The organism is Fusobacterium varium, from assembly GCA_021531615.1.
GTDB lineage: Bacteria > Fusobacteriota > Fusobacteriia > Fusobacteriales > Fusobacteriaceae > Fusobacterium_A > Fusobacterium_A varium_C.
This window is the reverse complement of sequence record JADYUE010000008.1, coordinates 1-57,671: the sequence shown is the minus strand read 5'-3', so window position 1 is coordinate 57,671 and position 57,671 is coordinate 1. Positions and strand designations below refer to the sequence as shown.

Here is a 57,671-nt window from a genome sequence, read left to right as displayed (position 1 = left end):
TTATTGAGTATATCCAAGAACATTCAAATTTATCAAAAGAAGAAGCTAAGGAAAAAGCTATATTAATGTTAAAAAAGATGAATCTTCCAACTCCTGAAAATGTAATGAACAGCTATCCCCACCAATTAAGTGGGGGAATGTGTCAGAGAGTGGGAATTGCAATAGCTATGACCTTTAATCCTAAAGTTCTTTTAGCTGATGAGCCTACTAGTGCCCTTGATGTAACTACTCAAGCTCAAATAGTAGAGGAACTTTTGAATTTAAGAAAAAACTATGGTACAACTATTCTTATAGTGACACATAATTTAGGAGTTGCTGCTTATATGTCAGATAGAATTATAGTGATGAAAAAAGGAGATGTTTTAGAACAGGGAACACCTCAAGAGATTATAAACTCACCTAAAAGCGATTATACAAAAATACTGTTAAATTCTGTTCCAGGAGTTGAAGAAAAATATGGAATCTAATAATAAAGATATAATTTTACAAGCTAAAGATGTAACTAAAATATTTAAAACTCCAAATAATAGATCTTTAACAGCTTGTGACAAAGTTAATATAGATTTGAAAAAAGGAAAATGTTTCGGTATTGTAGGAGAGAGTGGATGTGGAAAATCAACTTTTGTAAGAATGATTATGCACCTTGAAAATATTACATCTGGAAGTATTGTTTATAAAAATCAAGATATATCTAAATTTAACAAACATGAGATATGGTTAAATAGAAAAAATATTCAAATGATATTTCAAGATGCAATGTCTGCCTTTAATCCTAAAATGAAAATAATAGATATTTTAACAGAGCCACTTCTAAACTATGGGTTGTTAGATAAAAAATTAAAATATGAAAAAGCTAAAGAACTATTAAATATGGTTGAACTATCTGAAGAATATTTAGAATTATATCCGCATAATTTAAGTGGAGGACAACTTCAAAGAATAGGAATAGCTAGAGCAATATCTTTAGAACCAGAAATATTAATTTGTGATGAAGCTACATCTGCCTTAGATGTTTCTGTTCAAAGTAGTATTATAAAACTTTTAAGAAAACTTCAAAAGGAAAAGAATTTAAGTATTCTATTTATTTGCCATGATTTAATGTTAGTTAAGTCTTTCTCTCAAGAGATTGCTGTTATGTATTTAGGGAATGTTGTTGAAGTGATGGATTCAGATAAAATGCAAGATATAGCATTTCATCCATATACAAAAGCTCTTTTAAATGCAGTATTTACTTTAAATACATTTTCTGAAAATAAGGTAAAATTATTATCTGGAGATGTTCCCAGCCCTCTAGATGTTCCAAAAGGTTGTCCTTTTGTAAATAGATGTGAATATGCTATGGAAATTTGTAAAAATGAGAAACCACTATTAAAAGAGATTGAGGTAAATCATAAGGTAGCATGTCATTTGATAGAAAAAAAGGAGGAAGAATGTTTAAACTAGGAAATATTACTTGTAATGTGGGAGAAAAGTATTCTGGTTTTTGGAAGATAGATAACTATAATATTCCTGTTACTGTTATTTATGGAAAGAATAAAGGAAAAACTATTTGTATATCTGCTGGGATCCATAATTGTGAATATACAAGTATTCAAGCTGCTATTGATTTAGCAAATGAATTTACTCCAGAAAATATAAATGGAATTTTAATAATTTTACATACAATAAATTATTCTGGTTTTTTTAAAAGAGTTTCAAGAATAGTTCCAGAAGATAGTAAAAATTTAAATAGAGTTTTTCCTGGAGATGAAAATGGAACTATATCTGAGAAGATAGCTTTTACTTTTTCAAAATATCTTTATCCTCAATTAGATTTTTTTATTGATGTTCATGGTGGAGATCTATTTGAAGAGGTTATGCCTTTTATTTATGCTCCAGGAATAGGAGAAAGGGAGATTATAGATTTTTCCCATGAAGTTGCATCTAATATTTCTCTTCCTATAAGAGTTAGATCAAAGGCAAGTACTGGTGCTTATAACTCAGCTGCTATCCAAGGAATTCCAGCTTTGCTTATAGAGTTGGGAGGAAATGGAAATATAAAAAATGAAAATCTTATTAAATATAAAAAATGTTTAAAAGAGTTTTTATCTTATTTAGAGATTATAAAATATGATTCTTTAGAAAAAATAGAACAAAAAGAGATAATAGAGGCTAAATATCTTGAATCTCCTTGTGATGGATATTGGTATCCTAAATTTAAAGCTGGAGATTTTATAAAAAAAGGTGATATTTTAGGAGAGATTAAAGATTGTTTTGGTAATGAACTTTACACTTTTAAAGCAGAATTTGATGGAATTATTTTATATCAAACAATTAGTTTAGCTATTCCTAAAGATGATCCTTTAGTTGCATATGGAAAATTAGATAAATAATGATTATTAGGTTATTACACTTTTTACATGTAATAACCTTTTTTATTATCCTTTTCTCCTATTAGATAAAATATTTAAAAAATTAACAAGTAAATTTAAAATAAAAAATAAACTTAATTATAGAGATAATTGATAGAGATTATTTTTTATGCTATAATCTGTTAAGAGGTGAGTAATGAAAGTAAATATAAATAATATAATTATCTCTTTAGAAAAAAATCAAGATAAAGAGTTAATAAAAGAGATAGGTAAAAGAGGTATAAAAAAAGAGAATATAGAGAGAATCATTTGGAATAAACGTTCTATTGATAGTAGAAAGAAAAATGATATTAAGTTTATCTATTCAATAGAGGTTGTTTTAAAAAATGATATTGATCTATCTAAATTAAAAGATGTAACTATTGCAAAGGAAAAGGAGATTCCAAAACGTGAGCCACTTTTTAATAAAAAAGAGGTAGCTGTTATAGGAGCAGGACCAGCAGGACTTTTTGCAGCTCTTAGATTAGCTGAATATGGATATATTCCATTAGTATTTGAAAGGGGAGAAGAGGTAGATAAGAGAGATATTACAACAAATAACTTTATAAACTCCTCTGATATCTCAGATCTGAAAGCTCTTAATTCAGAATCAAATGTGCAATTTGGTGAGGGGGGAGCAGGAACATACTCTGATGGTAAACTAAATACTAGAATAAAAAGTGAGTATATAGATAAGGTATTTAGAGAGTTGGTAGCTTGTGGAGCTCAAGAAAATATTATGTGGGATTATAAGCCACATATAGGAACTGATGTATTAAAAGTTGTAGTTAAAAATCTAAGAGAAAAAATAAAGAGTATGGGTGGAAAATTCTATTTTAATAGTAAAATGGAAAATCTACATATAAAAGATGGAAAAGTTATAGGAATTGATATTCTTAGAGGTTTAAAAGAGAGAGAATATTATTCAGTGGACTCTGTAATTTTAGCTATAGGGCACTCTTCAAGAGATACTTATAGAATGTTACAGGTAAAAGGTGTACATATGGAAAATAAACCTTTCGCTGTTGGAGTTAGAATTGAGCATCTTAGAGAGGATATTGATAAGATGCAATATGGTAAATTTGCTGGAAATCCTCTATTAGGAGCTGCTACATATAGTGTAACATATAATAATAGAAAAGAGGATAGAGGAGTATTTTCTTTCTGTATGTGCCCAGGGGGTGTAGTTGTAAATGCTGCATCTGAAACTGGTGGGACATTGGTAAATGGTATGAGTTATTCTCAAAGAGATGGTAGATTTTCAAACTCTGCTATTGTTGTAGGGATAAAGGAAAATGAATTTGGTGAGGAGCTGTTCTCTGGTATGAAATTCCAAGAAAAGCTTGAAAGAAAAACTTTTGAGATTGGAAACAACTATGGAGCAGTATATCAAAATGTAATGGACTTTATGAGTAATAGAGAGACAAAATCAGAGATAGAAAGTAGTTATGATATGAAGATGAACTCATATGATATAAATAAGCTTTTCCCTCAATTTATAACTAATAATATGAAAGCTGCTTTTGAAAATTGGGGTAAAAATAGTTACTTTATCTCTAATAGGGTTAATCTAATTGCTCCAGAAACTAGAACCTCTGCTCCTGTTAAGATAGTTAGAGATATAAAAGGAGAGTCTATAAATGTTAGAGGGTTTTTCCCTATAGGAGAAGGGGCAGGATATGCTGGTGGAATAATGAGTGCAGCAGTAGATGGAATTAAGGTAGTAGATCTAAGCTTTACTAAAACTTGTCTATAATTATAAGGATTTGAAAAATAAATTTTTGTAGATAGATTATATAGTTTTAGTAATTATATTTACAAAATTTATTTCAAGTTCTTTTAAATTTTATATACTTTAGGAGGTATTACTATGAATGAATATGATTTAAATGAACAAAGAGATGAATATGGAAATTTTGTAGATCGTGCAGAGGTAACAAATGGTTTTTTAAGAAAGGTATTTCTTAATATGATAGTTGGGATATTGATTACAACAGCAGTTCCAGCTTATGTATTTTTCTTTAATCAAAGTTTACTTTACACTATTGTACCTTACTTTAAGATAATAACTTTTGCTGAATTAGGACTTGTATTTTTCTTAAGTTTAGGTATAAACAAGATGTCATCTGGAACAGCTAGACTTATGTTTTTTATCTATTCACTTATGAATGGTATTTTATTCAGTAGCCTTGCATTTGTATTTGATCCTATAAGTATACTATATACTTTAGGTGTTGCTCTTGTAATGTTTGTTGTAATAGCAGTATATGGATATACTACTTCAGAAGATTTAAGCCACTATGGAAAATATTTGATGACTGGACTTATCTCTATTATTATAATGTCACTAATTAACTTCTTTATAAAAGCACCAATGCTTTATTGGGCTGGAACTATATTAGGTATAGTTATATTCTCAGCTCTTATAGCTTATGATGTAAATAGAATTAAACGTCTAGCTTATAATATTGCTGGTGGAGATAGAGAAGTTATTGAAAAAATAGGAATTATTGGAGCTTTAAATCTTTACCTTGATTTTATCAATCTATTCCTATATCTATTAAGAATCTTTGGAAAGAAAAGAAGATAATTAGGAGGAGAGATGAAAAAAGGAATTTTAACTGTTCTTGCTTTAGTAGCTATTTCTATACCAACATTGGCTAATAGAGATAATCTACAAAATAATCTAGCTGAAATTAATAGCAAGATTATTACACATAGAGGAACAGAGCAATTTAGAGAGAGCATAATATTTAAAAAATTAAATAGAAGAGGTTATAGTGGTAGTAGCCAATATATAGAGGGGATTGGAGAACTGAAATCTAACTATGATAGAGATAATTATAATACAGATTACTCTAGTAAAACAAAGGGATTTTTAACTGGAACTAATAGTACATTTCTATCAAATCCCAATATGATAACTGGTATGAGCCTTGGATATATAAAATCTAAAGTTGATTATAAAGATAGCAATGACAGTGATCAAAAGGTTAGAACATATGGACTTAATGCCTATCTAGCTTATAACTACAATGATTTTCTATTTATAGGAAAAGCTGGTTATGATGAGGGGAAAAATATATTAAGTAGTAACAATATATCTAATATAATATATAGAAGTAAAAACTATTCATTGGGAGCAGAGGCAGGGTATTTTTTTGATATCAATGAGAAGAATATTCTATATCCACATATTGGAGTTAATTGGAATCAATATACTACTAAGGGGCATGGAGATATTTTAGATAATAATGATAGAGTTGGAAGTGGTAACTTAGGTGTAAGTTATTATAGTGAAATATCTGATAAGTGGCTTTTAAATGGTAGTGCTGAATGGAATTATGATTTCAGTGATAGAGCAGATCTTAGAACTAGAGATGGAAAAATTAAAATTCTTGAAACTGGAAGAGATACTGGAGTATTAAGTGCTGGAATTGGTTATTACTTACAAGAGGATTTCTTGGTAAATCTTAGATATTTAGCTTTTGTAAATAAAAACTATTACTATGATATGGTAATGTTAGGATTTACACATAACTTCTAAAAAATAAAACTGTTGAATTTGATAGTTTAAAAATTATCATTTTCAGCAGTTTTTTATTTTCTAATTTTTGAGTTGTATTATAATTTTGTTGAGCAATAAAATATAATCTTTATTTACTTATAATTAAAAGTAATACTAAATAATTTTTAATTTTAATAATTTTAAAAAATAAACCTATAATATATTTTAAGAAAAATTACTATTTTTAAATTATTTATATTTTTTAGTCCTATATCTAAAATTAAGAAAATTATATAAAAAATAATAATCTTCAAAAAACAAAAAAGCCCCGCAGGGCTGAGGTGACTATTTATCTACTTTTATACCATAACCAAGCAAGAATGAAGAAAGCAATTGCAATCCCTCCATTAATACTCAGTGTTTCAATATAGATGTACATAATAGTACCTCCTTTGGAAAATGCTCTACTATATACCAAATGTTCTGAGGATTTGATATATATGAAACAAGCTCCCAATAAATGAGAGCTTATTTCATCAGAACTTTTTTGCATTTTCCAAAGTACCCATTGGGTCTTTCATATATATTATAACATAATAATAGAAAAAGTCAAATATAGGAAACCCCATAAAAATTTATATTTGATAAAATGAAAATTTTATGGTAATACTATATAAATCATTCTATAAGCTTCATAAAATTATTTAAAATAATTATTAAACAGATATAACAACTAATATAACCACATATAATGTTAATTATATGCAGTTATATTACTTAAATAATTTTTAATAACTTAATTATTTTAAATTTAAACTTTAATTTAATTAAAAAACTATAAATATTTTTATACTTGATAAAGTATTCATCTATAATAATAAAAAAGATTAAAATCAAAATTATTTTATATTCTGAAATTAATCTTTAAAATTTATATATTATTTTCTTAATTAAAATTATAGCTACTTATTTACTTGCTATATCATCAAGAGAAGAAAGTGATGGTAACTTCTCTAAAACTTTTTTCTCAAGAACAGATTTTGCATTGATATATACTTCTGTTACTCTTGTATCTGCGTGTCCTAAAAAATCTCTAATCTCTAAAAGATCAGCTCCATTTATTGAAAGCTCTGTTGCCACAGCATGACGAATATTGTGTGGGCTAATATCCTTCTCTATAAGTTTTCCAAAATTTTGAACTAAATCATATAATGCTCTATATGATAGTTGAGTATTTTTTTTAACTGAGCTACTAAAAACATATTGCTCCTCTATCTCCTCATCATCAATAGAGTAAAGAGATTGCAGATAATTTTTATACTCATTAAGTTTATCAGCAAGTATTCCATATATAGATTTATATTGTTCTCTTCCACTTTTAGTCTGCTCTAGTTTTATATAATAATTTCCCTCTCTTACAAGAATATGTTTAAACTTTAGATTTAACAATTCTTGACTTCTCATTCCTGTATAGAATAGAGTATATAATATAGTTATATTTCTATACTCCTTTTCTCCCTTGATTTTATATAGCCCTATAATTTTTTTTATATCTTCAAAAGATAGTTTTAAAATATTATCTATATTTCTTCCAACTTTAAATAGTTCTATATACTTAAAAGGATTATCAAAACCATTTTTCTCCATCTCTTTATACAGTGATTTCAGTGCAGAGAGAATCTTATTTATAGATGTCTTCTTCAATTGCCTTTCATCAACTAAGTGACTAATATAATCTTCTACATCTGTTTTATCTATATCTTTCATTAGATCTATAAGCTCATCACCACGAATCTCTCCCTCACCTTCATATACAAAGTTGAGAAAATCCTTTAGGTAGAACATATAATCTTTTATAGTTTTTGGAGAACGATATATTTCAAATATACTTTTTCTCTCCTCTTTAACTCTTTTCTTTCTTCTGGCTGTTACAACTCCAGTTTCCCCTCTTTTAACAATATCCATTTCCTTTTCTCCTAAAAAGTCCTATTATATTATTTAAGAAAATTAAATAATATCTTCAACTTTTACCTCTCTTACCTCTCCTAATTCCATATCATTTAATAACAGTTTTCCAAAAGAGATTCTCTTTAAATATATAACTTTATTATCTACTGCCTCTAGCATCTTTTTAACTTGATGGAATTTTCCCTCTTTAATAGTAAGATGTATTTTCTTCTCTCCTACTATCTCTGCTTTAGCTGGCATTGTGATATATCCACCAATATCAACTCCATTTTCTAACTTTTCAATATCCTCATTGCTTATATCTTTTTCTAGCTCTGCATAGTAAGTTTTCTCAACATGGCTTTTTGGTGCTAAAAGTTTATGATTAAGTTGCCCATCATTTGTTAAAAGCAAGAGCCCCTCTGTATCCTTATCCAATCTACCTACTGGAGCTAACTCTTTTTTAATTACCCAATCTGGCAATAACTCCATTACAGTTTTCTCTCTTGGATCTTCCACTGCTGTTATATACCCAGCTTTTTTATTCATAATATAATATCTAAATTTGCTATATTCTAAAACTCTATTGTTATACTCAACTCTATCTTCATTCTCTTTTATATTAGTTTGTGGATTTTTTACTATCTCTCCATTAACTTTTATTTTTCCACTTGTAAGCAAAGATTTAACCTCTTTTCTACTACCAAGTCCACACTCTGTTAAAAATTTATCTAATCTCATTCTTTTCCTCCAATTACTTTCTATATATCAATACTAACATATATTCTATTAACTTGCAATTTTTAACTTTTAAATTATTTTTCTAAATGCTATAATATTACTATACTTATAATTAGAGGAGACAGATAAAATGGTAGATTTTAAAAAGATAGATGAGATGATAGAATTAATAGAGAATAATGAAGTCCCTGAAAATCAAGAGTTTAATGATTTCGTGATAGAGTTTTTTAATGAGGTAAAGACAATTCCTCTTTCTAAATATCTTAGAACTAAGGGAAAGGATAAGAGATTACCTAAGATAATGAATAGCAAAAAAGCTGGAGAGGTTTTGATAGATAGTAAAAAAGATGATGAGATCTTAACTTTCTTAAAAAGAAAAGGTTACAAGGAGATTCCACAACTAGATTACAAAGCAGTTATGTTACTTAGAAAAACTGATCTTTTCTCTAACTGGAAAAAGTTACTTCTATATTTTGAGGGAGCTGGTACAGTACAAGAGATCAATAATTCTACTAAACCTATTCTTTTACCTCAAGAAGTTGAAAAGCTAGAAACATATGTTAAAGATGAGCTTAATCTTACAGAGCAAGAATTAAACTGGCTTGTAACAAAGTTTGGAAAAATTCAAAAGGACAGAGAACTATTTAAAGCATTAAATAAACTATCTAGATAATATAAAAAGAGCTAGGAAAGTATAAGCTAGCTCTTTTATTCTTTTATATAGATAAAATTACAAATTATAAAAAATAATTAATATTTTAATTCTCTAGGTATACGAGGGCTTAAAATAGTTAATAGTTCATATATATTCATTCCTATAAAATTAACCTCTTTTGTTATATCTCTATATAGATATATCTTATCCCCCTCTTTTACACTTTCGTCAACTTCAATAAATGTATTATCCATAGTTACTTCAGCTATTTTAAACTCTTTATTATTTATAATACACTTACTATTTTCATTTTTCTTTAAGAAACCATCACCATATCCAATTTTAATTTTAGCTAAGTATTTACAATTAGGAATGTCCAAATCATCTTTAACTTCATATGCAACATACTTACTTTTATCTACTTCTCTTACCCCTGCTATTTGCCCCTCTAATGAAAAAACTTGTCTTAGGTTAGGATCGTAATATCCTACCTCTTGCAGTCCATAAGTCAACATTCCCACTCTTATATGTGTAGCAACTTCACAATCATAGTTCATTACCCCAGCACTATTTTGTAAGTGAATCATCTCAAATCTATCTCTTCCAATGCTATCAACTATCTTAGTGAAATTATCAATAATCTCTAATCCATCTTTGTAGTTCACAGCAAAAAGATGAGTGTAAATTCCTCTTAATTTAAGGTTTCTCTCTAAAATATACTCTCTTAATTCTTTAGCCTCTGAAGCATAGATTCCATTTCTACCAAAACCAAAATCAATTTTCAGTTGCATTCTTGAAGGCTCAATACCAGCATCAATAGCCTCTTTAAACTCTTCCATAGAATTAATAGCAATATCTATATTCGGAGTTCCTTTGATCAATTCCATATCCCTAATGCTTTCAAAAACAAGAATTCTAATATCGTTTCCAAGGTTCATCTTTAAAATATTCTCTGCCTCTACATAACGAGCTACTGCAAAATCCCTCTGTCCACTTTTATACAATACAGGTACTATTACATTTACCCCATGTCCATAAGCATTGGCCTTTACTACTGGAAGAACCTTTTTATTTTTAGCCTTTTCCAAATAATTAATGTTGTGTAAAAGATTGTTTTGATCTAAAACCATTCTAATAGAATTAATAACCATCAATACCACCCCTAATTTTTTATAATTATATTATAGCATTTTAAATTTAAAATAAAAGGATTTTTTTCTAAAAAAGAGAATATTGTGATATAATATACTAAAAGAATAAAAAGATTAGGGGTAAATTAAATTATGGAGAGAATACATAGATTTTTTAAAGAGAATTATAGAACTTTAACTAAGGGAGAAAAGAAAATAGCTGAGTATGTTATTAAGAATCCTAAAAAAGTTTTAGTTCTTTCAGCATTGGATTTAGGTAAAGAGATTGGGGTTAGTGATGCCTCTGTTTTAAGATTTACTAAAACTGTTGGATTTAACAAATATACTGATTTTAGAAACTATATTGCAAGTGAGCTTACAGAGATGACTCCAGATGATAGATTAATAAAAAACTGGGATAGTTTCCACACTAAAAGTGAGATTGCCAATAAGATTGTAAATGCTGATCTTAAAAATATACAAGAGTTTCTATCAAATGTTGATTTTAAACAGATAGATGAGGCTATTGAGATTATAGACAAGGGGAAAAAGATTTACTCTATCGGTATGGGATCAAGTAGATCTATATCTCAATTTTTGTATTGGCAACTAAAGAGATTGGGATATAATACAGAGGCTGTCAATGAAGGGGGACTTGGACTTTTTGAAACTCTTTCCCATTCTAAAAAAGGTGATGTTGTTATACTATTTGCCTTCCCAAGATTTTTAAATGATGAAATAAAAGCTATTAAATTAGCAAAAGAGAGAAAGATTAAGACAATACTGATTACAAGTAATATCTTCTCTGAAATTAGCTTTTTAAGTGATGTTTCATTTAAAGTTTCAGTTGAAAACAATGGATTTTTCAACTCATATATAGTGCCTATGGAGCTATGTAATATAATACTTACAGCCCTTTTTGAGAAAAATAAGAACTCATTGATGATAGAGTGGAAAGAGAATAGTTTAATAAAGGATTTTCTTTTTGCTAATGATTAATACAGATATAATCTTCCAATATAACTATTGGGAGATTTTTTTATTTAACTGTTTACTCATTAATTTTAACATAGTAAAATATATATAAAGATATCAACAAGAGGTGAGATAATGATTAGATATGGAATAGATGATATAGAAAGAGCAAAAGATATATGGAGAGAAAATTTCACTGATAGTGAAGAGGAGATAGATTTTTATTTTAAAACTATATATAGAGATAAGAATTTTTTAATGTTAGAAGAGGATGGTGAGATAAAAGCATCTCTACATGAAAATCCATATGATATTTGTTTTAATAGAAATATTTTACCCTCTTTCTATATAGTTGGAGTGGCTGTTTCTCCAGAATATAGAGGGAAAGGGTATATGAAAAAGCTATTAAATCACAGTTTGAAAAATGCTTTTTCTAATAATAGAGATATAGTTTTTCTAAGTCCTATTAATACTGAAATATATAGTAACTTTGGTTTTGGGTATATCAGTGGTTTAGAAGAATATGAATTAAAATTAGAGGATATACCTTTTAATAGTATCAATAGAGATATTGAGATAAAAAAAGCTGGAGAAGAGGATTTTAATAGTATAATTGAACTGTATAATAAAAAGATGAAAAATACTAATATATATCTAGAAAGAGATAAAGAATATTTTAATAGAATAAAAGCAGAGATTGAAAATGAAAATGGTAAGATATATGTTTTTTATAGGGAGAAGAGGATAACAGGATATCTAATGTGCTACTTTAGAGAGGAAGAGATATTTGCTAGAGAGTTTTTCTATTCTGATATTGAAAGTGCTAAAACTATGTTGGTATTTATAAAAACTTTTAAAGAGTATTATCCAAATCTTAAAGTTGCCACTCCTCAAGGAAGTAATTTTAATTTTCTCTTTCCAAATCAATTAAAAGTAGAAAAAAAAGAGAATCCATTTATATTAGCTAGAATTATAAATGTAAAAAATATTCTTTCATATTTAGATATTAAAGGGATTAATTTTAATGTTAAAGTAAGAGATAATATAATAGATAAAAATAATGGTGTATTCTCAATAGAAGAAGATGGAAGTGTAAAAAAATTAGATAATATAGATAATTGGAATATAGATATTGATATAAGAGATTTAGCAACTCTTGTATCTGGATATATGAGTATTGATGATCTAGTAGAGTTGGAAAAAATTAGAGTCAATAATATAGACTTAAAAGTTTTAAGCAATATATTTAAAAAGCAAAAAAATTATATTCAAGAGTTTCAATAATCAACTCCAAAAAAACAAAAAAGCTGACCCTTCAGACTACGGCAGCTTTTTTGTTAGTTAAGTTAAATTTAAAATACTTTTCGAAAGGATTCTTTATGCTCTAATTATATAATAACCTATAAAAAAAGTCAAGAATTAATTTCTTACTTTTTTAGTAAATTTTATTTTCCTAATAAAAGCTCTCTATACTCCTTAGCTGTTAATTTCTCTTTAGGCAGATTTTTTGTACTTAATTTCAAATTTAAACTCTCACCAAAACTACTATTTAATGAATTTATATGTGTAAATGCTATGGCTAAAGCATCAGCAGCATCATCTGGTTTTGGTATCTCTTTCATTCCTAAAAATTTTTGTACCATTAATTGTACCTGTTTCTTTTCAGCTTTTCCATAACCTGTAATCCCTATCTTTACTTGAAGAGGTGTATAACCTTGTATCTTAACTCCATTTTGTTGTCCACATAGTAAGATTACCCCTCTAGCCTGTCCAACAGATATAACAGTTTTATTATTTTTAAAGTAAAACAGCTCCTCAACTGCCATATGCTCTGGGGAGTATTTTTTTATAAGCTCTGTAAGCTGCTCATATATTTCACAAAGCCTCTGCTCCATTGGCAAATCTTTATCTGTATATATGCAACCGTAATCTACAACATTGTATTTTCCCTTTTCAAAATCAATTACCCCATAACCTACAATAGCAGTTCCCGGGTCAATTCCAAGCACTCTCATTTTATCACTTCTCTCTATTTTTTATCTATTCAATCATAACATTTTTATCATTTTTTTTCAATATAAGTTATTGATAGTTATTTATAGGCAATAAAAAATGTACCCATTAAGAGTACATCTTTTAATTTCAATCCTTGTTTTTACTGGTTAATTGTTTCTACAGTTAAGAGAGGCAGAGGCTATATGGTACAATACATTGAAACCTTTCAATCCTTGTTTTTACTGGTTAATTGTTTCTACAGCTCTTTTCTTTCGAAACTATCTTTTATCCAAGATAAAATATGATTTTTTCGTCGTTAATCTCTTTATTTTTCCTAGGTTTTTATTAAAAATTTTAGGTATTTTAACCTTATTTTTCGAGTTTTTTGTTATTTTTCGTTAAAATTCTTAGCATTATTTTTAGTTTTAAATATAATTTTTTTAAAAAACTATGTTTTCGCTAATATTTTTTATTTCTTTTTTCCTTCTTTAAAGGTATTATAATATATTTTTACTGATTTTTCAATTATAATTTTAAGATATTAATGCACCCAATTTTAAGTTGAGTGCATTAATAATTATATTATCTCTACTTGTCCATAACCTTTTTCAGACATATAACCAATTCCAGAGAAAAAAGCAAATTCAAATAAAAAATATATTTTATATATCTCTTCTTTTTCACAATTTAAAATATATTGTACCTCTCCACCATATCCCTCTAGTTCACTATTTATTTTTACACTATTAGTATTTTCAATATTATAAATCTTTATATTGTTAAAGGTTTCTCTTTTTAGAATATATTTTTTCCACTCTTTTATACTACTTTTGGCCAACTTCTTTTCTATATTTTTTATTATATATTTTGGCTCTAAAGTAGGAATAAATCTCTCTCCAACTTTTAAAACAAAGGGAGTTACAATTTTTAAACTTAAAATGTTGTTGTACTCTTCCCTATAAGAAAAATTAGACTCATCTAATTGCTTCGAATATCTATTACTAGTATAGATATTTAAAACTATAAAATTAGAATCTCCTATTTTTAAAATAGATCTTTCTAACTTTTTTAAAAAGAAAACTCTAAATAATTTTATAATCACATTTTCATCAATAGAACTTATTTTTAAAGAGTAATTCTTATTCTCTATAATTCTATCCTTTGTTAGAAAATTAGTGATAACAATCTTCTTTATCTCCTCTTTACTGAACCCATTTTCTTTAAAAAAAGGAGAAAGAGTATCATAGTTTATATATCTTCTTATCTTTTTTCCAATCTCCAATGGTTTTAAATATAATGTAAAGCTACAAATCACCCTTTTCTTCCACCTTTTTTAATCTTCTATATAAGATAGTATTCCCCAACCAACAGGAAATCTATCTACAACAACTCTAGTATGAACCTCTTTTTTTCTGCTATTAAATAGATTTAAAGTTTTAGAGTTAAAGCCACTTCCTTTTCCTAATCTAATCAAAACCTCATTGTCTTTTAAAGTTTTAGAATATTCTAAGATTTTTTCACAACTTTCTAAACATTTACGATTATTTGTTGCTTTAAAAAATTGTATATCATCTTTTAAAACACTATTTGACATACCTCTTAATGCCTCAAAAAGAGTATCCATATAAATTTCTTTTACCTCTTTTATTATACTTTCCCCTTTTGTAACTGATAGCTCAATAAGTTTTTTTGATAAATCATAAGATAAATTTTTTATACTCAAATTAAATTCAAAACTGATATTATCCCCAGTTCCTAAAAGAGATTTAGTAACCTCGTGTATTCCCATTGGTAAAGAGGCATTTTTATTATTTGCTCTTTCTACCTCTCCCAAAGTAATAGCCGAACTTAAAATATTACTATCTGTAATAGTTATATTTTTAAAAGGATCAAATTTAGGCTCTAAACTATTTAAGCCCAATGCTTTTGCAGAGATCTCCTTATCCATTCCCCCTTCTTTTGCACCACTAACGAAAGGAGCTGTTTTTACCTTACTATTTCTCATAATATTGTAATTTAAGTTTTCACTCTCATTTGCTATATATGCAGTTCTTATATACCCCTTCAAACTACTTCCTGGAATATATTTACCTTTATAATTTCCTATAAATTCAAATACACTCAAGAGATTTTCTTCATTTTTCTTGGTAGCTCCACCAATTTTACTCTCATATTTTTCCTGTATATCCTCTGAAACAGTTGTCTTATAAAGATAACCATATTCCTCTTTATAATTATCTTTTACAAATTTTCTTATACTTATAAATCTATTATTTTCTATCAATTCTAAAAATTCTTTTTTTAATTTTAAATCTAACTTTTCATAGAAATCTTCTAATGAGATTCTGAAAAATTGATTTTTCTTTATTATATAATCACAAGATGATAGCTCCTCACCACTTCCAATATGAATAGGTGTTAGAGGAGTTAGTTGACATCTAAAATTCTCTATATCTCTCTTTATCATATATTTACCTCTAATATAAATGGTATTCCTATTTGAACTATATCTTTATTTTGGTGGATATTAGTCAATACTTTTCCTTTTATTCTATTTTCTCCACCTTTAAAAATACTTCCAGCTTTAAAGCAAGAGAAAGTTTGTTTAAAAGGATTTTTTCCAACAGATGTTTTTCCGTTCTTAACTAAATGTAAAGATTTTGCCACTGCATCATAATCATAAGCTTTTGGAATGTAATTTGATAAAGTTATAAAACCATTACCTTTTATCTCATCAAAACCATTAAATTCTTCAAATGATTTTATCTTAAAAGCTCCCTTTCCTATACTAGCTTTTTTTCCAAATCCTGTTTGTTCCATATAATTAACAAGTGACAAAAATTTATCTTTATTATAGTCATCTCTTAATTTTATATAGATATGTATATCTTTTTCTGTAAAATATTCCATAGTTGAAAATAAGCTATTATCTCCAGTAGAATCAGTTAATCTGTTTATTCTATTATGAAAATTTTCAATAGTGGCTATACTACTACTTTCTCTTTCAAATTTTTCATTAGAAAACAGTTTTTCTTCTAACCAGTCAATATTTGAATAATCCTCTTTTCTTAAATCATTAAACTCTTTTAGAGAGATCTCTTTTATCTTTTTAAACTTTTTTAATTCCACTGCTACTTCTGTGTAGCTCTTTTTATATTGTCTAGCTAAATAATTTACAAGTGTATTTGGAACTATCTCTTTTTCTATAAGTGGAAGTTTATCACCTATAAAACCATCTGATACAATAAATGGTGGATTTCCACTTTTAAACTCATCTACTACTCTTTTTAACTCCTCTTCTCCATATATATAGAATATTCCCCATAATAGATGTCCATATATAGTATCACTTTGCCATAAACTCATATATGAAGATAGAAGTTTTAATTTTAATAAATATGTTTGATACATCTACATCACCTAAATATTGATATTCTCTAATTTATCTATATATGAAGTACCATCTACATCTAATTTAGTAAATTTTATCTGTCCATTTCCACGAGATACTCCTCCACCTATTCCCTCTATAAGTAAAGCTTTTAGACTTTTTAACACAATAGTTTCAAAATATTTCTCATCTAATTTTCCATCATCATTCATATCTAAAATTTTATATGTAATTGAGAAATCAAAGCTTACCCCTGCTGGTACTCTTTCAGAGTTTCTTGGAGTAGCTTTAGAAGTTAATCTATTTATATTATTTTCATATTTCCACTCGCTATCAAATCCAACTCTTTCTCTTAGGTTTTCTAACAAATCTCTACTTTCACTAGTTAGGTAAGCATCTTTTACACTTATTCTTGTAGGTCCAGATTGTGCTTCTTCGCTTTTTTCAGCACTTCTTCCAAATACTCTACAAATTGGACATTCAGCTTCTCCACAATTATGTACATCTCCTTTTGGATCTATCTTACCTTCAATCCACTCCATTAACATTCTCATCTTACCTTTTAATGAAGATCCAGGAATATATGGTTCTTTTGTTAATGGATTTCTAACTATTGGACTATCATTTCCTCCTATCTCTATAATATCTGAACTTCCCCCAACTCTTGTTCCTGTTACTAATTCTATTGTTCCATTAATTGTTTTTATCTCTTTTAATCTCATTTTTATCCTCCCAACTCTTATTTTGTATATGTGTATCCAACTACTGTTTCAAAAAATATAGCAAAATTTTCAAAAGTTTCTCTACCTTTTCCAAGTTTATATTGTTTTTGAATTTCATCTATTCCAGCATATAAGAAGTTTTTTAGATTTTCTAATTTTTTAGGATCTTTATTGCATCTATATTGAATTTTTGATTTTATTATCAATATAAGAGGATAGATTCTCTCGAAATTCTCATCGCTTTTATTACTTTCTAATCTATTTCTCATAGCCTTTATCTCGTTAAAAAATGCTCTTAACTGTGCTGTTGATACACTACTTAAACTTTGAGCTATCTCTTCTGCTTCTGTTGTTACTAATTCTTCACGTAGATATCCTTTAGCATTTGTAAACCCAAGTTTGCTGAACTTATACTCCATTTTAGGTGTTGGGTTTGAATTTGTAAATTTTCCCCCTCTGTTATTATTAAAGCTATTGTTGAACATCTATATTACCTCCCCTGTTTTTTCTAACTACATAATTTAAAACAACTCTCATATATCTAGCTAAAAACTCTTTTTTTCTCTCTGAAACTATTGATTCAATTCCAAAATAACTACTTAAAATTTTTATCTCTTCACTGTTACTTGGAAGTATCTTTTTATCAATAATATTTCTACTTACATCATATGTAAAATCTGACATATATTTTAGATATTTCCCATTTTTGCTAATATAGTACTCCTCTGCCATCGAAGTATATTTTAATAATCTATAGATAAATGCTTGAGAAAAAACATTCTCTTTCATATTTTTATCTAAAAAATCTATTAATCTTTCTACTTCATAAAAATTTTCCCACGGAATATATCTATCAAATAAAACTATTCCATTTTTACCTGATATCTTTCCAAACTCTTCCTCTTCTTGTACCAGTTTAGCTCCATAATATATAGGATCTTTAGCTTTTAGAAGTGTTATAGCACAAGTAAGAGTTATATTTTCATTTTCACCAGTAAAATTTGAAAACTCTTTTCTTATCTCATTTGCCTTATCAATAAGTTTATTCCAAGGAGCAAGAATCATAAAGTCATCTCCACCAGCATATACTATATAGTAGATATTTTCCTCTTTTAATCTCTCTTTTATCCAATATGAGAAGAAACTATTTAGCATTCTACTCATTGTAGCAATTCTTGAAATAGATGTGATATCTTTTAATAAATTTCCCTCTTCATCTATTTCATCACTTTTTAAACCATAACTCATAATAAGTCCAAGATTATCTACATCTCCCTTTAATAACCCTAAATTTTTAGAGGCTGATAGTTTGGCTATATCTTCAAATGTCATTGTATTTCCAGAACTATCTTTAGAAGTCAATCCTCCATAATAATCTCTTATTTCAGGATAATTATTATCAAAAGATGTATCTTCATAAGAAACTACTAAAAATGGAGTATCTTCTATAACTTCATTATTGTAGAACTTACACTTTACCCCAAATATTTCCAAATCTTCTTCTATTTTATTGTCTGAAAGATAAAATCCTATCTTTTTAGTTTTTACAATTTTTTCTCCAAGTTCAAAATCTCTATTACAATAATCACAATTTTCATTTTTGATTGTCAACCTTTTTCCACAAATTTTACATTGTTGTATTTCACTATTTTCATCTATATTTTTATTAAATACCTTTTGTTCAAATAGTTGATTTTCAAAAACCTCATCTGCAAACTTAAAAAATTTATTTTCATTTAATAGATCATTTATTTCACTATATTTTTTAGAGAATTTTAATCCTAAGTCCTCTCCACTTAACTCTATATTTGAGCAGTTAAAAAAGATATCTCCCAAGTATTCTCTATATAAGAAATTATTTATCTCTTTTACCACTTTTTCTAATTTATATTTGATATATTGGTTATTTGGAGCTAAAATAAAAAACTTTCCACTAGATGCAATAATTATATTTGAAATTTTTAAATCCAACTCTTTTATTAACTTATAAGAGATAACATCAGTTAATAACTTAATAAAAAACGATCTAAATCTCAATCTTTTAGATGCTCCCTCTGTTGACTTGATACCAAAAATATAACTTTGAATACCAGATATATCCCCACCAATTAAAAGAAAATAATCTTCTTTTTTAGAATTTTTTATATTTACAAATGTCCCTTTTGAAAAATCTTCCTCTTTTTCATCTAAATAATCATAGATAGATAATGCTATTGCACTTGTAGTAGTTAGATGATCATATAGAGATATATCACAAAAATTTTTTTGAGTATCTGAAGGGATACACCAACAATATTTCTTTATTAACTCTCTCAAAGCAGTATATAGTGTATCAAAACTTTCTGCTTTTATATTTCTAACCTCTTCTAAAAAATTGTTAATATGTTTTTCTAACTCCTCATCTCCATTTTCTTCAAATGAGCTAGGAAATATATTGTTATAACTAAATGGTGCTATATGATATCTATTTTTATCACTGTTTTCAATTTTTTTATCCAATGAAACTGTTGAGAATAAACAATCTAAAGGCACAGTTTTGAAATTTCTCTTTGTAGTATTATCTTCATCTCTTTCAGCAGATGAATAGTTATCAGCAACTGAAATAATAGTAGCCATCCTTCTCAATCTTCTATCCTCGATTTTACTTGGCCACAACTCTTCAGGTACAAATTGACTTTCATGATGTCTTAAAACCATCTCTTCTAATTCCCTATTTTTTTCTATTAAAAAATTTCTCTCTAAATACTCTACAAACCATTTAGAAAGATATGGGTGTTCCCTCTTTATAATATCATTTTTATTCATAAAGTTAGTAGATCTATTTAACATCTTTCCAATATCGTGTAGCAATCCAGCAAGAGCAATTTTTTCTCTATTACTCATCTCTACTATCATTTTTATCAACCTCACCTATTTTTTTTATTCTTCCCATTCCAATACTCTTTCTTTTTCCTAAAGATATATCATCAGGAATAGATACATTTGTTATAAACTCCCCTACAAAACCTAACATATTAATATCCTTCTGCTTTAAGTGTATCTCTTGGAAATTCCCATCAACTTCTATTTTCTTATCTACCCAAATACCACACATTTTAAAAAACTCAAGTATATTATTAGCTAACTGTCTGTTTAAATCTAGTTTTCCCTCTCTATATTTCAAATAATTTTTATCATTTAAAGCTAACCATATAGTTTCAAATTTATATTTATATCTCTTATTCTCATCTATAAAAAGTTCAGGAAAGGTTATATTAATATCTAAAGATACTTCTATCTCCTCTTCTCCAATTCTTACTTTTTTTATATTTTGAACTTTATTAAGTATTATGTCAGCTCCCTTATCAATTCCTAATAGAGTAAGTTTTCCATTAACTACTTTATATTGTATAAAAGAGTAATCATAATTAAACTCAAATTCTGTTTTGTGATTGTGAAAAAGTATATCCTCTCTAAAATAGTTTCCAAAGAACCCTCTTAATTTTTCTGCATCACTATTTTTAAAATTTTTTTCTGTTTTTAATGTTGTTTTAATTAGTTTCATTTTTCCTCCAACTCTATTTTTACATTAAGATATAGTATTTAGAGTTTACATAGAATGCGTGAGAATAGTCACTTTTTCCATAAAAGCGTTTATTCTTTTCATATAAGATTATATTGTCTAGCTCCAATCCCTGCTCTTTTCCAATCTCCTTTATAGTTTTATTTAAAATCTCAACTTTATTTTTAAAAGTAGTTAGATTTTTTCTAAATCTATTTTGTCTATTTTCTTCAGATTCTCCAACATTATATTTAGCTAATTTTTTAAATAAAATATCTTTTTCAATTTTTTCTCTAGGAGTTTCTAAAATCTCTCTTATCAGATCAGATCCCTTGTTATTTAAAAATTTTAATCTTTTATCTCCTGTAATATCTATTTTCAAATTATATTTTTCTATATAAATCACATTATTTTTAAAATAAAACTCTCCATTTAAATTCTCTTTTAAAGATAATTCAGGAGTCATCTCTTTTAAAGCTTGATTTAGATCAATTTCAAAAAGCTCTTCAATCTCTCCATTTTCTTTCATAAATTTATTTTCTTTTTCTTTATCATCTACATCTAATTCAGCCACTATATTCTTCTTAATATCATTTATAAATTTGGTGTAATAATAATTTTCCTCTGAATTTGCTTTCATTTTAGCTTGAAAATATTTCAATACAAAATAAAAATATATATGTTCTTTATATTCGTTTAGATAACTATCATCACTATAAATATCTTCTTCGGTAATTTGGAACAATTTTAAAAAGCTATCTAACCAAGGATACTCTATAAAATCTCCATCTTCATTAATAACTACTGCTCTTAAAAAATTGATTAAAAAATTTCTAACTTGTATTTTAAACTCTCTTTTATACTCTTTTTTCTCACATAGATTGACAAAGAACTCCTCTATCCTTTTATAAAAAAGTGTATAATCTAGGTTAATCATCACTTCAAAGGAGAAGAGTTTAGCTAAATTTTTATAAAAAAACTGCATATCCTCGTTGTTTAACCTATTATAGAAACTTGCAACCCCATCAAAGTTATATTTTTCAAGAAGATCGTTGATTTCAGCATACATCTTCATATTTTCTTTTCTTGGTTCAATCATTATATTTAATTTTGAATTAAAAGGAAAGTTTTTAACTCCAGGAGTTTTAAAGTTTTTAACCTGTATCTCTTGCCAGTTTATAGCTTTTATCTCATTCTCAACAGCTAACTTATAAAGGCAGATAGTTATCATTTTCATTCCTAAAGTTATATCTATAATACAGTTATTCTTATCCAATTTCAGTTTTTTTAATATTTCGTTTATTCCATTTTGTATTGAAAGAAATGTGTAATCTGTAACTAAAACCCCAATAACATTTACATTGCTATATCTACTCTCTATCTTTTTAAAATTTTCTTCAGTCTCTTTGGTGTATAGGAGAAAAAACGTATCTAATTCTGTAAAAACATTCAGATTTCTATCATAAGTATTTTCCATATATTTTTCTAAAGTCTCATTATAAGAAAAACTAACACAAGATATCAACCCTCTAATTTTAGATGTCTCTATCTTTTCATCAATATCTTTTTTCTGTTTCCACATATTTTTTAAGTAGATTTTTTCCAATTCTTTAATCTCTTTTTGAGTTAAATTATCTCCAGCAAGATACTTAACTAATACCTCAGTTTCATCTTCAGTGAAGTTTTTAAATTGTTTTAAAATATTAGTGTAGTACTCTTTATAATCTTCTTCCATTCACTTCCCCCATAAAACTTTTTTATTTTAATTGTATAATAGTAAAATTACCTTTTTTTAAAAAAATTACTTAAAACAAAATGTTTTATATCTGTTATAAATATACTATATATTTTGATTATAGATTATTTTTAACTCTTTTTCAATATAAAAAAGAGAAAAGAAAATTCTTTTCTCTTTTAAAATTAAGTTAATCATATTCAGCAAATATCTTTGCAAATCCATCTAAATCATATTTTATTAAATTTTACCTAAAAAGTATCTCTCTATAAAATCCCATCTTTCCTCATTGCTTCTCTTTTTGGTAAAGAAATCTTCTAATACACTATCTGCTTTTTTTCCAGCTTTTTCTATTGAAGATAGGAAAGAGTTAGAATATTTATTACCTTTTACAAGTGCTTCTAATTTAGCAGGTTCATTTATTCTTATGAAAATCTTTGGAGTATTTCCACCAGTTACTTCAAAAGTTCCTAATTCTAAGGCTTGAATTAGATTAGCTACCTCTAAATATTTAGAGTCTTTTGATAGATATTTTATAAACTCCTTTTCAGATCCATCTTTATCAAACATCTCTGTAAAGTTTCTGATTATACTACTTCTAAATTTAGAGAAATTTCCTCTTACAAGAGTGTATCTATCCTCTTCTTGTTCTAGATCTTTTACTATACGTAAAAATTTTTCTCCATTATCTTTTCCACCAAAAGCAGTTCCTATAAATGTATAAGTCAATACTATATTAGTTAATTTTCTTATAAAAAGGCTACTCTTTCCAACTAAAAGTCTTTCAAACTCCTCTTCTAGCTCACTCTTTGTGAAATACCCTTTTTTATTACTTAAAGCTGTAAGCATAATATTTAGGTAGTGTTCTATTTCAGAGAAAACCTCTTCACTTTTTTTAGAAAGTTCAATTTTTAGTTTAATTCTTTGACTTAAATGCTCTGGATCAAAAATTTTACCTAAAAATAATTCTCTTATAAACATAGGGTAACTTAAATGATCATATTTATCTTCCCAATATTTAGCCACAGAAAACTCATAAATATCTCCAGCATCAAATATATTGATCTCTTCAGCTTTATAGTTGCTGTATACTCTTCTGATTCTTTTATTTTCATCTTGGCTCATAATCTTTTTAAAATATCTTTTATTTTCATCTGTTAAGATATCTTTTATATTATTGTTATTTATTACTACATAAAGAGAGGAGAAGAAAGCTTTTGGTCTAGCCACTACAACTGGGAAAGTATATTTTTCATGTAAATCTTTTTCTAGGAAGTATAGTGCTTGTTTTACTTTTTTCTCTAAATCTGAATCTTTTTCAGTAAAGATATGAGAGAAACTTTCTATTGAAATTAAAAATGTCGATTTGTATTTATTAAGTTTATATAACTCAAATAGTTTTTCTATAATTAACTTCATCTGCCATTGTTTTATACTAGAGATACTTCTTAACATCTTAGGATATCTTAAATCCCTTCTATTAAAATCAATCTCTGCCACTCCAGTTGTATTTTTATTTCTAGCACATCTTCCAATCTCTTGTACATAGTCAGCTAAATCACCACTTAAACCATAATGATAAATATGCTCTATATCAGGAATATCTATTCCCATACCAAAAGCTTTAGTAGCTAACATAATCTTTCTTTTATTGCTCTTAAACTCCTCTTGAGAGACTTTTCTATTTTCATCAGCTAGTTTTCCAGTATAACATGCAACATTTGATTTAATATCTTTAGGTAACACTTCATAAGTTTCAGAAGCTTGTTTTGCAAATGGAAAATAGAATATAGATTTTTTATCCTCAGCTAATTTTTCACTTACACGCTCTTTTACCTTCTCTTCTTTTCTAAAGTTATATGATCCCTCTTCTGGAATAAACTCTTTTATATCAAATTTTATATTATCTTTTCTAACTTCACCAATATGAATAGAGTGAGAATCAATCTTTAAAGCTTTTAAAATCTCATAAACACTATCGTTTTCTCCACCTATAATAGCTGTTGCAGTTAGTGCCACAATTGGAAACTTATATTTTTTTTGCTGAGTTATCTTTTCAACATAGTTTCCTATCAAAAGATAATCTATTCTAAAGTTTTTACCCCAAGAACTAACTGTATGAGCTTCATCTATTACTATAAGACCTATCTCTCTATCTCCTATTATAGTAGAGATATCTGAATTTGTTTGTAGTAATTCTGGAGATAGGTAAACTATTGATTTTTCTCCTCTTTTAATCTCTTCTATACGAGCATTTCTTTCAATAAAAGATAATCCAGAGTTTAGATAACAAGCATTTTTAACTCCCTTTTCTCCTAGACTTTTAATTTGATCTTCCATCAACGCCTTTAGAGGTGAGATAATAATTGTAACTAAATTATATTTTTCTGCTAAATATAGAGCTGGAATTTGAAAGAATATTGATTTCCCTGCTCCAGTAGGAGCTGTTATAAAGATATTGTTAAAATCTTGCATACTTTTTGATTTTTCAACCTCTTGTATAACCTCTTCTATTATTTGTCCTTGAGAGATTGAAGATTTATCTAAAGAGATATCTGGATTAGTATAGAAATTTAGATTTCTAAACTCCTTGCTTTTCCAATATTTTAATAAAATCTCACTTATCTCTTTTCTAAAACTATTTTTAAGTTCTTTGGTTTTTGAATAGAAATCTATCTTTATAGAGTATAAGTCACAAAGAGCCTTTAAACTTCCTAAATCATATTGGAATTTGCTACTTTTTATAGTTTCTTTATCTATTAGAATATTGATACTATTCTTTGTTTTAGAATTAATTATCTCATATTTTAACTCTTCATTTTTTATTGGATAAGTTGCAGAATATTTATAAACTTTAGTTCCTTCAACATATTGATTAATTTCATTTTCTCTTGGAATATATTTTTGATATGAAAATATCTCTATTTTTTTTATCTCTATATCATCTATATCTTGAATATAATCAATATCTCTATATTTTATATAAACTTCATTATTATTAAGTATAAAATCTGAATAGAAGTGCTCATACTCCAAATTTTCCTCTTTGATAACTTCATTATTTCTAGCCATAGTAAAATTAGTAATCTCTTTTTTATCTTTAAAATTATACTGATAGTATGAAAAAAGATTGTTTTCTAAAATAAATATTTTTCCCTCATATAAACTTAGATTATTTTTTACTGTAAGTAGTTCTTCATAACGTCCTATATAAATATTATCATCTAAAGTTATAAGTTTTTTTTGCATCTTTTTTCTATTTTCTAATAACTCTTTTAATGAGTTAATTTCTGAAAAAAATGCAGGCTCAATCTCTTTACTCAATTCTTTAAAAGTAACTTCATCAAAACCTTTTAGAATAATTAAACTATTTTTTCCTTTTTTTTCTATATCTTCTATCTTATTTCTTATTATCTTAATCATTTGATCCTCCCATAAGTTTTCTTTATAGTTTAATCATACATTAAGATAATTACTTTTTATTTGAAAAAATTACCTAATTTAAATTTAATAAAATAAAAAATGTACCCTATTATTAGAGTACATTTTATTTTTATAAACCTTATTTTTACTGGTTAATTGTTTCTACAAAATAGGAGGTTTTGAGAATGAAAAGAATAGAAAAGTTTCAATCCTTATTTTTACTGGTTAATTGTTTCTACGGAATAGGGTGGGAATATACTCTATATTTAGAGCTAAGGTTTCAATCCTTATTTTTACTGGTTAATTGTTTCTACAGCTTGAAGGTCAAACAAGAAGAACTAAATAACCTACTACGTTTCAATCCTTATTTTTACTGGTTAATTGTTTCTACTCAATTACAGAATTAGAGATACTAGAAAAATTAAAAGATTCCGTTTCAATCCTTATTTTTACTGGTTAATTGTTTCTACCTCACGAGGTTTGAGAGAATTAATCAATCACTTGTTTGATAAGTTTCAATCCTTATTTTTACTGGTTAATTGTTTCTACTGGTAATACTAATAGTGCTATTAGCTGGTAAAATAGAATATGTTTCAATCCTTATTTTTACTGGTTAATTGTTTCTACTCTTCTTCTAAAGTATCATCTGACCATGCCCACCAATTCAGTTTCAATCCTTATTTTTACTGGTTAATTGTTTCTACGCTATTTTTGTTTTAAACTATCTTTTTTCCTTAAGAATACCTTGTTTTTTTGTCGCTAATTTCATCATTTTTTAGTGGTTTTTATTGAAAATTTCAAGTGTTTTAACCCTATTTTTTTATTTTTTTGTTATTTGTCGCTAAAATTTTTATCTTTATTTTTAGTTTTAAATATAATTTTTTTTAAAAACTATGTTTTCGCTAATATTTTTTACTTCCTTGGAAATATTATAATCTATTTTTATCAATTTTTCAATAAATTTTTATCAAATAAATATAAAGTCTTCTTCAATATAATATAAGTTTATACTCTTTCCAAAAAAATTTATGTTTTTAAAATCTTTTTCACACACCTTAAAAATATATATTGAATCCTCTTCTTCTAGTTCTATACTTTTTATTCTTTTTACTAGATTTTTAATTTTCCTCTTCTTTATATCACCAAAAAAGACTGAATTTTGAACTCTTAGCAATCCATAAAAAAAGAGAATATCTGCAATTTCCCCTCTAATTTTATTTTTTATTATATCATAAGTTACTATTATCTTCATTTTTCTCTTCTCCTAAAAAAACAAAAATTTTTCAAATAATTCTAAATCCTCAGTATCAAAAGTTTTCCCTATAAAATAAGATTCCTTTAAGTCATTTTCACATAAAGGGCATAATAAAATAGAATCTTTTTCATTTTCAATATTTTTTATCCAATCTTGAATTTTTTTAAATAGATATTTCTTTTTGATATTACCAATAAAAACTGATTTTTGAATTCTTATAAAATTTTCACTTAATAAAAAATCACTAAACTCTTTTCTAATTTTTGAACTACTAATATCATAACTAATTATGTATTTCATTTTTCATCAATTCCTTTACAAGTAAATCAGCTTTTTTTCTTATTGTTTCTTCAAATTTTATTTTTTTCCCTTCATATTCAACAATATTATTTAGTCTTGAGTAAAGTTCTTGAATTATTATTTTTTTCCCATTAGGATTTATTTTTCTTTCTTTTAAATCAAAATCATTTTTATTTAACATTTTTTTGCTAAATAAAACAAATGTTATTTCCCAGCCTAAAATTCTAAATGGTTCAATAAAATCATAAACTAGAGATTTTCTATTTTTTCCCAGTGAATGAATTACTCCAATTTGTATATCCAATCCTGCTAATATTAAAGACTTTTCTATTTTAGAATATAAAACTCCAAAAATATAGTTTAATACAATATTGTACGGTTCACTAGCTCCTTGAGTTTCTCTTTTTTCAAATTGCCAAGGTTTAGGCAGAAATTTTTTTATATTTTCAAAATATAAAACACTTGCTCTTCCTTCATACCCCATTATAATATTGCTATATTGCTCTTGATTTAAATCTATTTGTTTAATGTTCTCAATTAAAAAATCAAACTCTTTTTCTATTTCAACAAAGCTATTTAGTATTCCTCTTCTTGAGTGTATTTTCTGCAAATGTAATTTTTGATTATTAATTTTTTCAATAATCCATTTTCTACCAATATCTCTTCCTAAAGAAGTTGCAAATATTTTTAATTGAGCTATTTTTATTTCAGGATTTGTATTGTAAATAATGCTATTGATATTTCCGTAAACATTTCCATATTCATCTATAAAGTAGATGCTTATATCTTTTAAAATTGCATTTTTTATAAAATTAGTAGTCAAAGTGCAACCTTGATTTATAAGTATATTATCAATATTATCAAATGAAATTTTTTTTGTTTTTTCATCTTTATTTTCTAAAATAAAATATCCTTTTTCATAAGAAACTTTTGTCCCTGTTTTTTCAATAAATAGATCCATATTATCCTCCCACTTAAATATAATTATATATTCTACTATTAAAAAATTACTTTTTTTACACAAAATTACTTTTTTAGATAAAAATATTTTTTGGTAATAATAATTTATTATAATGTATATAATATTTTTATAGAGGTGAGAATAAATATGATTTTTAATCAATTAATTTTTTATTATGATTCATACATTACTCATTTTAAAGTTGGACAAAAAATTATTCTATTAAAGCAGATAAAAAACAATGAAAAAGCATTATTGATATTACATAAAAATAAGGAAATTTCTTTAGATTCATTAATATTGGATAAAATAACTTTATCTCATGATTTTAAAACTTATAGATATTTATATCTTCTTTCTCAAATTGATATTTCATCTGAAAATATCTCTTTTTATTGTAAATTATTTAAAGAATTTATAGAAGAAAATTTATATAATGACACTTACCAAAACTATTTACACTATATTTTTCTTTCTATAAAAAACCTTTCTTTAAATAGATTACAAGTTGAAGAATACATTATTTCTTTAAGAAATAAATCTATTTTTAATGTGTACATTAAAGATTTTATTATGCTTTTGGGATATTTTGGAAGTGAAAATTCAATAAAGCTTTTTATTAAATTAATTGAAGAGTTTCCTAATATGAAAGAAGAATTCTTTTGGAGTATAGGAAAAATATCAGCTTTAAATAGCAACATTTCTAAATTAACTTTGGAAACATATGTTAATTATTTAATAAAATATTTAAATAGAAAGGCAACTATTCTATATTCTGATAATTGCTTTTTTTCTTTAACTATAATAATATTAAAATTTTCTAATATTATTAATGGAAACATTATAAATAGATTATCCAATGCTATTTTTATTCGAAAAGAAAATTTTTTAATGAAAAAAATTCTTTTAAAAGTATTAGCTAATATTCCCTTAAATGAATTGGAATATAATATATTTTTTAAGAAACTTAAATAATAATTAAAAAAGAGATCTATATCTTAGATCTCTTTTTTACCCTCTCTTATCTTAAAAATTGGATTGCTTATAATCTTCACTATCAATGGAATTACCATAACTACCCAAACAATAGGCTCTGATATAATTATCCCAAAATATTTCAAACTTGGAACTAAAAATATAACTACTGCCACTTTACCAATTAGCTCTAACCCACTTGAAACAATTGGTGTTACATGATCACCTATCCCTTGCATAGCATTTCTCAATATTGAAATAGCTGCTGGGACAAAGTAAAACACACTATTTACCCTTAAATATTTTTGTGAAGTCTCAATAATCTCTCTATTTTCCGTTCCAGTCACTAAGTATATAAGATATGGTGCTACTGTATAACTTAAAATAATTACAAAGACACCCCACACCCAAGTTATAAACAGAGCTTGCCAAATACCTTTTTTAATTCTCTCTGGTTGTCTAGCCCCTCTATTCTGTCCACAATATGTTGCCATTGTCACTCCAAAAACTGAAAAAGGCAGCATAAAGAACTCAGTTAATTTTCTACTAGCTGTATGAGCCACAATTATATTTGTTCCAAAGGTATTTATTGCAGTTTGAAGAGCTAAAGTTCCAAAGAAAACTAAAGACATCATCATTCCCATTGAGAAACCAGAGGAACAAAGTTTTTTTAGTAGATCTATCTTTAAAATAAAATCACTCTTTTTAACACGAAACATGGGATATCTCTTCCACATATATATAATACAAAGGAGCACAGAAAAAGCTTGTGATATAACTGTTGCCAATCCAGCTCCACTTACTCCCATATTAAGCTTTAATATAAAATATAGATCTAAAAATATATTTAGTCCACAAGCTATTATCAAAAACATCAAGGGAGCAAAGGTATCACCAATAGCTCTTAAAACTCCTGCAAAGGCATTGTAAAACATAGTTGCTGTTATTCCTACTAAGATCACTTTAATATACAAACTAGATTCTCCATATAACTCTGGTGAAATATTTAGTATATTTAAGATATTATCTAAAAAAGTTAAGCTTAATATTGATATAGCAATAGAAAGTATAACCCCTAATAGCAATGTTCCTGCAATAGTTTTCCTTATTTTTTTCTCATCCTTTCTTCCAAATTGTTGTGCCACTATAATAGCAAAACCATTTGTCATTCCAGATAGAAACCCTATCAACAATGTACTTATTGAGGTTGTTGCCCCTACTGCTGCCAAGGAAGTTTCCCCTAAAGTACTTCCTACAATTCTTGTATCTGCCAAACTATAAAAAAGTTGAAAAATATTTCCAAAACAAACAGGCAAAGCAAATTTTAGCATCTGTTTAGTTGGATTTCCAGTTGTTAAATCTATCATCTTATCCCCTTTAAATTTATTTTCTTATCACAATTTATTATTATATAACAAATCTTGATTATTTTAAATAGTTTTTTATCATTAATATAAAAAAGCTATTGCAAAAAAATTACAATAGCTCATCTTTTTAATTTCCCTCTATTTTTCTATTTATTCTTTCAATTATCATATTGTATCTAGTTTTAGATATAGAGGCATTATTTTCTAAAATAGAGTAGTATTTCTTAGCCTCTTTATACTTAGCAATAGCTTTCTTCATATCACTATCATTTAAAGCACTTTTTTTAATCTTATCCCCAGTAAGCTCTGCCTTTACTCCCATTAAGACAACATTATTCATTTTAATCTTATGATTTAGCATCTCAATAGTCTTGGGATTTTTTGTAGTTTTTAAAGCACTTGTATATAATTTTAGAGATTTATAATATTTAAACTCACGAAAAGCTTTATTTGCCATTCTTATTATTTCACTTGTATTTTTATATTTAACAACACTTTCAATATCTAAAGCCTCTTTATAGGCTATCTCCTCATATAGATCCATAAATGAATTTTCTAAAAATACAAGAGCTGATTTTTCATATAGATCTTCAGCCTTTTTCTTTAAATTCTCATTTTTAATAGGATTTTTATAATAATCTTCCAATAACTTATCTGCTGTAATCTTATTTTCATAGGCAATATTTAATATCAAAGCAGTTGAATAAAGAATGATAACCTTCTCCTCTATTCTCTCTTTATTCTTCATATTTTGTAACTTCATATTTAACAAGTTAATATCTTTAAGAGCCTTTCTAAAATCTTTTTCATATAAGCTCTCTTCAATCTCATATAGTTCATCTAAAACGTGAATAATACTTGCTGTTTGATCAATTAAATTATTCATATATTCAATTTTTCCATTATCAACTTTTCCAGTATAATCAAAATATTCAGAATAATTTTTAAGACTTAACCTATACTCTTCTAAAGCCCCTTTGTAGTTTTCATTTTCAAACTCAATATTTCCTAAAGTTTCCTTTTTTACAGCTGTTGCATATAGATCGTTTCCAGTTTTATATGATATATATGTCTTAGCTCCTAAAACAATCCCTATTATTAAAAAGGCTACTCCTAAATATATTTTATATCTATTTCCACCTCTTCTCTCTTTCTTTAAAGTTTCTGGAGAGATCTTAGATTCATTATCAAGCTTTAATACAGTTCCTGTAAAGAAAAGGTAATCATCTTTCTCAAGAAAAAGCTTTTTCAATCTATTTACCTTTATATCCACTATATCATTTTCATCTATAAGATCCCAAATGTCATTATTATACACTACAATTTTATCATCTTTTTTTAATGGAATGGGATCAGTGATATCAATAAGTACCCCTTTATCAACTCCAAATTTGTGAGTTAAAGTGTTTCTGTCTTTTCTCTTTTTTATCTCATCATACTCAATCTTCTTTGCCTCATACATCATATAGGCTATGGTATGTTCCCTGTTTTTTAAAAATATCTCTTTATCTCTAAATAGGAGATACTTCAATCCACCTATATTTACAAAGACAATATTCTTATAATCTGTTATAAAAACAATAATTGAGCAACTATTTTTATCCTTTGCTCCATATCTTTTTTTATATTCATTATGAATACCATAGATTATTACTTCAAGTTTTTTTCTATCTAATGTAGGATTTTTACTTAACCTATCATCTAACATATTTCCAATAATATTGGCAATATCACCATTTTCTTGAGAATTTCCATTTTTTTCTACAAAAATTCCTAAGCTATATTCTGGCAGTTCTCTAAAGATAGAAAAGAAACTATTTTTTTCACTCTCTCTGGATAAAATGAAAAATTTCATATGTTCCCTACTATTTCTATATCCTTCCTCTTTCAATTGCATTCCTCCAATGTATACTGCTCACTTATCTATATAGTATAACAGAAATAATACACTTTCGTCAATTATATATAAAAAAATACACCTATTATCTTATTTTTAAGAGTTTAGGTGTATTATACTTTAATTATTTTTTATATCTTGTTTTACATAGTATTTAACCATTTTCCTAGCCAATTTATATTGATCATAAGATATAGCTATCTTTCCCTTTATTATAGATATTACTCCATCTTGTTTCAATTTTCCAATTGTTCTATTTAAAGTTTTTACACTGATACTTACCTCTTCATAAAGTTCCTCTCTAGTTTGTTTTAAAATAAGAGTTTCCCCTTTTTTTATATCTTCCCTCTGAGCATACTGTATTAAATAATCTAGTAGTAAAAATGTAGGGGGATAGAAAAGTTTTGCCCCTCTATTTGAAGATGAACGATAAAGTTTTAAAGCTACCTTTTGTGATACTAAATATAGAAAGTGTATATCCTTTTTTATCCACTCTTCAAAATCCTCACGAGATATATACATAATAATACTTTCAGTTATAGTTTCAATAGTAACAGAGGTTTGCCTCATTCCAGCTAAAATAGTAACCTCACCTATAAAGTCAATAGGTTCATTTTTCTCTATCATAAATATATTACCATTTTCAAAGATATTGATTACCCTATGCTCCCCAGTGGCAACAATCCCAAAAATATCAAGATCACTTTGTTGGTGGTGGATAATAGTTCCTGGTGGATGTATCTTCACAACAAACTTACTTTTTAACTCTTTTGGCATATTAATAAGATAATCATTCAGTTGTGGTACTTTAGCTAAAACTTCATCAAATGTCACTTCTATCACCTCAATTTATTATATCACAAGTGAGAAAAAATTTTATCTAATTTCTTCCCATTTGTCCTTTTTTTTAAAAAACTTTTTTGCTAGAATAGCTACATAATAATTAGGTAAACTATTAAATTTTATATAAAGGGAGAGAAGAGATGGAAAAAGAAAAGATGTTGTACAATTCATTAAGAGAAAGGGTAAAGATAGAGTATAAACTCTATGTTCTAGCTTTTATTTTAATTGCTGATTCAATAGGTAGAATCTCAATTCCAATGAAAATAGGAACTTTTATACTATTCCCAATTTTTTATTCATTAATTTTAGGAATGTTAAGTGGACCAGAGTGTTTTAAGATTATTAATTCAACTCAAGTAAAAGCTGCAAGTAAATTGGTAATTGTTTGTATCTGCCCATTTATTGTTAAATTAGGAGTAAATGCTGGAGCAAATATTCAAACTGTACTATCAGCAGGACCTGCTCTTTTACTTCAAGAGATTGGTAACTTAGGAACTATCTTCTTTGCAATGCCAGTAGCTATCTTATTAGGGTTAAAAAGAGAGGCAATAGGAGCAACTCACTCAATAAATCGTGAATCTAACCTAGCTCTTGCAACAGATGTATTTGGAAGTGACTCTCCAGAAACTAGAGGAAGTTTATCTGTATATATAGTTGGGGGAATGATAGGAACAATATATTTTGGAATCTTAGCATCAGTTGTTGCTCATACTGGACTTTTCCATCCATTTGCCCTAGCATTAGCAAGTGGTGTAGGTGCTGGAATTATGATGGCAAGTGCCACAGCATCTCTATCTATAATCTATCCTACTATGGCAGCTCAAATTTCAGCTTTAGCAAGTGCAAGTGAAACTCTATCAGGTATCACAGGAATCTATGTAGCTATTTTTGTAGGTATTCCATTAACTAAAAAGATCTATGAATTTTTAGAGCCAAAATTATCACCTAAAAAAGAGTTAAAAAATCAATTAAAAGGAGAGATTAAATAATGAGATATAGAGAGTGGATATTTTTATTACTACTAGCAGGAGCTGGAATTGCTCTAGCAAACTTTGTAGGCTTTAAAGTTGGATTTATGGAATCATTACCAGGAGTAGCTATTCTATTAGTAGTATCACTATGTGCAGCTTTTCTATCTAAAGTTGTGCCTTGCCGTTTACCAATAGTTGCTTACTGCTCAATCTTAGGTTTATTAATAGCATCACCTATATCTCCAATTAATACTTTTGTTATAAATGCTGTAAACAAGATTCAATTTACAACTCCATTAACTATGGTTGGTGCTTTTGCTGGACTTTCAATGAGTAACCAAATAAAAAACTTTGCTCAACAGGGATGGAAGATGATTATAGTTGCCCTTTTAGTTATGACAGGAACTTTCTTAGGATCAGCTATAATTTCACAAATTGCTCTTTCATTAACAGGAGCTATCTAATATGTTATTAAAAAATATTGCTTATTTAGATAAAAACTTAGATGTTATCTTTAATAAAGATATTCGTATTAAAGATAACTATATAAAGGAGATTAGGGAAAATCTTGAGATTGAGGGAGAAGAGGAAGTTATAAATGGAGAAAATCTTCTTGTAACTCCAGGACTTTGTGATGCACATACTCATTTTGGACAACAACTTTTAAAGGGAAAGGTACTAGATGCTGAGGGAATTATTTGGAAAAATATTATGTTACCCTTTGAAAGCTCTATAACAGATGAGATTATGTCACTAAATACAAAGTTAGCATTGATTGAGATGATAAAAGCTGGAACTACCTCTTTTGTTGATGCTGGAAGTTACCATATGGATTCAGCTTGTAGAGAGATCCTCAAAAGTGGAATGAGGGGAGCTGTTACATACTCATCTATGGTTGATAGCTCTTTACCTAAAAGTATATGTGATACAACAGATGAGGTTATAGAAAAAAACAATGCTCTTTATGAAAATTGGAATAGAAAAGGGTTGATACAAGTGTATTACTCTATCCGTTCTCTTATGTCTGTCAACGAGGAGTTAATTTTAAAAGTTTCACAAGAGGCAAAAAAAAGAGATGCTATGTTAGAGACTCATATGAATGAGTATGATAAAGAGGTTGAAAACGTTATTAAGAAAACAGGGTTACCTCCATATGAGTATTTAGAAAAGTTAGGTGTTTTAAATACTAATTTTATAGGTGCTCACTCTCTTATTTTAAATGAGGAAGAAAAGGATATTATAAAAAAATATGATATAAAAATAGTTCAATGCCCTTTCTCAAACTCTGGAAAAGCTCTTGCAAATACTCCTCAATTAATTAAAAATGGGGTTAAAATAGGGCTTGGAAGTGATGGAGTTGCCCATGGTGGTTTAAGCTTATGGGATGAGATGAAAACTCTACGTTGTATGATGAGTGTAACTTGGGGGATACAGGAAAATAATAGAAGTATTATGCCAGCTAAAACACTTTTAAAAATGGCAATGGAAAATGGAAAATATTTCTTAAGAAAAAATATTGGAACTATTAAAGAGGGATATTTAGCTGATCTTATATTTATAGATCTTAATCAACCTCACCTTTGGTATAGTGGCAACTACACAAATACAATTTTTGAATGTGTAAATAAAGGGGATATTATTCACTCAATGGTAGATGGTAGATGGGTTATGAAAGATAGAAAGATTCTTACTATTGATGAGTATAGTGTCCATGAGGAGTTGAAAAAATGGCTATCATTATAATTGTCAATATTATAGTAGGATGTTTAGTAGGGCTTACAGGAGTGGCAGGTTTTCTACTTCCTATGCTCTATGTATCTTTAAACTACAATGTAAAAGAGGCTTTAGCTCTTAGCTTTTTTGCCTTTTTAGTGTGTGGGGTTATAGGTTCTATCAACTACTATAAACATAAACAGTTGGATATATCTTTTGGTATAAAATTAGGAATATCTAGTTTATTTGGAGCTTGTTTAGGTGTATATTTAAACTCTATGATTGATGAATCAATTATAAAAATTCTATTATATATGGTAGTTCTACTATCTGGAATCTCTATTCTACTTAGAAAAGATAAAGAGAGTTTAAATAATAAGACTCCCAATATCTTTATTACAATTTTAATAGGTTTTGTAACTGCTATTGTATGTGCTCTCTCAGGAGCAGGTGGACCTATTCTTGTTATGCCACTGTTAGTTGTGCTAGGAGTAAATGTAAAACAAGCTATTGCTATTGCTCTATTTGATTCTATATTTATTGCTATTCCAAGTGTTATTGGTTATATACAAGGGTGTTACTCTAATTCCCTTCTTATTGTACTTTTAATCTCATCTTTCTTTCATGGAGTTGGGGTGTTTATTGGAAGTAAGTATAGTGTAAAAGTTAATCACCTTGTACTTAAACGTTGTGTGGCTATAATCTCTATATTTGTAGTATTATATAAGTTATTTGGATAATTGTAAAAGCTAGTGAATTAAACTCACTAGTTTTTTTTGGCTAAATTATTTAAATTTCTATTCTATATTTTTTAAAGTTTTGTAAGAATACATATTACTACCTCCATATATTAATAATATAATTTATAACCCTCTTTTAGTCAAATAATATGTTATAATTAAAAAAAGTATAAAAAAGGAGATGAGGAATAAGATGAAAAAAATTTTATTTGCAATTTTTCTTTTAATTTCAACTATAAGTTGTGGAAAAACAGCCAGTTGGTATGGAGATAAATTTAAAGGTAAACCAACAGCTAGTGGATATCTTTTTAACCCTAAAGAATACACTTGTGCATCTAATAAATATAATTTTGGTACTGTATTAAAAGTTACAAATGTAGACAACGGAAAATCTGTTGTAGTTGTTGTTACTGATCGTGGGGGATTTAGTAAAATGAGAAGAGATATTGACTTAAGCAGAGCAGCATTTACAAAGATAGCTAAGTTAAATGCAGGATTGATTAAAGTTAAAATTAAAGTTTTAAATGATGATAAAACCTTTGAATATAAGCATGGATCACCTCTTTTTACTGCTGGAGAGTATAAAAAATATGTAGATTAATATATAAAGGCTGCTAAAATTAATAATTAACATTAGCAGCCTTTCTTTTTTATATACTCTTTTTAGGTTGATATAAATAATTAAATAGAGAGAATAGAATAAACCCTAAAGTGGCAATAGCTGATGCAATAAGAGCTGAATATCTAACTCCTACCCCATAAGTTATAGGAAGTCCACCAAGATAAGCTCCAATAGCGTTTCCAAGGTTAAAAGCAATCTGTATTCCAGCAGCCCCTAACATCTCCCCACCAGGAGCAAATTTTATAATCAAAAATTGCTGAGGTGCACTTACAGCAAATAAACATAGAGTCACAATACACATTAAAAGTACTGCTGCCCATTTATATGGAGATAAAAAGAAAATTCCAAGTAAAGTAATTGCCATCAATCCTTGAAATATAGCCCCTACCTTTCCAGGATAGAAGAAAGAACTAAGCTTTCCACCAATCATATTTCCAATTACCATACCAAGCCCAGCTAAAACCATAAGAGCTGTTATAATTTCAGGAGCAAAACCAGATACCTCTGTAAACATAGGTGTCACATAGCTATACCAACAAAAAGCTCCACCATTTCCCATCATAGTAGCTCCTAATATCAACCATGGAGCTAAACTTTTTAAAAATTTAAACTGTCCTAAAAAACCTGTATCTGGAAGTGGAGCAATATAAGGGACATATCTCTTTATTAAAAATATAGTTAAAATATCCCATAGTACAATAAATAGGAAAATTAATCTCCAAGATAAAATACCACTAATAAATGTGCCAAGAGGAAATCCAAAAAGATTTGCCACAGTCATACCAGATATCATTATTGCCACAGCTTCTGACTCTTTTCCCTCTTGAGCAATTTTTGATGCAACAATAGAGGCAACTCCGAAATAAGCTCCATGAGGAAGACCAGATATAAAACGAGCTAATAGCATAACTGTATAACTTGGAGATATAACAGCTATTCCATTTCCAATTGCCATAATAGTTACAAGAAGTAACAGAGAATTTTTCATAGGATATTTACGTAGCATCAACAACATAATAGCTCCAAAACAAACCCCTAAAGCATAAGCTGAAATAAGATGCCCAGCTACTGGAATTGTTATTCTTAGAGAAGAGGCTATATTTGGAAGAATACCCATCATTACAAACTCTGCCACCCCAAGACCTAAAGTTCCAAAAGCTAAAGCTATAAGACTTTTTTTTATATTGCTGTCCATAAAAAAGTACCACCTTTCAAATTTTTAATAAAATATATATATAATTTTTTTTAACTTATTTCAAGCTTTTTATAAAAACAATATAAAAAACATAAAAATCCGTTTTATTCAAGGATTAAACGATTAAAAAGAGATAATTTTTGGCATTGGTACTTAAATATATTAACACCTTTAGTTCAATTAACTAATAGAAGTTTTAATAAAACTAAGATTAAAATTATGAATCAATGTAAAAATAAAGCTGAAAGATATTAAAATTTTAGTTTCTACTTTTTATAATTTCTCTAATAAGTTCTTTTGAGGATAAAGACATAAAAAAAACTCCCTTGATATTAAAATCATAATCCATTAATAATCAAAAGAGATTTTTATTTATATAAAAGTTATTACAATACAAAAAAAAGCCCATAAGGGCGAGGTACTAGATTTACTTTTTGAAAAGATAAAAAACTAGTAAAATAATGATGAGAGCTATAGCAACCCCACCATTAACATTGAGAGTTTCAATGTAAATCATAGTAACCTCCAAGTAAATGTTATTCTATATCCATAAGAAATGCGACTAACTTATGAATATGAGAAAAGCTCCCACAAAGTGAGAGCCTATCTCATCGCATTTTAAATAACATTTACTTAGATTTTTAGCACCCTTATGGTTGTGCTTCTATATTAATTATAGCAAAGATTCTATCTAAAGTCAAATATCTATCTTTTAAACTTATTGCTTAAATCAACAACTTTTTTGCAGATATCCTCTGCTCCTACTACATCACTAACTAAGCAAACTCTCTCTGCTCCTCTGCTTATAATCTCATCTATATTATGCTCTTTTATTCCACCAATAGCTATAAATGGAAGATGTAGATTAGCTACAGCAAATTCAAGATATTCAAGCCCAACAGGAGCTGTATCCTTTGTAGTTGTAGGGAAGATAGGTCCAACCCCAATATAGTCAACATTCATATCATTATAAGCTTTTAACCCTTGCTCCTCTGAATGAGTAGAAAGTCCAACTATCTTATCATCGCCTAAAAGTTTTCTAACATCAGCAGGACTCATATCATCTTGACCAACATGAACACCATCAGCATCAACTAGCATTGCTATATCCACATTGTCATTTACTATAAATAGAACTCCGTTTTTTCTGCAAAGCTCTCTTATAGCTCTAGCCTCTTCAACCTTTTGCCCAGAACTTTTAGTTTTATCTCTATATTGAACTATTTTGATTCCACCTTTTATCATCTCTTCAACACATTGATAATTACTTTTTCCATGAGCAAAATTGTCACCTGTTATACCATATAACCCTTTAGGTATATCAATTCTCTTTCTCAAAATATCCACCTCTTTCTAAAACGATCCCTGCCATCATAGCAGAAATCACAGAAACTTTATGGGAATATGTCTTATAGTCAGCTATATCCTTTTGAAAATCCCCTACTATATATAGATTTTTCCCCATATTTTTTACTTGAATAGAATTGCAATCATAACTAGCTATTCCAGATGCTGAAACGATTATCTTTCCCAATGGATAAAGTTCCTCTATAAGCATAGATTTATACTCATTTTTATCAAAACCTTCAACTACAATGTCACAATCTTTGAAAAACTCTCTAATATTCTCTCTTTCAAATTTGATTATCTCATATTGAAAATCTCCATCAGGATTGATTCTCTTTAAATTTTCATATAAAGCCTCTGCCTTATATTTTCCAACTTGATCTTTAAAGAAAAATTGTCTATTTAGATTAGACTCTTCAATTTTATCAAAGTCTCCAAATTTAAGTTCAGTAACACCTGTTCTAACTAGATGAAAAGCTACATTTGAGCCGATTCCTCCAACTCCTGCAATCCCTATTCTCATACAAGAGTCTCCCAATCTTTATAGAACACTTCAAGTCCTTTTCCTCTAATAGCTTTAACGATACTATCTACATCTCTACTATCAGTTATATCAAATTGAGCTGTTGACTCATTGTCGTGAGAGTATCCTCCAACTTCTGTTTTAGATCCTGCTGAGAATTTTGTTACTCCCATAGTTACAAGGTGATCTCTCATATATGCACTTTCTCTTGTAGAAAGATTGATTCCAGCTTTTGGTTGGAAAATTCTATTAGCTAAGATAATTTGAACAAATGTAACATCATCTACTGCATAACTATCTTTAAAGTTTCCTTCAGCTTCATTAATTCTTGGGAAAGAGATACTAAATTCACTGTTAGGATATCTGTCCATTAGATATTTAAGATGTAATCCTGTTTTAAAAGCATCATCTCTGATACCTCCAAGCCCTAATAATGCTCCTATTCCTATTGCTCTAATACCTGCCTTTGCTCCCCTTTCTGGAGTATCAAGACGATATTTAAAGTTTCTTTTCTCTCCTGATAGATGCACTTGAGCATATCTTGTTTCATCATAAGTTTCTTGATATACAGTAAGTCCGTCAAGTCCATCATCAGCAAGATATTTATAATCTTCTTCATCTAGTGGCATAACCTCAATAGATACAGATGAGAAATATTTTTTTAGAATGTCTATTCCACCTTTTAAATACTCTTTATCAATTAACCCTTTAGCTTCACCAGTTAAAAGAAGAATACTTCCAATTCCTGATTTTGCTATCTCTTGTGCTTCATGCTCTATCTCTTCAAATTTCATATGTCTTCTCTTAATATGATTTTTCTTTGAGAATCCACAGTAAATACAGTTACTTGTACAATAGTTTGAAACATATATAGGAAGATATAATCCTATAACATTTCCAAAGTGTTGTCTTGTAAGTTTTGTTGCTTTTACTGCCATTGCTTCAAGATGATTTTGAGCAATAGGTGAAAGAAGATTTAGGTAATCATATACAGTTAATTTCTCTTTTTCTATACTATTTAAAACATCTTCATCAGTTACTTTTGAAAAGTACCCATCAAAATCAAAGTCTTTCCATTTTACAAGTTCGTTGTAAAAACTCATTATTTCTCATCTCCTCTAAATAGGAAACCTGTTAAAGGAGAAGAGGCACTTGCATATTTTTTCTCCTCTGCCATTTTAGCTAAATATGCTTCTCTTCCAGCCTCAACTGCTAATGAAAATGCTCTTCCCATTCTAACTGGATCTTGAGCAGTGGCAATAGCTGTATTTACTAGTACAGCATCACAACCCATTTCCATTGCTAAAGCTGCATCTGATGGTTTTCCAATTCCTGCATCTACTATTATAGGTACTCTATTTGTTTCTAACATCATCTCTATAAGTGGTTTTGTTATGATTCCTCTATTTGAACCGATTGGAGATCCTAAAGGCATTACTGCTGCTGCTCCTGCATCTTCTAATCTTTTAGCTGTAATTAAGTCAGGCATTACATAAGGTAAAACTATAAATCCTTCATCAGCTAATATTTTAGTTACTTTTATAGTTTCAGCATTGTCTGGCATAAGATATTTTGAATCATTTATTATCTCTATTTTTATAAAGTCACCACAACCAGCTTCTCTTGCTATTCTAGCTATTTTAACTGCCTCTTCAGCTGTTCTAGCTCCAGAAGTATTTGGTAAAAGTGTAATATGTTTTGGTATATAGTTTAATATATTTTCTTTTGGGTTTTGGAAGTTAATTCTTCTTAAAGCCATTGTTATAATTTGTGAACCACTAGCTTCTAACATTGGAGCAACTAAATTTTTATCTGAAAATTTTCCTGTTCCTGTAAGAAGTCTACTTTGAAATTCATGCCCTTTTAATATAAATTTTTCCATTTATCTTTTCCTCCAATTATTTAAACCATTTAATAAATTTGATTTTAAATTATAATTTCTAACTAAGTTCATTGATCTAGCATATCGCTAAGGTTACAGCAAAGTTCCTTTGCATCTATGTTAATTAATTAATTCCAGTTATATCTATTTCTTTTTTAATATCAGCTAAATTCCATGTCGTAGAATAAAGAGAGAGTAAAACTTATCTGACTAAAATTCCGAAACTTGACTTCGTCTTCAAACACGTCGGAATTTTTAGCGTCAGATTTCGTAACTCTCTCTAATATTCTTCTCCAAATTACATTTAGCTGATATTAGGAGAATTAAAAATAAATTATCCCTAACATCAAGTTGACGTAGTTTGGAAATGAATATTAGAAGTTCTTAGTGAAATGCAGTTAAGAAAATGCAACGTGTTTGAACGAGCTTGCGAGTGAGTTTTGCATTTTCAACGGAATGAACGTTAGAAATTCTTTATTCATTGACACGGAGACAACTTGATGTTAAAAAGAAAATTAAATAACTTAACTTGACTAATAATCGTAAATAACAAAGGTACTTTGTCAAAACCTAACGATACATGAGAAAAAATAAACTTAACTAGGTAAATTATAATTTATCCACCAGATACAAATGATAGAACTTCCACTTCTGCATTTTCTTTTATTTGAAACTTTTCCCAGTTATCTTTCTTTATAATATCATCATTAACTAAAACAACTGCCCCTTTTAAATCAATATTCCATTCATTTTCAAGAGAAGTCAAAAGCTCCTTTACTGAAAGCTCTTTTTCAAGAAGATGTTTTTTTCCATTTAATATAATCTCCATAAACTCCACCTCTTAGTCTAAGATATCGTTACATCTCTTCATTGGGCAAAGGTCTCCACACATAGTACAAACCTCTTCTTCATGGATAGGAGCAGAGGATGCTCTGTATGCTCTTGCTTTTTCAGGGTCAAGACACTCTTCAAACATTCCTGGCCAATTTAATGCCCCTCTATGTTTACTCATTCTGTGATCCCATTCAATAGCACCTTTAATTCCTTTAGCTATATCTGCTGCATGTCCAGCAATTCTTGATGCCATGATTCCCTCTTTCATATCTTCTAAAGTTGGTAATCTTAAATGTTCTGCTGGTGTTACATAACATAGGAAGTCTGCTCCTGCTGATGCTGCAATAGCTCCTCCAATAGCAGCTGTAATATGGTCATATCCTGGAGCAACGTCTGTTACTAATGGTCCTAATACATAGAAAGGAGCATTGTGACAAAGTTTTTTCTCAAGTTGCATATTTGCTACAATTTCATTCATAGGAACATGTCCAGGTCCTTCAATCATAACTTGTACATCTTTTTCCCATGCTCTTTTTGTAAGTTCTCCAAGTATTAAAAGTTCTTGAATTTGAGGAGCATCTGTTGCATCATGTATACTTCCTGGTCTCAATCCATCTCCTAAACTTAGAGTAACATCATATTTTCTACAAATTTCAAGTAGTCTATCATAGTGTTCAAAGAATGGGTTTTCTTTATCGTTTAGTATCATCCATTGGAAAAGGATTGATCCCCCTCTACTTACTATTTTTGTTAATCTTTTGTTATTTCTTAATCTATCAACACAAGTTCTATTTAATCCTGCATGAATAGTAAGGAAATCTATTCCGTCTATACAATGTTCTTCAACAACTCTGAAAAGATCTTCAACTGACATATCTTTAATATTTTTTCCAAGTTTTGCTACTGCATCATACATTGGAACTGTTCCTAGCATAACTGTTGATTTTTCAACTAGTTCTCTTCTAAATTTCTTAGTATCTCCAAATGTACTTAAGTCCATTATTGCATCTGCACCATATTCAATAGCTTTTGCAACTTTTACCATCTCTCCACAGTAATCACAACAATCTTCAGATACACCTAAGTTTACATTAACTTTAGTTTTTGTTCCCTCTCCAACTGCTCTTGGATATAGGTTTTTATGATTAATATTTGCAGGAATTACAATTCTTCCTTGTGCAATTTTCTCCATCAGTTCTTCTTTTGACATATTTTCATCTCTTGCTACTATCTCCATCTCTTTTGTAAAGATCCCTTTTTTAGCAGCTTCCATTTGTGTTGAATACATATTATTCCTCCCTTTGATCTTTATAAATAAAAAAAGCCTTATACCACTTAGGTACAAGGCTTCAATTTTACTATACTTAATTTTTATCTTTTAGTAAAACAATCTTGCTTCCCTACGCTGGTACTATCCAGATCAGGTTCTAAGGGTCAGGTTATACCTTCTCAGCTTTTCAGCTCCCCTAGCAATCTTTTTTTTCTATTCTTTTTTAGAATTATATCTCTTTTAAATTTGTTTGTCAAATACTTTTTGTTAATCTACAGTTTACAAAGCCATTTTTAATTTAAAAATTGCCTGTGATTGTATCTGCCTAATTCTCTCCTTAGTAAGTTGCATTCTTTCTCCCAACTCTTCTAAAGTCATAATCTTTTCATTCATCAATCCATATCTAAAAATCAAAATCTCTTTCTCTCTTGGAGATAATTCATTTAATTTTTTCATCAGATGTATATTGGCATTTTTCTTAATCAAATCATCTTCAAAAGTATCATTTGACAATATGTCACTACAATATTCAGCTATATTTCCATACATCTCATCACTAACAGCCATCTTATTTTCTAATATCTCTAAATATCTTTCCAACTCTTTTGGTTTCATTTCAAGTTTATTACATATCTCCTCATTAGTTGGAAAAGTGTCAAATTGTGTTTTATACTCCTGTATAAATTTGCTTACCTTTGAAATTCCATCATATATATATGCTGGTAAACGAATTAAACCTCTATTTGAATTTATATGTTTTAAAATACTTTGCTTAATCCAAAATGCTGCATATGTTGTAAAACGAAGATTTTTATCTGGATCAAATTTTTCTGCTGCATGAATAAGCCCCATATTTCCCTCTTGAATTATATCTAATAATGGGATTCCAAGATTACTATATTTTTTAGCCATCTTTACAACAAGCCTTAAATTTGAAGTAACCAATTTTTCTTGAGCCTCTCTGTCTCCAAACTTAGCTTTAAGAGCTATCTCCCTCTCCTCTTTTGATGTTAAAAGAGGATATAAACCTATATCATTCATGTAAGTCGAAATCTCAGACATTTTCTCACCCCTACAATTTAAAATAAAAAATAATATCATGGTTAAAACTAAGTCGAATTTAAACTGTTACTATTTTATACTACAAAATTGTAGAATATCCTTTATTTTATTGTAAAATTAAAGTTAAATACTTATTTTTAAATTTTTATGAAACTTTTGTTTTTTAATTTAAATTTTTTAGATAAAATTTTTTGGAAAGGTGAGTGATAAAAATAAATTATTTTAATTTTGATATATTTCAAGTGTTATGAATTAAATTTTTAATCAATTTAAACTAAAAATATATTTATTTAATTGCTATAGTACATATATTTTTTATATTTAACATTAATGAACATTTGTGTTATTATACTTCACAAGATAAAATTTATTCTTTAATTTAGGTTTTATAATAAGAAAGGAGGGGAGAAATTATGTTTATAGATGTATTGAAAGGAAAAATCCACAGAGCTACTGTCACTCAAGCTGAACTTGATTATGTGGGAAGTATAACAGTTGATGAGGCTCTTTTAGAGGCTGCTGGTATACTTGAATATCAAAAAGTTCAAATTGTAGATGTTAACAATGGAAGTAGATTTGAAACATATACTATCTGTGGGGAAAGAAACAGTGGAGTAATATGTTTAAATGGTGCTGCTGCAAGATGTGTAAGTACAGGGGACAAAGTCATAATAATGGCATATGGTAGTTGTGATGTTGAAGAGATGAAAACTCATAAACCATCAGTTGTATTTGTTGATGATAATAATAAAATTCTTCGTATTACTAACTATGAAAAACATGGACTTCTAAAGGATATGTAACACAAACTAAAAATAATTATGAATAAATTTTATCTAAAACATTAACACATAGGAGAAAGAATGAAAGTCATTACAAAAATCTCAGAATTGAGAGAAGAAATTAAACAATGGAAAAGAGAAGGAAAAACTATCGGTTTAGTACCTACTATGGGATTTCTTCACGAAGGACATGCTAGTCTATTAAAAAAATGTCGTGAAGAAAATGATATTGCAATTACTTCAAATTTTGTTAATCCAACTCAATTTGGACCAAATGAAGATTTAGAAGCTTATCCAAGAGATTTCAAAAAAGATTGTGATCTTTGTGAGTCTATCGGAATAGATGTTGTATTTCATCCTGTACCTGAAGAGATGTACACAGATGCTCATGCTTATGTAAGTATTGACACTCTATCTGATACTCTTTGTGGAAAATCTCGTCCTATCCATTTTAAAGGAGTATGTACAGTAGTTACAAAATTATTTAATATAGTTACTCCTGATCGTGCTTATTTTGGAGAGAAAGATGCACAACAATTAGCAATAATTAAAAAAATGGTTAAGGATTTGAATTTTGATATAGAAATTATTGGTTGTCCTATTGTAAGAGAAGAAGATGGACTTGCTAAATCTTCAAGAAATACATATTTGAATCCTGAAGAACGTAAAGCAGCTCTTTGTCTTTCTAGATCTATTAATAGAGGAAAAGAAGTTATTTCTATCGGAAGTAAAGTAGAGAATGTTTTAAAAGAGATGATAAACGTTATAGAGAAAGAGCCTCTTGCTAAAATAGACTATGTATCAATAGTTGGACTTGAAGATATGCAACCTGTTGAAACAGTAGAAAAAGATGTTTTAGTTGCAATGGCTGTTTATATTGGAAAAACTCGTCTTATAGACAACTTTATTTATAAGGTGCAGTAATATGAATTGGCTGAAAAATATAGATAAATTTATCCTAAAAAATATCAGTTTTATTATTATTATATTTTCTGTAATAGCTTTTTTTATCCCTGATAATTTTTCATGGATGACTAAGTATACTGCTATTTTTTTAGGAGTGGCTATGTTTGGAATGGGAATGACTATTCAAGCAGAAGATTTTAAAAATATCTTACTTCAACCTAAATATATACTTGTTGGATGTGTCCTTCAATATGTAATTATGCCCTTAACAGCTTGGGGTATTGCATATGGACTTAATCTTGAGCCTGATCTTGCTCTTGGAGTTATACTTGTTGGGTGTTGCCCTGGTGGAACAGCTAGTAATGTAATTACTTATATAGCTGATGGAGATGTTCCTCTATCTGTAGGAATGACTATTGTCTCTACATTACTTGCACCTATTTTTACACCTTTTCTTGTATATGCTTTAGCTGGAAAATGGGTTGATGTATCTCTACTATTGATGTTTAAATCTGTAGTAAATGTTATACTTATTCCAATACTTTCAGGACTTATTATTAGGCATCTTTTAAGAGATTATATCCAAAAATTCTTATATATTATGCCATTGATATCTGCTACATCTATTATTCTTATAATTTCTGGAATAATCGGTGCTAATGCTAGCAAAATAGCAACATGTGGATTATTAGTTCTTGCTGTGGTTATACTTCACAACTTTGCCGGAATTACGGGAGGTCTAATCGCAGCTAAATTATTCAAATTTGAATATAAAAAGGCTACTGCTGTTGCTATTGAAGTAGGTATGCAAAACAGTGGACTTGCAGTATCATTAGCTGTTGCTAATTTTGCACTAAATCCATTAGCTACTCTACCTGGAGCTATCTTCAGTGTTTGGCACAATATATCAGGATCTATTTTTGCTGGATTACGTAAAAGAAAAAAACTTTAAAACATAATTTAATTTACTAAGTATATCAGCAGCAAAGACATTTATTCAATGCTGCTGGTATACGTGAACCTTTCTATTCTTTTACTAACATTTTACAAAATCAATATATTGTACTACCTCTCTACTATTATCAATTTTTAAATTTCCAATTCTCACTTTTAGCTTTTTATTTTTATATTTTTTATTTAAATAAATTTCCCTTTCGACATAATTTTCAAAATCATCAGATTTTATTAATTAGTGGGTTTTGTTGGATTTGTTTCTTGATTAAGTTTTTATTTATTAATTATCGGACTAAAAATAGTATTCAAAATTTATAAACACTCCTATTATTTTTCTAATTTTAACTTTTTATATAATTCTTACAATAATATATAGTAGACATTTAAAATAAAAAATAGTAAGACAATATTATTCTTGACTAAAATGATTTAGTAATATAAAATTACTTAGTAGTAATTTATATATTGTTAGTTTGATATAAAACTATTGTGAGGTGAAAAATGGAAAGAAAAAATAATTTAAAAGAGATAGTAGAGTTTAATAAAAATTTCGTTGATTCAAAGGAGTATGAAAAGTACAGAACAACAAAGTATCCAGAAAAAAGCATGGTTATCCTTTCTTGTATGGATACTAGACTTACAGAACTTTTACCTAAAGCTATGAACCTAAAAAATGGTGATGCTAAGATTATTAAAAATGCTGGTGGTTTAGTTATTCATCCTTTTGGAAGTGCTATGAGGAGTATTTTAATCTGTGTCTATGAGTTTGATGTAAAAGAGGTTTTTATCGTTGGACATTATGATTGTGGAGTAAGTTCACTTAATACAACTAAAATTGTAGAAGAGATGAAGGAGAAAGGGATTGAAGAAAAAACTTTAAATATTCTTTTAAACTCTGGAATAGATGTAAAAACATGGTTACATGGTTTTGACTGTATTGAAGAATCTGTTGAGCAAACTGTGGCTAAGGTTAAAAATCATCCATTACTTCCTGATGATGTAGCAGTTCATGGGTTGATTATGGATCCAGAAACTGGTAAAATAGATGTTGTTATCAATGGATTTGATCAACTAAAAAATGATTTATAATAGATGGAGGGATTTTTTACAATGTTAAAGCTATTTTTTAAAGGAATAGTAATAGGTGTAGCTAATATTATGCCTGGAGTTTCTGGAGGGACATTAGCAGTTATTTTAGGTGTATATGATAAGCTTACTGAGGCTATTGGAAATTTTTTAACTGTTCCTTTAAAGAAAAAAATTGAATATGCAAAGTTTCTTGGCATTATTGGTATAGGAGCAGGAATTGGAATAGGACTTTTTGCTAAAATTATTGAGTTTTGTTTTACTAACTATCCTAAATCAACTGCTGGTTTCTTTAGTTTACTGATTATTCCATCAATTCCCTATATTGTTAAGTGGGAGGATAAAAGTAGCAATAAAAATAGATTGTTCTTTATTTTAGGGGCAATATTTACTTTGATATTTGTTTTTCTTGATTATTTCTTTGGTGGAAATAGTGGTGGAAATGAACTGGTAAAAACTATAACTTTTGGCTACTGTATCAAGCTTTTTATATGTGGTTCTCTTGCTGCTGGGGCTATGATAATTCCAGGGATTTCAGGTTCTCTTCTACTTTTAATGATAGGTGAATATTACAATATTCTTGGGTTTATCAGTGGATTTTTTGATGGACTTGTACATATTAGAGAGTATTCTTCTTTAGTTGAAATTGCTAATAATCTATATATTTTACCACTTGCTATTTTTGCTCTTGGAGTGGGAGCTGGATTAGTAGTTGTAGCTAAAATTATAAATATGTTGCTTTCTTCTAAACATAGAAGTGCTACACTATTTTTTATAGCAGGAATTATAGTTGTTTCAATTTTACAAATTTGGGTAAATATTTATAAATAGTTTTAAAAGCTGATGGATAATTCTCATCAGCTTTTTTAATTATTATAAGTATCTACTCAGCTAATCAAATTCTATAAAAATTAGCTAGCTTAAAGTTTAATTTTTATGATACTAGGTTAGCTTTTAAAGTTCAGTTTTCAAAACTTATATTTTTAATATCAACTAGCCTTTATACTAGCGAATAAAAAATCCCTATGGCTCATTCCGTTGAAAATGCAAAACTCGCTTCGCTCAAACACGTTGCATTTTCTTAACTGCATTTCGCTGAGGGATTCTAATATTCTCTAGTGAATTACGGCTTTAGTTGATATTGGGATAAAATTTTACTTTTTATAATATTTATAGGTAATAGGTGAGTAGTTACTATTATAATTTTGCAACTACTAACTATCTATAATTATAAAACCCATATAAAAAACTGTTGTAAATTTATAGCTACAAACTACTAATTACAACAGTTTAATATAATTATTCTTTTTCTGTTCTATATAAATTGCTAAGAGGTAAAAAAGCTGCTCCTAATAGAGAGGCTGTATCTGCCAAAGTTGAAAATTCCAATATATTTGAGTTATCATAAAAACTATTATTTTTAAATACTAACTCCTTCAATGGCTCTTCAAAATACTCTTTATAGTTACAAATTTTTCCACCTATAATTATCTTTTCAGGATTTAAAAGTAATAGAGCAGGTAAAATTCCTCTAGACAAGTATTTTACATAATTTTCTATAATCTCCTTACCCTTTGGTGTATCTATATATTCACTTTGGAAGATCTCATCATACTCTTCAAAATTATAGTTAAATGCCTCTTTAAAATCTCTCACTAAGGCTATATTTGAACAATATTGATCTAAGCAACCTTTAAAACCACAACTGCACTCCCTTCCATCTGGAACAACAGTTATATGTCCAATCTCTCCAGCTTTATTCTCTTTTCCACCTCTATATAAAACCTTATCCACAATAATTCCAGATCCTATCTCTGTATCAATAGATAGGAACAACATATTTTTTACTTCAGCTAATTCGTGACTATTCATTAGATATTCACCAATAGCTCCTGCATTTGCCTCATTTTCTAAGTATATTGGCAATTCAAATTCCTCTTCAATCTCCTTTAGGCTCTCTGTTGAAATAGAGAAACTACCACCAATCTTTATAAGTGAATTAGCAGGATCAACTATTCCAGGAAGTACAATTCCTATACCCTTTAATGAAGATTTCTTATCAAATTCCCATAAAAATTTTTTCAACTCATTTATTAAAAGAAAAACAAAGTTTTCCTCATTAACAAACTCCTCATGAACAGTTGTTCTTTTTAAAATAGTTCCATCTAAATTAGTAAGAACCATAGCTAGATAATCTTTTTCAATTTTTATCCCAATTGAGAAATAAGCATCAGGATTAAATCTATATCTAGTTGCTTTTCTTCCTAATTTTCCTTGTTCTGTTCCAATTTCTATTATAAGTTTATCTTTTAAAAATTTATCAACTATTTTTGTAACAGTAGGAATACTTATATTTAAATATTGAGATATTTCAAGTTTATTAAACTCTCTTATATCTATAAGAAATCTAAAAGTTCTATTTTCATTTCTAATTTTTTCTCTTTTCTGATAAATAACTTCCATTTTCTGCTCCTTTTATATATTTCTACGAAATTATAGAATAATTCTATCTATATTTTAACAATATACTCTATATTTAGTCAATAATTAATTTTAATTCTTAAAAAAAATTATAATCTTTAAAATAATTTATAACTTTTATCAACAGGAATAGTTAAGTAAGCACTATCTATATCTTTTAATTCCTTTTCTCCCTTTTCCAAAGCATTGCTTATAGAGAGATATCTTGCACTTAAAGAGATTACATTAAAAATTTTTTCATCTGAAGGGTGTTCCCTATCCAAATGTGTATAAATAGCCTCTTTTATATAATTGTAAACTCTCATCTGTGTGGAATGTATACTTTCAACCTCTCCATTATCTTTCATAATCACAATTATGTCATTATATTTCACACTGTTGATTATAACTTCACAATATATCTCAGGAATTAAGAAAAATAGTTCTGTAGCTAAATCTTTTGTTTTAGCAAAGCTTTCCATATCTGCATATATTGCCTCATACTCTTTTCCAGATTCAAAAAGCTTTATAAATTTCAATGCTCCATCAATAGCCTCTTTTCTACTGTATGGACAGATCTCATAAGTAGTATCATCTTGCACAAAAAATGCACATTGTTTTTCTGTATAATAACTGCCTATATCTTCCCACTCCCTTGCATATTCCTCAATTATCTCTGTTAATGCTGGAACTAAAACTCCATTTAATCTCACCTCACAAATATATTTATCAATACTAAATGAAGCAAAAATCTTAACCATATAAACTTTTTTTGTTCCTATATATTGGGGAAGTTTATCTTTTATCCTATCATATAAAGATTCTTTATGGGTGTGCATATTCTCTTTTTTACCTACACACACTATATCACTTTCATACTTTTTAAATATATGTAACTTTTTCTGAAGTAAAACCTCAACCTTGTCACTATCAACACCATTTAACCCTGCTAACAATGGTATCATAATTGATTCATAAAAATTATTAGCTGCACTTTCTAAGGCTCTTTTAGTATTCTCCCCTGCTCCTGCAACAGATTCTATTATCTCCTCTTCAAATTCAGGATGCTCTATTGAAAAGATTGCTTGTACCATATTTTGCTGAACATTGTTTAGGTAAACAGAGATTTTAAGATTTAGTGAATATATATTTAAAGTATTATGCCCATCATAACTTCCCATATCCATCAAATATATTAAATTGCTTAAAAGTATCTCTTCATTTTCGTGATGATGTCCCATATTTTTCTCCTTTTGTAAACATTTTCTATACTAATATTATACCTCAATTTATATTATTTTCAAATTATCAAGAGATTTTCCTTGAAATAATATATTATTATAATGTAAAAAATAGTTTATAAAAATGAAAAAAGCCTCCACCAAAGTGAAAGCTTATCTCATAGCGTTTTTTATTACATTACAGTCCCTTACAGGCAATTTAATTATATCAATTTTTATATAAAAAATCAAATTTTAAAATAATAAGTCTTTATTTTTATGTTAAATTAAAAAACCCCGTAGGGTGTGAGGTCAGAATTGACTATTTGTATTTCCTTACTAACAAAATAAAAATGAGAAGAAGTAATCCACCTAGAAGAATTGCTCCTCCATCAAGATTAATTGTTAGCTGATGAACAGTTACAGTCATCTCTGTACCTCCTTAAATAATTATGGTTCTACCTTGTTCAAGGGCAGAATAAAAGCCCCCAAAATTGAGGGCTGATATTCTGAACTTGATACCATAATTATTTAAGTTACCCATACGGGTTCTAGGTAATTTAATTATATCAGTTTTTATATAAAAAATCAAATTTTAAAATAATAAGTTTTTTTATGATAAAATTAATCGTACTTTTCTTTAAGTCATTATTTGTAATGTAAAATTTATGTAAAAAATTTATAATTTCTTTGCTTTTTATTAAAAAATATGATATTTTAGTATAAATTGGAGGTTATAAGTATGAACTATGTTATTGGAATTGTTTGTATAAATATTATTATTGGTTTAATAGAAAAATTCTTTTACCCATCTACTTTTCTTGTAATTCTTCAAACTATATTAGCAATTATAGGTATAATTATTTTTTACGAGGAAAAAAAGAGAGAGAGAAGAAACAAAAAGGATTAGCTCTATATTTAAAGCTAATCCTTTTTTCTTCTATATAGATATTTTAATTACTAAGTTTAATAATAGGTTGTGTATTTTCTCCACTAACTTGAGGTAGTTTTCCATCCCATTTCTCAAGTGCCATTTTTTGAAGAAGTACTGGAGAAAGTGAGGCAGCTTCAACTTCATTAGCCTTTGCTTGTAACTCTTTCTCTTTTAATTTATACTCTGCTAAAAGCACTTTATTTTCAGCTTCAACCCTTATTTTTTCCTGTTCAAACTTAGTTCTCTCAACCTCTTGTTCAGCTACTTTTTTAGCCTCAATAGCCTTTTCATACTCCATAGAAAAATCGTGGTTAGTAATAGAAACATTTGAAACAGCTAAACCATAAGCCTCAAAATCATCTTTCAGATCTTGATATATCATATTACTTAGCTCTTGTCTTTTTGATACAAACTCCTCTATTGTATATTTACTAATAGATGCTTGTACTACCTCTTTAGTTCTTGGAGCAATAAAGTTTGTTTCGTGCATACCTTTAAAAGCTCTATATAACTTTTCAGGATCTGAAACAAAACTTTGCACAGTAAGATCTAAAATTATAGATTGCATATCTTTTGTACTTACAGACATATCATCGAAATTATATATTTTATCTCTGATCTCCATAATCTCTTTTGTTTGAACAATTGGAATTTTAAAGTTTAATCCCTCTCTGTCAATTCTTGAAACCTTCCCCCAGCTTGAAACTATTGCTACCTCTCCAGTTTTAACTGTATAGAAAGATGTAGATGCTAAAAATAAAAATATAATTACAATAAAACCAAACATTCCCAACATAATCTGTTTTTTCATTTTCTTTTCCCCCTAAAACATTGTATTTTATAATGATACCATTTATCTGCATATATTTTCAATAGTTTTTAATCTAAATTTTTAGTTGATTTTGAAAATATTTCTAAAGCTTCCTTTGAACTCATTTCCCCTTCAGCAACTTTTCTTATAATCTCCTTTTCTTTTTCAGCAAAAATGTGTCCTTCAAGCTCATTAGTATGGATTACATATTCAAATTTCTCTTTATTTGTCATTTTATCACCTCTTTTACCATAATATCTCTTAATATAAGTATACCATATTATATTTTTTTTGCTAAAAATTATGCTAGTTTTATTTAAAAAATGTGATATTATATTAGCACAACTTTTTTTAGGAGGAACAAATGAATTTGACTTTTATTTACAGTCTTGGACTTTTAAGTTGCTTTCTACTTATAGGGGTAGCTTTGAGAGCCAAGATAAAAATTTTACAAAATCTATTTTTACCAGCTTCTGTAATAGGAGGTTTTTTACTGCTATTACTCCCTATTCCAAAGGAGTATATAGGCATATATGCAAAAATTCCCAGTACATTAATAGTTCCCATTGTTGCATCAATACCCCTAGGTTTAACTTTAGCACCTAAAGATAAATTTAAAGTGATCTTACCTCATGGATTAATTATGATGGGGGTTACTATGTTACAATTAGGAGTAGGTATCATCTCATATCTATTTTTAAAAAGGTTTATTCCCACTATCTACCCTATATTTGGGGCTGAACTTGAATTTGCTTTTGCTGGTGGGCATGGAACTATCGGTATTCTATCCAATATGTTAAAAGAGAAAAATCTTGAGTATTGGAATATCTCTCAAGGGGTTGGTTCAACTATTGCAACTTTCGGACTTGTGGGAGGGATTCTTCTTGGTATGTTGGTTATCAATATTGGAGCTAGAAAAAAAATGTGTAAATATATAGAGAAACCTGAAAATATTCCCACAGCTTTAAAAGTAGGGTATGAAAGTGAGATAAGTAAGCAAAATTCTCTTGGAAGGGAAACAACTCTCTCTACATCTATTGATAGTTTAGGATTTCATGCTGCTCTAATTTTAAGTGTTACTGCCTTAGCCTATGTAGTTTTTAATTTTATAAAGGCTAACAATGTTGTATATCTAAAAAGTATAGCTGTATGGACATATGCTATTTTTCTAATGTTTGGGGTTTGGGGAATTATGTGTAAACTGAAACTTCAACATCTTGTTGATAGCAAAGTAAAGAGTAAACTTTCAGGGATGCTTACAGAATATGCAATTATAGCAGCTATTGCAAGTATGCCAGTAAAAATCATAGTTCAATATATTGTACCGATAATTTTCCTTGTTACTCTTGGGTTTATATCTACTTTTATCTATATTTTCTTTTTTAGTAAGTGGTATATAAAAGAGGATTGGTTTGAACATGGAATTATAAGTTTTGGAATGAATACAGGTATATTTATAACTGGACTTCTTCTTTTAAGGGTTACTGACCCTGAGCTTAAAAGTTCAGCCTTCGCAGATCATACACTCTGTTATGCTCTTACATCTTGGAGTTTTGTTCTTGTTGGGGTAATTCTTGATATATGGATATCTAAGGGAGCCTTGACAGCTCTTTGGGTAACTATGATTATGCTTTTTATCTTCTCTTTTTCAAATTTTGCTCTGAAAAGATTCAGTAAATAAGTTAAAGAGAAATATTTATTTTTTTTATACAACATGATATAATAACTAGAAATAAGTTTAGATGTCTATCTATTAGGAGGATTATAATATGAAAAATTGCATTTTAATAGGAGTAGCAGGAGGAAGTGGAAGTGGAAAAACAACTGTTGCTAATAATTTAGTTAAGGCTTTTGAATCTGAAGTTGCCACTCTTCTTGAACAAGATGCTTATTATAGAGAATTAACTAATATGAGTTTAGAGGAAAAGGCAAAGGTAAATTTTGACCATCCTGATTCAATAGAGTTCGAGTTATTAAAAAAGCATATTGAGGCTCTGAAAAATGGTGAATCAATTGAAAGACCTATCTATGATTTTACTACTCACTCAAGAAAAGAGGGAACTGTTAAAATTAATCCATCAAAGATAATTGTAGTTGAGGGGATATTAATATTTGCTGTTCCTGAAATAAGAGAACTTTTTGATGTAAAAATATTTGTGGATACAGATACTGATGAGATGATTTTAAGAAGAATTGAAAGAGATATGAATGAGAGAGGTAGAAGTTTTGAGTCTATAAAAAATCAATATCTTACTACTGTAAAACCTATGTATCTTGAGTTCTGTGAGCCTAGCAAACGTTATGCAGATGTGATTATTCCTAGAGGTGGAGAAAACAGAATTGCAATTGATATGTTAGTTAGTAATTTAAAAATATATATTGATGAAAAATAAATTAAATTTATTTAGCTAATTTCATTTATCTAGCATATCCCTAGCTTTTGACAAAGTACCTTTGTATTTAGCGATTATTAGTCAATTAAAGTTATCTAAATTTCTTTTTAACATTAACTTAAAGTTAGGGATAATTTATTTTTAATTTTCCTAATATCAGCTAAAATGGAATTTGGAGAAGAATATTAGAGAGAGTTACGAAATCTGACGCTAAA

55 protein-coding genes, 1 CRISPR repeat array and 1 riboswitch (1 of these 57 running past the window's edge) are annotated in these 57,671 nt (G+C 27.9%); of the genes, 23 read left to right on the top strand and 32 right to left on the bottom strand.

Going from position 1 to position 57,671, the window contains the following annotated elements:
• From I6E31_04845 to I6E31_04820, 6 genes are all read left to right on the top strand, one after another.
• Window positions 1-467 carry the 3' portion of an ABC transporter ATP-binding protein gene (locus I6E31_04845; protein MCF2639299.1) on the top strand. The gene continues 313 nt to the left of window position 1, outside the view, so only the last 467 of its 780 coding nucleotides appear in the window; the start codon falls outside the window, past its left edge; the stop codon is at window positions 465-467.
• Window positions 457-1,443 carry an ABC transporter ATP-binding protein gene (locus tag I6E31_04840; GenBank protein MCF2639298.1) on the top strand — a complete coding sequence of 329 codons (987 nt, stop codon included), beginning with the start codon at window positions 457-459 and terminating at the stop codon, window positions 1,441-1,443. Before I6E31_04845 ends, I6E31_04840 begins: the two co-directional genes overlap by 11 nt.
• Entirely contained in the window at window positions 1,431-2,372 is a 942-nt protein-coding gene (locus I6E31_04835; protein MCF2639297.1) for a succinylglutamate desuccinylase/aspartoacylase family protein, read from the top strand. Before I6E31_04840 ends, I6E31_04835 begins: the two co-directional genes overlap by 13 nt.
• 175 nt (window positions 2,373-2,547) lie before the next feature.
• A complete protein-coding gene (locus I6E31_04830; GenBank protein MCF2639296.1) occupies window positions 2,548-4,146 on the top strand; it encodes an FAD-dependent oxidoreductase in 1,599 nt (532 codons plus the stop codon).
• A gap of 114 nt (window positions 4,147-4,260) precedes the next feature.
• A complete protein-coding gene (locus I6E31_04825; protein MCF2639295.1) occupies window positions 4,261-4,980 on the top strand; it encodes a Bax inhibitor-1/YccA family protein in 720 nt (239 codons plus the stop codon).
• 12 nt (window positions 4,981-4,992) lie between these two features.
• Window positions 4,993-5,937, top strand: coding sequence for an autotransporter outer membrane beta-barrel domain-containing protein (locus I6E31_04820; protein MCF2639294.1), 945 nt, complete (start codon window positions 4,993-4,995; stop codon window positions 5,935-5,937).
• Between the two features lie 927 nt (window positions 5,938-6,864).
• Here the strand turns inward: I6E31_04820 and I6E31_04815 are convergent.
• Window positions 6,865-7,863, bottom strand: coding sequence for a tyrosine-type recombinase/integrase (locus tag I6E31_04815; protein ID MCF2639293.1), 999 nt, complete (start codon window positions 7,861-7,863; stop codon window positions 6,865-6,867).
• A gap of 42 nt (window positions 7,864-7,905) precedes the next feature.
• Entirely contained in the window at window positions 7,906-8,586 is a 681-nt protein-coding gene (locus tag I6E31_04810; GenBank protein MCF2639292.1) for an rRNA pseudouridine synthase, read from the bottom strand.
• A gap of 130 nt (window positions 8,587-8,716) precedes the next feature.
• Here I6E31_04810 and I6E31_04805 point away from each other — a divergent pair, with 130 nt between their 5' ends.
• Window positions 8,717-9,259: a hypothetical protein gene (locus tag I6E31_04805; protein MCF2639291.1), complete on the top strand. Its 543-nt coding sequence runs from the start codon at window positions 8,717-8,719 to the stop codon at window positions 9,257-9,259.
• A gap of 77 nt (window positions 9,260-9,336) precedes the next feature.
• Here I6E31_04805 and I6E31_04800 read toward each other — a convergent pair whose 3' ends face one another.
• A complete protein-coding gene (locus I6E31_04800) occupies window positions 9,337-10,392 on the bottom strand; it encodes an alanine racemase (GenBank protein MCF2639290.1) in 1,056 nt (351 codons plus the stop codon).
• 132 nt (window positions 10,393-10,524) lie between these two features.
• On the opposite strand from I6E31_04800, the gene I6E31_04795 reads away from it, so the two are divergent.
• Both I6E31_04795 and I6E31_04790 read left to right on the top strand, forming a co-directional pair.
• On the top strand, window positions 10,525-11,370 hold the full coding sequence (locus I6E31_04795; protein ID MCF2639289.1) for a MurR/RpiR family transcriptional regulator: 846 nt from the start codon (window positions 10,525-10,527) through the stop codon (window positions 11,368-11,370).
• A gap of 108 nt (window positions 11,371-11,478) precedes the next feature.
• Window positions 11,479-12,630: a GNAT family N-acetyltransferase gene (locus I6E31_04790; GenBank protein MCF2639288.1), complete on the top strand. Its 1,152-nt coding sequence runs from the start codon at window positions 11,479-11,481 to the stop codon at window positions 12,628-12,630.
• Between the two features lie 161 nt (window positions 12,631-12,791).
• Here the strand turns inward: I6E31_04790 and ruvC are convergent, their stop codons facing one another.
• From ruvC to cas1, 13 genes are all read right to left on the bottom strand, one after another.
• On the bottom strand, window positions 12,792-13,361 hold the full coding sequence (gene ruvC, locus I6E31_04785; protein ID MCF2639287.1) for a crossover junction endodeoxyribonuclease RuvC: 570 nt from the start codon (window positions 13,359-13,361) through the stop codon (window positions 12,792-12,794).
• Window positions 13,362-13,918: 557 nt separating this feature from the next.
• Window positions 13,919-14,656, bottom strand: a complete 738-nt coding sequence (gene cas6 / locus I6E31_04780) for a CRISPR system precrRNA processing endoribonuclease RAMP protein Cas6 (GenBank protein ID MCF2639286.1) — start codon at window positions 14,654-14,656, stop codon at window positions 13,919-13,921.
• 18 nt (window positions 14,657-14,674) lie between these two features.
• A complete protein-coding gene (gene csm5, locus I6E31_04775; protein ID MCF2639285.1) occupies window positions 14,675-15,808 on the bottom strand; it encodes a type III-A CRISPR-associated RAMP protein Csm5 in 1,134 nt (377 codons plus the stop codon).
• A complete protein-coding gene (locus tag I6E31_04770) occupies window positions 15,805-16,752 on the bottom strand; it encodes a hypothetical protein (GenBank protein MCF2639284.1) in 948 nt (315 codons plus the stop codon). Before I6E31_04770 ends, csm5 begins: the two co-directional genes overlap by 4 nt.
• A 9-nt stretch (window positions 16,753-16,761) precedes the next feature.
• The gene (gene csm3, locus I6E31_04765) at window positions 16,762-17,454 is read right to left on the bottom strand and encodes a type III-A CRISPR-associated RAMP protein Csm3 (GenBank protein MCF2639283.1); all 693 of its coding nucleotides are present in this window, start codon (window positions 17,452-17,454) and stop codon (window positions 16,762-16,764) included.
• Between the two features lie 17 nt (window positions 17,455-17,471).
• Window positions 17,472-17,939 carry a type III-A CRISPR-associated protein Csm2 gene (gene csm2, locus I6E31_04760; protein ID MCF2639282.1) on the bottom strand — a complete coding sequence of 156 codons (468 nt, stop codon included), beginning with the start codon at window positions 17,937-17,939 and terminating at the stop codon, window positions 17,472-17,474.
• Window positions 17,926-20,349: a type III-A CRISPR-associated protein Cas10/Csm1 gene (gene cas10 / locus I6E31_04755; protein MCF2639281.1), complete on the bottom strand. Its 2,424-nt coding sequence runs from the start codon at window positions 20,347-20,349 to the stop codon at window positions 17,926-17,928. The genes csm2 and cas10 overlap by 14 nt, the downstream gene beginning before the upstream one ends.
• On the bottom strand, window positions 20,330-20,998 hold the full coding sequence (locus tag I6E31_04750; protein ID MCF2639280.1) for a hypothetical protein: 669 nt from the start codon (window positions 20,996-20,998) through the stop codon (window positions 20,330-20,332). Before I6E31_04750 ends, cas10 begins: the two co-directional genes overlap by 20 nt.
• A 19-nt stretch (window positions 20,999-21,017) precedes the next feature.
• A complete protein-coding gene (locus tag I6E31_04745) occupies window positions 21,018-22,730 on the bottom strand; it encodes a hypothetical protein (GenBank protein ID MCF2639279.1) in 1,713 nt (570 codons plus the stop codon).
• A gap of 240 nt (window positions 22,731-22,970) precedes the next feature.
• Window positions 22,971-26,153, bottom strand: a complete 3,183-nt coding sequence (locus I6E31_04740) for an ATP-dependent DNA helicase RecQ (protein MCF2639278.1) — start codon at window positions 26,151-26,153, stop codon at window positions 22,971-22,973.
• A 129-nt stretch (window positions 26,154-26,282) separates the two neighbouring features.
• A CRISPR array of direct repeats spans window positions 26,283-26,857; the repeat unit is 37 nt; unit sequence GTTTCAATCCTTATTTTTACTGGTTAATTGTTTCTAC.
• Window positions 26,858-27,120: 263 nt separating this feature from the next.
• Entirely contained in the window at window positions 27,121-27,405 is a 285-nt protein-coding gene (gene cas2 / locus I6E31_04735; protein ID MCF2639277.1) for a CRISPR-associated endonuclease Cas2, read from the bottom strand.
• Window positions 27,406-27,417: 12 nt separating this feature from the next.
• On the bottom strand, window positions 27,418-27,708 hold the full coding sequence (cas2, locus tag I6E31_04730; GenBank protein MCF2639276.1) for a CRISPR-associated endonuclease Cas2: 291 nt from the start codon (window positions 27,706-27,708) through the stop codon (window positions 27,418-27,420).
• Entirely contained in the window at window positions 27,692-28,669 is a 978-nt protein-coding gene (gene cas1 / locus I6E31_04725) for a CRISPR-associated endonuclease Cas1 (GenBank protein ID MCF2639275.1), read from the bottom strand. The genes cas2 (I6E31_04730) and cas1 overlap by 17 nt, the downstream gene beginning before the upstream one ends.
• A gap of 147 nt (window positions 28,670-28,816) precedes the next feature.
• Between cas1 and I6E31_04720 the strand changes: the two genes are divergently transcribed.
• The gene (locus tag I6E31_04720; GenBank protein MCF2639274.1) at window positions 28,817-29,644 is read left to right on the top strand and encodes a hypothetical protein; all 828 of its coding nucleotides are present in this window, start codon (window positions 28,817-28,819) and stop codon (window positions 29,642-29,644) included.
• A 23-nt stretch (window positions 29,645-29,667) separates the two neighbouring features.
• Here the strand turns inward: I6E31_04720 and I6E31_04715 are convergent, their stop codons facing one another.
• The 3 genes from I6E31_04715 to I6E31_04705 form a co-directional block, all read right to left on the bottom strand.
• Window positions 29,668-31,011 carry an MATE family efflux transporter gene (locus tag I6E31_04715; protein ID MCF2639273.1) on the bottom strand — a complete coding sequence of 448 codons (1,344 nt, stop codon included), beginning with the start codon at window positions 31,009-31,011 and terminating at the stop codon, window positions 29,668-29,670.
• A gap of 127 nt (window positions 31,012-31,138) precedes the next feature.
• On the bottom strand, window positions 31,139-32,902 hold the full coding sequence (locus I6E31_04710; GenBank protein MCF2639272.1) for a hypothetical protein: 1,764 nt from the start codon (window positions 32,900-32,902) through the stop codon (window positions 31,139-31,141).
• A 126-nt stretch (window positions 32,903-33,028) separates the two neighbouring features.
• Window positions 33,029-33,742, bottom strand: a complete 714-nt coding sequence (locus I6E31_04705) for a Crp/Fnr family transcriptional regulator (GenBank protein ID MCF2639271.1) — start codon at window positions 33,740-33,742, stop codon at window positions 33,029-33,031.
• 149 nt (window positions 33,743-33,891) lie between these two features.
• Between I6E31_04705 and I6E31_04700 the strand changes: the two genes are divergently transcribed.
• The 5 genes from I6E31_04700 (at window position 33,892) to I6E31_04680 (ending at window position 37,776) form a co-directional block, all read left to right on the top strand.
• Complete coding sequence (locus I6E31_04700; protein MCF2639270.1) at window positions 33,892-34,740, top strand: DUF3100 domain-containing protein; 849 nt, start codon at window positions 33,892-33,894, stop codon at window positions 34,738-34,740.
• A complete protein-coding gene (locus I6E31_04695; protein ID MCF2639269.1) occupies window positions 34,740-35,186 on the top strand; it encodes a hypothetical protein in 447 nt (148 codons plus the stop codon). The genes I6E31_04700 and I6E31_04695 overlap by 1 nt, the downstream gene beginning before the upstream one ends.
• A gap of 1 nt (window position 35,187) precedes the next feature.
• Window positions 35,188-36,465 carry an amidohydrolase family protein gene (locus tag I6E31_04690; GenBank protein MCF2639268.1) on the top strand — a complete coding sequence of 426 codons (1,278 nt, stop codon included), beginning with the start codon at window positions 35,188-35,190 and terminating at the stop codon, window positions 36,463-36,465.
• Complete coding sequence (locus I6E31_04685) at window positions 36,450-37,175, top strand: sulfite exporter TauE/SafE family protein (GenBank protein MCF2639267.1); 726 nt, start codon at window positions 36,450-36,452, stop codon at window positions 37,173-37,175. The genes I6E31_04690 and I6E31_04685 overlap by 16 nt, the downstream gene beginning before the upstream one ends.
• Before the next feature lie 193 nt (window positions 37,176-37,368).
• Window positions 37,369-37,776, top strand: coding sequence for a septal ring lytic transglycosylase RlpA family protein (locus I6E31_04680; protein MCF2639266.1), 408 nt, complete (start codon window positions 37,369-37,371; stop codon window positions 37,774-37,776).
• Between the two features lie 49 nt (window positions 37,777-37,825).
• Here I6E31_04680 and I6E31_04675 read toward each other — a convergent pair whose 3' ends face one another.
• The 8 genes from I6E31_04675 to I6E31_04640 form a co-directional block, all read right to left on the bottom strand.
• Window positions 37,826-38,992, bottom strand: coding sequence for an MFS transporter (locus I6E31_04675; protein MCF2639265.1), 1,167 nt, complete (start codon window positions 38,990-38,992; stop codon window positions 37,826-37,828).
• A 705-nt stretch (window positions 38,993-39,697) separates the two neighbouring features.
• Entirely contained in the window at window positions 39,698-40,330 is a 633-nt protein-coding gene (gene thiE / locus I6E31_04670) for a thiamine phosphate synthase (protein MCF2639264.1), read from the bottom strand.
• Window positions 40,314-40,862, bottom strand: a complete 549-nt coding sequence (thiF, locus tag I6E31_04665) for a sulfur carrier protein ThiS adenylyltransferase ThiF (GenBank protein MCF2639263.1) — start codon at window positions 40,860-40,862, stop codon at window positions 40,314-40,316. Before thiF ends, thiE begins: the two co-directional genes overlap by 17 nt.
• Window positions 40,859-41,965: a 2-iminoacetate synthase ThiH gene (gene thiH / locus I6E31_04660; protein MCF2639262.1), complete on the bottom strand. Its 1,107-nt coding sequence runs from the start codon at window positions 41,963-41,965 to the stop codon at window positions 40,859-40,861. The genes thiF and thiH overlap by 4 nt, the downstream gene beginning before the upstream one ends.
• A complete protein-coding gene (locus I6E31_04655) occupies window positions 41,965-42,744 on the bottom strand; it encodes a thiazole synthase (protein MCF2639261.1) in 780 nt (259 codons plus the stop codon). Before I6E31_04655 ends, thiH begins: the two co-directional genes overlap by 1 nt.
• Before the next feature lie 616 nt (window positions 42,745-43,360).
• Window positions 43,361-43,573, bottom strand: a complete 213-nt coding sequence (gene thiS / locus I6E31_04650) for a sulfur carrier protein ThiS (GenBank protein ID MCF2639260.1) — start codon at window positions 43,571-43,573, stop codon at window positions 43,361-43,363.
• A gap of 12 nt (window positions 43,574-43,585) precedes the next feature.
• Complete coding sequence (gene thiC / locus I6E31_04645) at window positions 43,586-44,866, bottom strand: phosphomethylpyrimidine synthase ThiC (protein ID MCF2639259.1); 1,281 nt, start codon at window positions 44,864-44,866, stop codon at window positions 43,586-43,588.
• Window positions 44,867-44,958: 92 nt separating this feature from the next.
• Window positions 44,959-45,056, bottom strand: a riboswitch (TPP riboswitch).
• Between the two features lie 71 nt (window positions 45,057-45,127).
• Window positions 45,128-45,910, bottom strand: coding sequence for an RNA polymerase sigma factor RpoD/SigA (locus I6E31_04640; GenBank protein ID MCF2639258.1), 783 nt, complete (start codon window positions 45,908-45,910; stop codon window positions 45,128-45,130).
• Between the two features lie 413 nt (window positions 45,911-46,323).
• On the opposite strand from I6E31_04640, the gene I6E31_04635 reads away from it, so the two are divergent.
• The 5 genes from I6E31_04635 to I6E31_04615 all read left to right on the top strand — a co-directional run bounded on the left by I6E31_04635 (window position 46,324) and on the right by I6E31_04615 (window position 50,469).
• The gene (locus I6E31_04635) at window positions 46,324-46,713 is read left to right on the top strand and encodes an aspartate 1-decarboxylase (GenBank protein MCF2639257.1); all 390 of its coding nucleotides are present in this window, start codon (window positions 46,324-46,326) and stop codon (window positions 46,711-46,713) included.
• A gap of 60 nt (window positions 46,714-46,773) precedes the next feature.
• Window positions 46,774-47,616 carry a pantoate--beta-alanine ligase gene (locus I6E31_04630; protein MCF2639256.1) on the top strand — a complete coding sequence of 281 codons (843 nt, stop codon included), beginning with the start codon at window positions 46,774-46,776 and terminating at the stop codon, window positions 47,614-47,616.
• 1 nt (window position 47,617) lies between these two features.
• A complete protein-coding gene (locus tag I6E31_04625; GenBank protein ID MCF2639255.1) occupies window positions 47,618-48,550 on the top strand; it encodes a bile acid:sodium symporter family protein in 933 nt (310 codons plus the stop codon).
• Between the two features lie 503 nt (window positions 48,551-49,053).
• A complete protein-coding gene (locus I6E31_04620; GenBank protein MCF2639254.1) occupies window positions 49,054-49,641 on the top strand; it encodes a carbonic anhydrase in 588 nt (195 codons plus the stop codon).
• A 21-nt stretch (window positions 49,642-49,662) separates the two neighbouring features.
• Complete coding sequence (locus I6E31_04615; protein MCF2639253.1) at window positions 49,663-50,469, top strand: DUF368 domain-containing protein; 807 nt, start codon at window positions 49,663-49,665, stop codon at window positions 50,467-50,469.
• 468 nt (window positions 50,470-50,937) lie between these two features.
• Here the strand turns inward: I6E31_04615 and I6E31_04610 are convergent, their stop codons facing one another.
• The 3 genes from I6E31_04610 to I6E31_04600 form a co-directional block, all read right to left on the bottom strand.
• Complete coding sequence (locus I6E31_04610; protein MCF2639252.1) at window positions 50,938-52,101, bottom strand: ROK family protein; 1,164 nt, start codon at window positions 52,099-52,101, stop codon at window positions 50,938-50,940.
• 116 nt (window positions 52,102-52,217) lie between these two features.
• Window positions 52,218-53,339 (bottom strand): hypothetical protein, encoded by a 1,122-nt coding sequence (locus tag I6E31_04605; protein MCF2639251.1) that lies wholly within the window; start codon window positions 53,337-53,339, stop codon window positions 52,218-52,220.
• Window positions 53,340-53,640: 301 nt separating this feature from the next.
• Window positions 53,641-53,748: a GlyGly-CTERM sorting domain-containing protein gene (locus I6E31_04600; GenBank protein MCF2639250.1), complete on the bottom strand. Its 108-nt coding sequence runs from the start codon at window positions 53,746-53,748 to the stop codon at window positions 53,641-53,643.
• A gap of 312 nt (window positions 53,749-54,060) precedes the next feature.
• On the opposite strand from I6E31_04600, the gene I6E31_04595 reads away from it, so the two are divergent.
• The gene (locus I6E31_04595) at window positions 54,061-54,228 is read left to right on the top strand and encodes a hypothetical protein (protein MCF2639249.1); all 168 of its coding nucleotides are present in this window, start codon (window positions 54,061-54,063) and stop codon (window positions 54,226-54,228) included.
• 43 nt (window positions 54,229-54,271) lie between these two features.
• Here I6E31_04595 and I6E31_04590 read toward each other — a convergent pair whose 3' ends face one another.
• Window positions 54,272-55,063: a prohibitin family protein gene (locus I6E31_04590; GenBank protein MCF2639248.1), complete on the bottom strand. Its 792-nt coding sequence runs from the start codon at window positions 55,061-55,063 to the stop codon at window positions 54,272-54,274.
• 68 nt (window positions 55,064-55,131) lie between these two features.
• The gene (locus I6E31_04585; GenBank protein MCF2639247.1) at window positions 55,132-55,296 is read right to left on the bottom strand and encodes an antitoxin VbhA family protein; all 165 of its coding nucleotides are present in this window, start codon (window positions 55,294-55,296) and stop codon (window positions 55,132-55,134) included.
• Window positions 55,297-55,427: 131 nt separating this feature from the next.
• Between I6E31_04585 and I6E31_04580 the strand changes: the two genes are divergently transcribed.
• On the top strand, window positions 55,428-56,744 hold the full coding sequence (locus I6E31_04580; protein MCF2639246.1) for a glutamate:sodium symporter: 1,317 nt from the start codon (window positions 55,428-55,430) through the stop codon (window positions 56,742-56,744).
• Between the two features lie 88 nt (window positions 56,745-56,832).
• On the top strand, window positions 56,833-57,456 hold the full coding sequence (udk, locus tag I6E31_04575) for a uridine kinase (protein ID MCF2639245.1): 624 nt from the start codon (window positions 56,833-56,835) through the stop codon (window positions 57,454-57,456).
• Window positions 57,457-57,671: the final 215 nt, after the last annotated feature.

What these genes read in the sequence shown, in the direction of transcription:
- thiF (MCF2639263.1), bottom strand. Translation starts at nt 40,862, where the DNA reads ATGAGAATAGGGATTGCAGGAGTTGGAGGAATCGGCTCAAATGTAGCT.
- I6E31_04640 (MCF2639258.1), bottom strand. Translation starts at nt 45,910, where the DNA reads ATGTCTGAGATTTCGACTTACATGAATGATATAGGTTTATATCCTCTT.
- I6E31_04835 (MCF2639297.1), top strand. Translation starts at nt 1,431, where the DNA reads ATGTTTAAACTAGGAAATATTACTTGTAATGTGGGAGAAAAGTATTCT.
- I6E31_04740 (MCF2639278.1), bottom strand. Translation starts at nt 26,153, where the DNA reads ATGATTAAGATAATAAGAAATAAGATAGAAGATATAGAAAAAAAAGGA.
- I6E31_04580 (MCF2639246.1), top strand. Translation starts at nt 55,428, where the DNA reads ATGAATTTGACTTTTATTTACAGTCTTGGACTTTTAAGTTGCTTTCTA.
- I6E31_04825 (MCF2639295.1), top strand. Translation starts at nt 4,261, where the DNA reads ATGAATGAATATGATTTAAATGAACAAAGAGATGAATATGGAAATTTT.
- I6E31_04615 (MCF2639253.1), top strand. Translation starts at nt 49,663, where the DNA reads ATGTTAAAGCTATTTTTTAAAGGAATAGTAATAGGTGTAGCTAATATT.
- I6E31_04840 (MCF2639298.1), top strand. Translation starts at nt 457, where the DNA reads ATGGAATCTAATAATAAAGATATAATTTTACAAGCTAAAGATGTAACT.
- I6E31_04745 (MCF2639279.1), bottom strand. Translation starts at nt 22,730, where the DNA reads ATGGAAGAAGATTATAAAGAGTACTACACTAATATTTTAAAACAATTT.
- ruvC (MCF2639287.1), bottom strand. Translation starts at nt 13,361, where the DNA reads ATGAGAGTGCTTGGAATTGACCCGGGAACTGCTATTGTAGGTTATGGG.
- cas2 (MCF2639277.1), bottom strand. Translation starts at nt 27,405, where the DNA reads ATGAAGATAATAGTAACTTATGATATAATAAAAAATAAAATTAGAGGG.
- I6E31_04770 (MCF2639284.1), bottom strand. Translation starts at nt 16,752, where the DNA reads ATGTATCAAACATATTTATTAAAATTAAAACTTCTATCTTCATATATG.
- I6E31_04810 (MCF2639292.1), bottom strand. Translation starts at nt 8,586, where the DNA reads ATGAGATTAGATAAATTTTTAACAGAGTGTGGACTTGGTAGTAGAAAA.
- I6E31_04590 (MCF2639248.1), bottom strand. Translation starts at nt 55,063, where the DNA reads ATGAAAAAACAGATTATGTTGGGAATGTTTGGTTTTATTGTAATTATA.
- I6E31_04795 (MCF2639289.1), top strand. Translation starts at nt 10,525, where the DNA reads ATGGAGAGAATACATAGATTTTTTAAAGAGAATTATAGAACTTTAACT.
- cas2 (MCF2639276.1), bottom strand. Translation starts at nt 27,708, where the DNA reads ATGAAATACATAATTAGTTATGATATTAGTAGTTCAAAAATTAGAAAA.
- csm5 (MCF2639285.1), bottom strand. Translation starts at nt 15,808, where the DNA reads ATGATAAAGAGAGATATAGAGAATTTTAGATGTCAACTAACTCCTCTA.
- I6E31_04685 (MCF2639267.1), top strand. Translation starts at nt 36,450, where the DNA reads ATGGCTATCATTATAATTGTCAATATTATAGTAGGATGTTTAGTAGGG.
- I6E31_04715 (MCF2639273.1), bottom strand. Translation starts at nt 31,011, where the DNA reads ATGATAGATTTAACAACTGGAAATCCAACTAAACAGATGCTAAAATTT.
- I6E31_04630 (MCF2639256.1), top strand. Translation starts at nt 46,774, where the DNA reads ATGAAAGTCATTACAAAAATCTCAGAATTGAGAGAAGAAATTAAACAA.
- I6E31_04620 (MCF2639254.1), top strand. Translation starts at nt 49,054, where the DNA reads ATGGAAAGAAAAAATAATTTAAAAGAGATAGTAGAGTTTAATAAAAAT.
- I6E31_04695 (MCF2639269.1), top strand. Translation starts at nt 34,740, where the DNA reads ATGAGATATAGAGAGTGGATATTTTTATTACTACTAGCAGGAGCTGGA.
- I6E31_04635 (MCF2639257.1), top strand. Translation starts at nt 46,324, where the DNA reads ATGTTTATAGATGTATTGAAAGGAAAAATCCACAGAGCTACTGTCACT.
- cas10 (MCF2639281.1), bottom strand. Translation starts at nt 20,349, where the DNA reads ATGATAGTAGAGATGAGTAATAGAGAAAAAATTGCTCTTGCTGGATTG.
- csm3 (MCF2639283.1), bottom strand. Translation starts at nt 17,454, where the DNA reads ATGAGATTAAAAGAGATAAAAACAATTAATGGAACAATAGAATTAGTA.
- thiC (MCF2639259.1), bottom strand. Translation starts at nt 44,866, where the DNA reads ATGTATTCAACACAAATGGAAGCTGCTAAAAAAGGGATCTTTACAAAA.
- I6E31_04805 (MCF2639291.1), top strand. Translation starts at nt 8,717, where the DNA reads ATGGTAGATTTTAAAAAGATAGATGAGATGATAGAATTAATAGAGAAT.
- I6E31_04595 (MCF2639249.1), top strand. Translation starts at nt 54,061, where the DNA reads ATGAACTATGTTATTGGAATTGTTTGTATAAATATTATTATTGGTTTA.
- I6E31_04700 (MCF2639270.1), top strand. Translation starts at nt 33,892, where the DNA reads ATGGAAAAAGAAAAGATGTTGTACAATTCATTAAGAGAAAGGGTAAAG.
- I6E31_04720 (MCF2639274.1), top strand. Translation starts at nt 28,817, where the DNA reads ATGATTTTTAATCAATTAATTTTTTATTATGATTCATACATTACTCAT.
- I6E31_04830 (MCF2639296.1), top strand. Translation starts at nt 2,548, where the DNA reads ATGAAAGTAAATATAAATAATATAATTATCTCTTTAGAAAAAAATCAA.
- I6E31_04655 (MCF2639261.1), bottom strand. Translation starts at nt 42,744, where the DNA reads ATGGAAAAATTTATATTAAAAGGGCATGAATTTCAAAGTAGACTTCTT.
- I6E31_04800 (MCF2639290.1), bottom strand. Translation starts at nt 10,392, where the DNA reads ATGGTTATTAATTCTATTAGAATGGTTTTAGATCAAAACAATCTTTTA.
- I6E31_04750 (MCF2639280.1), bottom strand. Translation starts at nt 20,998, where the DNA reads ATGAAACTAATTAAAACAACATTAAAAACAGAAAAAAATTTTAAAAAT.
- thiH (MCF2639262.1), bottom strand. Translation starts at nt 41,965, where the DNA reads ATGAGTTTTTACAACGAACTTGTAAAATGGAAAGACTTTGATTTTGAT.
- I6E31_04625 (MCF2639255.1), top strand. Translation starts at nt 47,618, where the DNA reads ATGAATTGGCTGAAAAATATAGATAAATTTATCCTAAAAAATATCAGT.
- I6E31_04690 (MCF2639268.1), top strand. Translation starts at nt 35,188, where the DNA reads ATGTTATTAAAAAATATTGCTTATTTAGATAAAAACTTAGATGTTATC.
- cas1 (MCF2639275.1), bottom strand. Translation starts at nt 28,669, where the DNA reads ATGGATCTATTTATTGAAAAAACAGGGACAAAAGTTTCTTATGAAAAA.
- I6E31_04585 (MCF2639247.1), bottom strand. Translation starts at nt 55,296, where the DNA reads ATGACAAATAAAGAGAAATTTGAATATGTAATCCATACTAATGAGCTT.
- I6E31_04820 (MCF2639294.1), top strand. Translation starts at nt 4,993, where the DNA reads ATGAAAAAAGGAATTTTAACTGTTCTTGCTTTAGTAGCTATTTCTATA.
- I6E31_04815 (MCF2639293.1), bottom strand. Translation starts at nt 7,863, where the DNA reads ATGGATATTGTTAAAAGAGGGGAAACTGGAGTTGTAACAGCCAGAAGA.
- I6E31_04605 (MCF2639251.1), bottom strand. Translation starts at nt 53,339, where the DNA reads ATGGGACATCATCACGAAAATGAAGAGATACTTTTAAGCAATTTAATA.
- I6E31_04610 (MCF2639252.1), bottom strand. Translation starts at nt 52,101, where the DNA reads ATGGAAGTTATTTATCAGAAAAGAGAAAAAATTAGAAATGAAAATAGA.
- I6E31_04600 (MCF2639250.1), bottom strand. Translation starts at nt 53,748, where the DNA reads ATGACTGTAACTGTTCATCAGCTAACAATTAATCTTGATGGAGGAGCA.
- thiS (MCF2639260.1), bottom strand. Translation starts at nt 43,573, where the DNA reads ATGGAGATTATATTAAATGGAAAAAAACATCTTCTTGAAAAAGAGCTT.
- udk (MCF2639245.1), top strand. Translation starts at nt 56,833, where the DNA reads ATGAAAAATTGCATTTTAATAGGAGTAGCAGGAGGAAGTGGAAGTGGA.
- I6E31_04675 (MCF2639265.1), bottom strand. Translation starts at nt 38,992, where the DNA reads ATGGACAGCAATATAAAAAAAAGTCTTATAGCTTTAGCTTTTGGAACT.
- csm2 (MCF2639282.1), bottom strand. Translation starts at nt 17,939, where the DNA reads ATGTTCAACAATAGCTTTAATAATAACAGAGGGGGAAAATTTACAAAT.
- I6E31_04680 (MCF2639266.1), top strand. Translation starts at nt 37,369, where the DNA reads ATGAAAAAAATTTTATTTGCAATTTTTCTTTTAATTTCAACTATAAGT.